General features: G+C 66.9%; 51 protein-coding genes (1 of these 51 cut by a window edge). 35 read left to right on the plus strand and 16 right to left on the minus strand.

Going from position 1 to position 57,187, the window contains the following annotated elements:
- Positions 1 to 339 precede the first annotated feature (339 nt).
- The 3 genes from Pla123a_RS22100 to Pla123a_RS22110 are packed head-to-tail and all read right to left on the minus strand — an operon-like array spanning position 340 to position 3,022.
- The gene (locus Pla123a_RS22100) at positions 340 to 843 is read right to left on the minus strand and encodes a hypothetical protein (RefSeq protein ID WP_146591097.1); all 504 of its coding nucleotides are present in this window, start codon (positions 841 to 843) and stop codon (positions 340 to 342) included.
- 21 nt (positions 844 to 864) lie between these two features.
- Positions 865 to 1,656 (minus strand): RHS repeat-associated core domain-containing protein, encoded by a 792-nt coding sequence (locus Pla123a_RS25405; protein ID WP_146591099.1) that lies wholly within the window; start codon positions 1,654 to 1,656, stop codon positions 865 to 867.
- A 31-nt stretch (positions 1,657 to 1,687) separates the two neighbouring features.
- A complete protein-coding gene (locus Pla123a_RS22110) occupies positions 1,688 to 3,022 on the minus strand; it encodes a PQQ-like beta-propeller repeat protein (protein WP_146591101.1) in 1,335 nt (444 codons plus the stop codon).
- A 148-nt stretch (positions 3,023 to 3,170) separates the two neighbouring features.
- On the opposite strand from Pla123a_RS22110, the gene Pla123a_RS22115 reads away from it, so the two are divergent.
- From Pla123a_RS22115 to Pla123a_RS22125, 3 genes are all read left to right on the plus strand, one after another.
- The gene (locus Pla123a_RS22115) at positions 3,171 to 4,901 is read left to right on the plus strand and encodes a M12 family metallo-peptidase (protein ID WP_197528195.1); all 1,731 of its coding nucleotides are present in this window, start codon (positions 3,171 to 3,173) and stop codon (positions 4,899 to 4,901) included.
- Between the two features lie 106 nt (positions 4,902 to 5,007).
- Positions 5,008 to 7,716 (plus strand): hypothetical protein, encoded by a 2,709-nt coding sequence (locus Pla123a_RS22120; RefSeq protein WP_146591105.1) that lies wholly within the window; start codon positions 5,008 to 5,010, stop codon positions 7,714 to 7,716.
- Between the two features lie 49 nt (positions 7,717 to 7,765).
- A complete protein-coding gene (locus tag Pla123a_RS22125; RefSeq protein ID WP_146591107.1) occupies positions 7,766 to 8,962 on the plus strand; it encodes an endonuclease/exonuclease/phosphatase family protein in 1,197 nt (398 codons plus the stop codon).
- Positions 8,963 to 8,973: 11 nt separating this feature from the next.
- Here Pla123a_RS22125 and Pla123a_RS22130 read toward each other — a convergent pair whose 3' ends face one another.
- Positions 8,974 to 10,071 carry a sugar kinase gene (locus Pla123a_RS22130; protein WP_146591109.1) on the minus strand — a complete coding sequence of 366 codons (1,098 nt, stop codon included), beginning with the start codon at positions 10,069 to 10,071 and terminating at the stop codon, positions 8,974 to 8,976.
- 240 nt (positions 10,072 to 10,311) lie between these two features.
- Here Pla123a_RS22130 and gnd point away from each other — a divergent pair, with 240 nt between their 5' ends.
- From gnd to Pla123a_RS22150, 4 genes are all read left to right on the plus strand, one after another.
- Positions 10,312 to 11,772, plus strand: coding sequence for a decarboxylating NADP(+)-dependent phosphogluconate dehydrogenase (gene gnd, locus Pla123a_RS22135; protein WP_146591111.1), 1,461 nt, complete (start codon positions 10,312 to 10,314; stop codon positions 11,770 to 11,772).
- A 229-nt stretch (positions 11,773 to 12,001) separates the two neighbouring features.
- Positions 12,002 to 12,583, plus strand: a complete 582-nt coding sequence (locus Pla123a_RS22140; protein ID WP_146591113.1) for a hypothetical protein — start codon at positions 12,002 to 12,004, stop codon at positions 12,581 to 12,583.
- Positions 12,584 to 12,756: 173 nt separating this feature from the next.
- A complete protein-coding gene (locus tag Pla123a_RS22145; RefSeq protein WP_146591115.1) occupies positions 12,757 to 13,872 on the plus strand; it encodes a hypothetical protein in 1,116 nt (371 codons plus the stop codon).
- Positions 13,873 to 13,880: 8 nt separating this feature from the next.
- Entirely contained in the window at positions 13,881 to 14,672 is a 792-nt protein-coding gene (locus Pla123a_RS22150) for an Fpg/Nei family DNA glycosylase (protein ID WP_146591117.1), read from the plus strand.
- Between the two features lie 17 nt (positions 14,673 to 14,689).
- Here Pla123a_RS22150 and Pla123a_RS22155 read toward each other — a convergent pair whose 3' ends face one another.
- Positions 14,690 to 15,241 carry a hypothetical protein gene (locus Pla123a_RS22155; RefSeq protein ID WP_146591119.1) on the minus strand — a complete coding sequence of 184 codons (552 nt, stop codon included), beginning with the start codon at positions 15,239 to 15,241 and terminating at the stop codon, positions 14,690 to 14,692.
- A 482-nt stretch (positions 15,242 to 15,723) separates the two neighbouring features.
- On the opposite strand from Pla123a_RS22155, the gene Pla123a_RS22160 reads away from it, so the two are divergent.
- The 8 genes from Pla123a_RS22160 to Pla123a_RS22195 all read left to right on the plus strand — a co-directional run bounded on the left by Pla123a_RS22160 (position 15,724) and on the right by Pla123a_RS22195 (position 23,831).
- Complete coding sequence (locus tag Pla123a_RS22160) at positions 15,724 to 17,076, plus strand: sulfatase family protein (RefSeq protein ID WP_197528196.1); 1,353 nt, start codon at positions 15,724 to 15,726, stop codon at positions 17,074 to 17,076.
- 55 nt (positions 17,077 to 17,131) lie between these two features.
- On the plus strand, positions 17,132 to 18,520 hold the full coding sequence (locus Pla123a_RS22165; protein ID WP_197528197.1) for a sulfatase family protein: 1,389 nt from the start codon (positions 17,132 to 17,134) through the stop codon (positions 18,518 to 18,520).
- 277 nt (positions 18,521 to 18,797) lie between these two features.
- A complete protein-coding gene (gene zwf, locus Pla123a_RS22170; protein WP_146591123.1) occupies positions 18,798 to 20,258 on the plus strand; it encodes a glucose-6-phosphate dehydrogenase in 1,461 nt (486 codons plus the stop codon).
- On the plus strand, positions 20,240 to 20,944 hold the full coding sequence (locus tag Pla123a_RS22175; protein WP_197528198.1) for a phosphatidylserine decarboxylase: 705 nt from the start codon (positions 20,240 to 20,242) through the stop codon (positions 20,942 to 20,944). Before zwf ends, Pla123a_RS22175 begins: the two co-directional genes overlap by 19 nt.
- A gap of 19 nt (positions 20,945 to 20,963) precedes the next feature.
- Positions 20,964 to 21,707, plus strand: a complete 744-nt coding sequence (locus Pla123a_RS25095; RefSeq protein ID WP_146591127.1) for a CDP-alcohol phosphatidyltransferase family protein — start codon at positions 20,964 to 20,966, stop codon at positions 21,705 to 21,707.
- Positions 21,708 to 21,784: 77 nt separating this feature from the next.
- Complete coding sequence (locus Pla123a_RS25100) at positions 21,785 to 22,378, plus strand: riboflavin synthase (protein WP_231956592.1); 594 nt, start codon at positions 21,785 to 21,787, stop codon at positions 22,376 to 22,378.
- A gap of 252 nt (positions 22,379 to 22,630) precedes the next feature.
- Positions 22,631 to 23,509, plus strand: coding sequence for a 16S rRNA (adenine(1518)-N(6)/adenine(1519)-N(6))-dimethyltransferase RsmA (gene rsmA / locus Pla123a_RS22190; protein ID WP_231956593.1), 879 nt, complete (start codon positions 22,631 to 22,633; stop codon positions 23,507 to 23,509).
- A 94-nt stretch (positions 23,510 to 23,603) separates the two neighbouring features.
- A complete protein-coding gene (locus tag Pla123a_RS22195; protein WP_146591133.1) occupies positions 23,604 to 23,831 on the plus strand; it encodes a hypothetical protein in 228 nt (75 codons plus the stop codon).
- Between the two features lie 144 nt (positions 23,832 to 23,975).
- Here Pla123a_RS22195 and Pla123a_RS22200 read toward each other — a convergent pair whose 3' ends face one another.
- A complete protein-coding gene (locus tag Pla123a_RS22200) occupies positions 23,976 to 24,179 on the minus strand; it encodes an excisionase family DNA-binding protein (RefSeq protein ID WP_231956594.1) in 204 nt (67 codons plus the stop codon).
- A gap of 214 nt (positions 24,180 to 24,393) precedes the next feature.
- Here Pla123a_RS22200 and hisB point away from each other — a divergent pair, with 214 nt between their 5' ends.
- Positions 24,394 to 24,990, plus strand: a complete 597-nt coding sequence (gene hisB, locus Pla123a_RS22205) for an imidazoleglycerol-phosphate dehydratase HisB (protein WP_146591137.1) — start codon at positions 24,394 to 24,396, stop codon at positions 24,988 to 24,990.
- Positions 24,991 to 25,177: 187 nt separating this feature from the next.
- Positions 25,178 to 26,581 (plus strand): hypothetical protein, encoded by a 1,404-nt coding sequence (locus Pla123a_RS22210; protein WP_231956595.1) that lies wholly within the window; start codon positions 25,178 to 25,180, stop codon positions 26,579 to 26,581.
- Between the two features lie 31 nt (positions 26,582 to 26,612).
- Here Pla123a_RS22210 and Pla123a_RS22215 read toward each other — a convergent pair whose 3' ends face one another.
- From Pla123a_RS22215 to Pla123a_RS22235, 5 genes are all read right to left on the minus strand, one after another.
- Complete coding sequence (locus Pla123a_RS22215; RefSeq protein ID WP_146591141.1) at positions 26,613 to 27,227, minus strand: inorganic pyrophosphatase; 615 nt, start codon at positions 27,225 to 27,227, stop codon at positions 26,613 to 26,615.
- Between the two features lie 56 nt (positions 27,228 to 27,283).
- On the minus strand, positions 27,284 to 28,618 hold the full coding sequence (locus Pla123a_RS22220; protein WP_146591143.1) for a 6-phosphofructokinase: 1,335 nt from the start codon (positions 28,616 to 28,618) through the stop codon (positions 27,284 to 27,286).
- Positions 28,619 to 28,802: 184 nt separating this feature from the next.
- Complete coding sequence (accC, locus tag Pla123a_RS22225) at positions 28,803 to 30,149, minus strand: acetyl-CoA carboxylase biotin carboxylase subunit (RefSeq protein WP_146591145.1); 1,347 nt, start codon at positions 30,147 to 30,149, stop codon at positions 28,803 to 28,805.
- A 66-nt stretch (positions 30,150 to 30,215) separates the two neighbouring features.
- On the minus strand, positions 30,216 to 30,716 hold the full coding sequence (gene accB / locus Pla123a_RS22230) for an acetyl-CoA carboxylase biotin carboxyl carrier protein (protein ID WP_146591148.1): 501 nt from the start codon (positions 30,714 to 30,716) through the stop codon (positions 30,216 to 30,218).
- A 225-nt stretch (positions 30,717 to 30,941) separates the two neighbouring features.
- A complete protein-coding gene (locus Pla123a_RS22235; protein WP_146591150.1) occupies positions 30,942 to 32,033 on the minus strand; it encodes a M24 family metallopeptidase in 1,092 nt (363 codons plus the stop codon).
- 158 nt (positions 32,034 to 32,191) lie between these two features.
- Here Pla123a_RS22235 and Pla123a_RS22240 point away from each other — a divergent pair, with 158 nt between their 5' ends.
- The 4 genes from Pla123a_RS22240 (at position 32,192) to Pla123a_RS22255 (ending at position 37,801) form a co-directional block, all read left to right on the plus strand.
- The gene (locus Pla123a_RS22240; RefSeq protein ID WP_146591152.1) at positions 32,192 to 32,593 is read left to right on the plus strand and encodes a 6-pyruvoyl trahydropterin synthase family protein; all 402 of its coding nucleotides are present in this window, start codon (positions 32,192 to 32,194) and stop codon (positions 32,591 to 32,593) included.
- Positions 32,594 to 33,193: 600 nt separating this feature from the next.
- Positions 33,194 to 34,936: a MotA/TolQ/ExbB proton channel family protein gene (locus Pla123a_RS22245; protein WP_146591154.1), complete on the plus strand. Its 1,743-nt coding sequence runs from the start codon at positions 33,194 to 33,196 to the stop codon at positions 34,934 to 34,936.
- A complete protein-coding gene (locus Pla123a_RS22250) occupies positions 34,933 to 36,804 on the plus strand; it encodes a hypothetical protein (RefSeq protein ID WP_146591156.1) in 1,872 nt (623 codons plus the stop codon). The genes Pla123a_RS22245 and Pla123a_RS22250 overlap by 4 nt, the downstream gene beginning before the upstream one ends.
- The gene (locus Pla123a_RS22255; RefSeq protein WP_146591158.1) at positions 36,791 to 37,801 is read left to right on the plus strand and encodes a hypothetical protein; all 1,011 of its coding nucleotides are present in this window, start codon (positions 36,791 to 36,793) and stop codon (positions 37,799 to 37,801) included. The genes Pla123a_RS22250 and Pla123a_RS22255 overlap by 14 nt, the downstream gene beginning before the upstream one ends.
- Positions 37,802 to 37,828: 27 nt before the next feature.
- Here Pla123a_RS22255 and Pla123a_RS22260 read toward each other — a convergent pair whose 3' ends face one another.
- The 3 genes from Pla123a_RS22260 to Pla123a_RS22270 all read right to left on the minus strand — a co-directional run bounded on the left by Pla123a_RS22260 (position 37,829) and on the right by Pla123a_RS22270 (position 39,822).
- Positions 37,829 to 38,254, minus strand: coding sequence for an RrF2 family transcriptional regulator (locus tag Pla123a_RS22260; RefSeq protein WP_146591160.1), 426 nt, complete (start codon positions 38,252 to 38,254; stop codon positions 37,829 to 37,831).
- 453 nt (positions 38,255 to 38,707) lie between these two features.
- The gene (locus Pla123a_RS22265) at positions 38,708 to 39,241 is read right to left on the minus strand and encodes a signal peptidase II (RefSeq protein WP_197528199.1); all 534 of its coding nucleotides are present in this window, start codon (positions 39,239 to 39,241) and stop codon (positions 38,708 to 38,710) included.
- Positions 39,242 to 39,459: 218 nt separating this feature from the next.
- The gene (locus Pla123a_RS22270; protein ID WP_146591164.1) at positions 39,460 to 39,822 is read right to left on the minus strand and encodes a TraR/DksA family transcriptional regulator; all 363 of its coding nucleotides are present in this window, start codon (positions 39,820 to 39,822) and stop codon (positions 39,460 to 39,462) included.
- A 254-nt stretch (positions 39,823 to 40,076) separates the two neighbouring features.
- Here Pla123a_RS22270 and thrC point away from each other — a divergent pair, with 254 nt between their 5' ends.
- From thrC to Pla123a_RS22300, 7 genes are all read left to right on the plus strand, one after another.
- Complete coding sequence (gene thrC / locus Pla123a_RS22275; RefSeq protein ID WP_231956596.1) at positions 40,077 to 41,495, plus strand: threonine synthase; 1,419 nt, start codon at positions 40,077 to 40,079, stop codon at positions 41,493 to 41,495.
- A gap of 70 nt (positions 41,496 to 41,565) precedes the next feature.
- Positions 41,566 to 41,922 (plus strand): hypothetical protein, encoded by a 357-nt coding sequence (locus Pla123a_RS22280; protein WP_146591168.1) that lies wholly within the window; start codon positions 41,566 to 41,568, stop codon positions 41,920 to 41,922.
- Entirely contained in the window at positions 41,901 to 42,737 is an 837-nt protein-coding gene (locus tag Pla123a_RS22285; RefSeq protein WP_146591170.1) for a 3-keto-disaccharide hydrolase, read from the plus strand. Before Pla123a_RS22280 ends, Pla123a_RS22285 begins: the two co-directional genes overlap by 22 nt.
- Before the next feature lie 5 nt (positions 42,738 to 42,742).
- On the plus strand, positions 42,743 to 42,883 hold the full coding sequence (locus Pla123a_RS24835) for a hypothetical protein (protein ID WP_197528200.1): 141 nt from the start codon (positions 42,743 to 42,745) through the stop codon (positions 42,881 to 42,883).
- A 49-nt stretch (positions 42,884 to 42,932) separates the two neighbouring features.
- Entirely contained in the window at positions 42,933 to 43,730 is a 798-nt protein-coding gene (gene dapB / locus Pla123a_RS22290) for a 4-hydroxy-tetrahydrodipicolinate reductase (protein ID WP_146591172.1), read from the plus strand.
- Positions 43,731 to 43,736: 6 nt separating this feature from the next.
- Entirely contained in the window at positions 43,737 to 44,108 is a 372-nt protein-coding gene (locus Pla123a_RS22295) for a hypothetical protein (protein ID WP_146591174.1), read from the plus strand.
- A 120-nt stretch (positions 44,109 to 44,228) separates the two neighbouring features.
- Positions 44,229 to 45,536: an MFS transporter gene (locus Pla123a_RS22300; RefSeq protein WP_146591176.1), complete on the plus strand. Its 1,308-nt coding sequence runs from the start codon at positions 44,229 to 44,231 to the stop codon at positions 45,534 to 45,536.
- A 67-nt stretch (positions 45,537 to 45,603) separates the two neighbouring features.
- Here the strand turns inward: Pla123a_RS22300 and Pla123a_RS22305 are convergent, their stop codons facing one another.
- Positions 45,604 to 46,167, minus strand: a complete 564-nt coding sequence (locus Pla123a_RS22305) for a type 1 glutamine amidotransferase domain-containing protein (RefSeq protein WP_146591322.1) — start codon at positions 46,165 to 46,167, stop codon at positions 45,604 to 45,606.
- Between the two features lie 239 nt (positions 46,168 to 46,406).
- Between Pla123a_RS22305 and Pla123a_RS22310 the strand changes: the two genes are divergently transcribed.
- From Pla123a_RS22310 to Pla123a_RS22325, 4 genes are all read left to right on the plus strand, one after another.
- Entirely contained in the window at positions 46,407 to 47,966 is a 1,560-nt protein-coding gene (locus Pla123a_RS22310; protein ID WP_146591178.1) for a PQQ-dependent sugar dehydrogenase, read from the plus strand.
- A gap of 115 nt (positions 47,967 to 48,081) precedes the next feature.
- Entirely contained in the window at positions 48,082 to 49,839 is a 1,758-nt protein-coding gene (locus Pla123a_RS22315) for an alpha-amylase family glycosyl hydrolase (protein WP_197528201.1), read from the plus strand.
- Positions 49,840 to 49,947: 108 nt separating this feature from the next.
- The gene (locus tag Pla123a_RS22320) at positions 49,948 to 50,553 is read left to right on the plus strand and encodes a DUF502 domain-containing protein (protein WP_146591182.1); all 606 of its coding nucleotides are present in this window, start codon (positions 49,948 to 49,950) and stop codon (positions 50,551 to 50,553) included.
- Positions 50,554 to 50,678: 125 nt separating this feature from the next.
- Positions 50,679 to 52,730, plus strand: a complete 2,052-nt coding sequence (locus tag Pla123a_RS22325) for a choice-of-anchor Q domain-containing protein (RefSeq protein WP_146591184.1) — start codon at positions 50,679 to 50,681, stop codon at positions 52,728 to 52,730.
- An 18-nt stretch (positions 52,731 to 52,748) separates the two neighbouring features.
- Here the strand turns inward: Pla123a_RS22325 and Pla123a_RS22330 are convergent, their stop codons facing one another.
- Complete coding sequence (locus Pla123a_RS22330; protein WP_146591186.1) at positions 52,749 to 53,966, minus strand: alginate lyase family protein; 1,218 nt, start codon at positions 53,964 to 53,966, stop codon at positions 52,749 to 52,751.
- 229 nt (positions 53,967 to 54,195) lie between these two features.
- Here Pla123a_RS22330 and Pla123a_RS22335 point away from each other — a divergent pair, with 229 nt between their 5' ends.
- The 3 genes from Pla123a_RS22335 to purD all read left to right on the plus strand — a co-directional run.
- Complete coding sequence (locus tag Pla123a_RS22335; protein ID WP_146591188.1) at positions 54,196 to 54,888, plus strand: VIT1/CCC1 transporter family protein; 693 nt, start codon at positions 54,196 to 54,198, stop codon at positions 54,886 to 54,888.
- A 619-nt stretch (positions 54,889 to 55,507) separates the two neighbouring features.
- Positions 55,508 to 56,731, plus strand: a complete 1,224-nt coding sequence (locus Pla123a_RS22340) for a glycosyl transferase (protein WP_146591190.1) — start codon at positions 55,508 to 55,510, stop codon at positions 56,729 to 56,731.
- Positions 56,732 to 56,821: 90 nt separating this feature from the next.
- On the plus strand, positions 56,822 to 57,187 hold the beginning of the coding sequence (gene purD / locus Pla123a_RS22345; RefSeq protein ID WP_146591192.1) for a phosphoribosylamine--glycine ligase. It continues 927 nt past the right edge of the window; only the first 366 of its 1,293 coding nucleotides appear in the window; the start codon lies at positions 56,822 to 56,824; the stop codon falls past the right edge of the window.

Consider the following 57,187-nt stretch of genomic DNA (forward strand, 5'->3'; position numbering starts at 1 on the left):
GTCCAGGGCGCAACCTCGACTAGATCGCCTCGCAGTGACGAATTGGCGTGCGCAAATCGCGTGCCGAACAGTATTGGACCCGTCCCCGTTTTTCGCCCGAGTGTTCGCCTAAACGTTGCCCCCGGTGCCTAGGTTCGTTCTGACCGAGTATTCGTTCAAACGTTGCCCCCGGTGCCTGGGTTCGATTGCAACGTCCAAACGTTGCTGCGTCTAAACGTTGCCCACGGTGCCTGGTTCCGCTGGGACTTCGGTCGCATTGCCTTGCCCGTGCTCTTCCTCCAATAACACGTGCTGGCGTTTGCCCAGCTTCACGGATTGGGTTTTCGGGAGGGACAGGATTCAAAAATTGGACTTCTGCCACACAAATATGCGACCGGTGTCATTCTCAACCAGAACCAGAAAGTGCTCCCCGTCAGCCCCACGAGTAGAAAGATCGAATCCGTCAGACAAGTAGTACTGTGTCTCTTCGCCTAGGTCAGGGGACCACCAACTTGGCTTAGAGCTATTATGAATCGCGGCAGTTAGAAATGAACTCGGCTTAGTTTGTGTCACTTCAAGGGCCGAGCAGACCTCAGCACTTCGCGTCGGATCAACAAGTTCGATCAGCCAGAAGAATTGTTGATCGGTGAAACCGCCGACCTTGTAAGCTTCCGTTCTTTGAACTGCCTTGTCCCCGAGTTTGTTCAAGACCTCCTTGATCGCGTACGGCCAATCGTCAACGGCGGTGACTTCGCGTGGCGAAAACACTCTCCAAGTAACCCAGACGCGATAGCTCCCGTACAGCAGAAGGCTTACTGCCAGCAACGCAACTAATAACAGCGATACTCGAATAATTATCTTCATGCAACTAGTAACCTGGCTGCTCTAGTGGCCCCACGAGTGCGGAGGCCGTGGACCAACTGGTCGCCCCGGAGGAGAAGGGCCTGTTGGCAGACCGCCAGGCCTCAATGGAGGTTGGCCAGGGCGTGCTGGTGTATCTATTGGTTCAAACCAATCAAGTTCTCCACTCTTGGCCTTTGCTTCACACTTGTCAAAGCATGAATCCACAGAATCCCAGTTTGACGAACTCTCAATCCCCTCATCATTGTTCCAAAGGTCCATGTCGCCATTGGCTCCCCCGAAGAAGTTTCCGTCCTCATGGGCTTGGCCCAACTCACGAGCTTGCTCTTTGGAGCATCCCCATTTGCTAGCAACGATACACATCCATGCACAGTGCTGAATCGCATTGTGAACCGCCGAATTGCCAGAGCCGCCACCATATCGCTCATTCATCTCATCGGCCACTTGCTCTCGGCTATCGGAAGCTTGGAAGCAACACGTAGTATTGCATTTACACCAATCCTTTTCCGGTTCGGAGACTCCTGGTGCACCGTCAATTTTGTCATTGATGATGTCATGTAAATCACCTGCGTCTATCGGAAGGCCAAGCCCCGGGGGCCTTTGCAATCCATGGCTGTCGGCATAAAGGACTGGATTTCCACCAACATACCCGTACAGGTTCATATCCCCCGCCGCATACCCAATCGGATCCCTGGACACCCACCTCCCCAGTTGCTGATGATAGAATCTCCTCCGATTCAACTGCAACCCGGTTTCCGTGTCGGTGCGTCTCCCGGTGTAGAGATGCTCGTTATTGATGTCCCTTCCCACGGCCACTCGCCGATACGTTGTGCGTCGCCGCTTGCCCCTACTCCGCCACGTCGTACACGTACATCGCCCCCTGGTCGCGGACGTACAGCCGGCCGTTGGCGACCACCGGGTGGGCCCAAGCCGGTTTGTCGGTGCGGTCGGGTTGCTGGAAGCGGCCCCGCTCGCGGTACTCGTCGCGGCTCGGCTCGATGAGGACTAGTTCGCCCCCCTCGCCGCGGAGGTACAGGCGGCCGTCGGCGTAGGCGAGGCCCCCTTTGGGCGCTTCGCGTTCGCGCCAGATGACGTCGCCGGTGGCGAAGTCGAGGGCCGACAAGAAGCCGCCGCCGTTGCCGCCGTTCGCGCCGTACAAGACGCCGTCGAGCACGATCATGCCGCCGTGGTGGTTCTGCATCTTCGACGTGAAGTAGACCTCCTCGGCCGTGACGCCGCCGTCGGCGTCCCTGCTGAGCCGCACCGCGCCGCCGCCGTTGCCGTACGCCGACGAGGCGAAGACCAGGCCGTCTTGGTAGATCGGCGTCGAGCAGTTGATCCGCATCCGGTTGGCGGGCCGCTGGTACTGCCACAGCAGCTGGCCGTCGGCCGACACGCCCACCAGCGACGTGGCCGTCATCTGCACGTACTGCCGCTGGCCCTCGAAGTCGATCGCGATAACCGACGAGTACGCGGCGCCCGACTCCGGGATGCGCGGCCGGCGCCCACCGGACTCACCCTCCTCGGCGTTGTCATCCCTGGCGTCCGGGTCGGCGCAGGTCCAGAGGGTCGCGCCGGTCTGCTTGTCGAGCGCGACCATCATCGCGTCACGGCCACCGGGCGTGCAGATTAGCTTGTCGCCGTCGACCAGCGGCGACTCGCGGAAGCTCCAGGCCGGCACCGCACCGCCGAACTCTTCGTGCATGTCGCGCTGCCACACGATGTCGCCGCCCGCGGTCTCGAGGCAGCTGACAACGCCGCCCATGCCGATGGCGTAGACCCGGTCGCCGTCGACGGTGGGCGTGCCGCCGGGGCCCTCCTTGGACTGCGGGAAGCTCTGGTCAAACGCCGGGCCAAGCCGCGCGGTCCAGAGCTCGCTGCCGTCGGACTCCGAGAGCGCCCAGACGATCTCGTCGCCGTCGCGGGCGCTCATGCCGTACACCACTCCGCCCGCGATGGCCGGCGCGCTGTCGCCGCCGCCTAGGTCGGTCGCCTTCCAGGCGAGCGGTGGACCCCCGTCGGGCCACTGCGGCAGCAGCCCCTGCTCTGCCGATTTGGCGTCGCGATCGGGGCCCTGCCACTGGGGCCAATCGTTAGCGAGGGCCGGCGTGGCGACCGCGGCCGCTGCGGCGAGTAAACCAAACCACGCAAGCCGAGCGGGAAATCTCGTAAGAAACTTCATAAAATGGGTTCCTGGCAGGCGTCGCCCCGCCCAAAGGCGGCGTTCCGACGTAGGTAGTTTGAGGGGACCGCTTGGCGGGGCAGATCACGCCTCGCCGGCTTCAAGACAACCTTAGCCGATTTGGACGGCCGGCTCTACAATGAACGCTATGCCTACTGCCAAGCTCGTGCTGATTCTCGCCTCGATGATGGCGGTGCGTCCTGCCGCGGCCGACGTGGTCGTCATCGCCAACCGCACCCGCGAGACCACGCCGGTCACCATCAAGCCAACCGAGGGCAAGCCGTACCAGTTGCACCTGACCAGTGGGCAGGTGATGCCGCTGTTCAGCGACTCGCCGCTGTACGCCAGCTACGCCACCAACACGGGCGAGAACGGCTTCCGGCTCGAGGCCAACTCGGCCTACTACTTCGGCGAGACGCCCCAGGGTCCGCAGCTGCACCTGATCGGACTGGGGGGCGAGGGGGAGTCGCACGCCCGCCCCCTGCCCGGCGGCGGCGTCACCACGCCCGCCGGTCGGATCGACGTGAAGATCTGCGTCGACGAGGAGGAGCCGCTCCGCAAGTCGCTGTGGACGCAGAAGCTCCGCAAGCGGGTCGACATGGCGTCGCTGATCATGCTGAGCCACTCCGGCATGACATTCCGCGTCGTCGCCACCGAGACCTGGAACTCCGACAACAGCACCAAGGACTTCACGAAGTCGCTCAAGGAGCTCGAGACCGAGGTCCCCAAGATCGGCGACACGCTGGTGATCGGCTTCACCAGCCAGTACCAGGTGGTCCGCGGCCGGATCCACCTGGGCGGCACGCGCGGGCCGCTCAGCTCGCACATCCTGCTCCGCGAGTGGTCGCAGCACGTGTCGGAGCGTGAGCGTCTGGAGCTCTTGGTGCACGAGCTGGGCCACTACCTCGGCGCCACCCACAGCCCCGAGCCCGACAGCGTGATGCGGCCCGTGCTGGGCGACCGGCAGAGCCGCCAAGCGGGCTTCGGCATCCAGTTCGACCCCATCAACACGCTGCTCATGTCGATGGTGGGCGAGGAGGTCCGACGCAACAACGCCAAGGCGTTCGGCGACCTCTCCGAGCCGACGCTCAAGCGGCTCAACCAGATCTACACGGCGCTCTCCAAGACCCTGCCGAACGACACCTCGTCTGCCCAGTTCGCCGCCCGCACCCGGACCGCCCGCGGCGGCTCGCTCGGGGAACAGACCAAGCTGGTCGTGCGGTCGGTAACCGAGAGCGGCCGCGTGAACCAGAGCCTGCCCGAGGGCGCCCGGGCAACCGGCGACGAGCTGACCGAGCTGCTCGTCCGGGGCGCGGCGTCCGACGCCGCGCCGCTCAAGGACCGGGCCGCCAAGCCGCTGCTGATCGGCCTCGGCATCGCGCTCGACGAGACGGTCGTCCTCCGCAGCCTGCCGGCGACCGGCGGCGTGGTCCGCGAGGCCGACCCGCCCGGCGCGCTCTCCAAGCGGGCCCCGCTGGTTCGCGGCGCGACCCTGTGCGGCCGCGCCGACCTGCTGAAGCACTTCTTCGTCTCGGCCGCGCTGACCGCCGCGTCCGACGCGCAGCAGGCGTACGCGGTGGGCGTCGCCAAGGAGGTGCTCGACTCCCACCGCGCCAGCGGCTTCAGCTTTGTCGACCTGGCCGCCGACCGCGCCGGCATCCGCTTCGCCCGGGCGGTGCTGTCGGGCGAGCTGAAGCCGGTCGACATCGCCAACGACTTCAACTGCTACGCCTTCCTGCCCCCGTACAAGGACCTGCCGGAGGGCCTAACCGCGGCCGAGTTCCAGCAGCAATACGGCAGCACGGGCGACGCCCGGTACCTCGAGCTGATCGCCGAGATCGACGAGCGGATCGAGCAACTCACCGGGTACGACCGGTGAGTAAGCGCTGGCTGCTATCGCGTTGGACCGCAACGGGTGGCTACAATGGCGTGAGCCCCGCGAGTGGCGAGCGGGGACTCTCCTCACACCCGGACACGGCTGGACCATGCGTGCCCTCCTGCTTGCAGCCGTCGCCTTGAGCCTGACGTGGCCGGCGCACGCGCAGACGGTCATCAACGTCCCGCCCGATCCGGCGCCAAACGAGGCCAACTCGGGCGAGACCCTCTACCTGGCGGACGGCGGGTCCTTGCCCGGCGGTTTCGCGGCTCACACGGGGAGCATTGTGAGCGTCAGTGGCGGCGCCGTTGCCGACGGATTCATCGCAGATGAAGGAAGCGTTGTGCTGGTGTCGGGCGGCAGGATCGGTTCGTTCCAGGCCAACGATGGCAGCTCGGTCACCCTGGCGGGCGGCTCGTACGGGGACTTTGCGTTCCGGACATCTGAGTCGAGTAGCGTCTCGTTCTGGGGGGGCGAGTTCCGCCTCAACGGCGAACTGATCCCCGGCCTCGACGCGGCGGACACGTCGGCCACGATCGAGGTTCCTTTCGATGCGGCGTTCAGCGGCACGCTGGCCGACGGCACGCCGTTCGCATTCACCACGCAGGAATCCGGCTCCCGGCTCGACGGCGTCTACACGCTGCAGTCGCTCGCGCCGCCTGCGGTCGGGCCCGCCGTGATTACTGCGTCGACCGACCCGGTCCCGCTCGGGATCCGCGCTGGGCAGACGCTGATCTTGGACTCCGGCGCGACGATCCCCGACGACTTCAACGCCGGCTGGGGGAGCACGGTTGAGATCCACGAGGGGGGCGTCGTGGGGCACAACCTCGAGGCGACCGGCGCGGTGATCAACATGGCCGGCGGCCAGAGCCAGGGCGACCTCGAGGTGTTCTACGGCGGCGTGCTCAACATGTCCGGCGGCACGCTGACGCCAAGCAACGATATCTTTTCCGGCGGCACGGCCAACCTCTCCGGCGGCAGTGTGCCACTCATCTACGGGTGGGCCGATTCGCAGATCAACGCCACGGGCGCAGCCGCGGTCGGAACGGTGCGGCTGCTGCCGGGCGCCTCGATCTTGGTTGATGACGACGCCGACGTCGTGCGCCTCGAGGCGTACGACATCGGGCCCCGCAACTATCAGCTCAGCTTCCCCAATGGCGTCACCTCAACCTGGCGGGTCGCCGGCGGACGGGTCGGCAATCAGATTCTCAGCCTCAAAGCAGGCGTGACGCTCGACGTGAGCGGCGGCGAGGTGCGAGCGGTCGAGGCGCCGCGCGACACGCGGCTCGAGATGTCCGGCGGGTCGGCGTCGTCCGTCACTATCGGTTCGGGGGGCGTCGCGTCGCTCTCGGGCGGCGTGATCGGCGGGCTGGTGAAGGTCAACAGCGGCGGGGTGCTGCACGCATCGGGCGGATCAGCGACCTCTAGCGTCGAGGTGTGGGGCGGCGCCAAGGCAGAAATCTCCGGGGGGCAATTCGGCCCGCTGTACGCCTACTTCAACAGCCGCGTCTCCGTTTCCGGCGGGGAATTCCACGGCGGCATTTTTGTAAGCTCGGGCGCTGCGGTTGAGATCGCCAACGCCACCATCGACTGGCAGCTCCGCGCCGATCCCGGCAGCACGCTGACGGTGGTCGACTGCGATATCAGCGGCAGCGCCGACGTCACGGGCACGCAGATTTCGCTCCACGGCCAGTCGATCGGCGAGGCGTTCGGCGGTGAAGGCACGCAGCTGCGGATGTGGCGGGGGAGTCTCGGACGAAATGCGTTGCTATCCAAAGGTTCGGTCGCCGAACTGCACGACGTAACGGTAGCCGACGACCTCTACGTCGCTGACTCTCAGTTCCATATGACCGGCGGCTCGATCGGCGACCGCGCGCGTGTGGACAGGAGCGACCTTTTCCTAACAAACTCGAACGTAGGCGAGATGTTCCGCCACACGTCTGGAACCGTGCAAGTCCACGGCGGAACTTTCGGCGCCCGTGCCCTGTTTCAGAACATACAATCGGGCGCCATCACTGGTGCGACATTCGCCGAAGCCGCGGCACTCCTCGGCCCGCTTACGATCTCCGGGAGCCGCTTCGGCGACAACCTTGCGATCGAAGCTGGTTCAATTATCGTCGACCCCGGGGCCGCGATCGGGAACTCAGGACGTGTCCTGTCCGGCGGGCAGGCGATCGTGACCGGAGGAACAATTGGCAACCGGTTTATAGTGTCAGCCTCGCGCGTAAGCATGACGAGCGGCTCGATCAGTGATCAGCTCGGCCTCTACTTTAGCAGCGAAGCAACCGTGTCTGGTGGAATGCTAGGTGCGAACACGCTAGTCGACCGTTCGACCTTGCACCTGATTGGCTCCGACTTCCAGCTGGACGGAGTTCCAATCCTGGGCCTTTCCCCCGGCGTGCGGACCACGCTGGCCGAGCGAAACCTGACGCTCACCGCCACGCTTGCCGATGGCACGCCGTTCGACTTCGTGCTCGACACGTCGAGCACTGGGCCGGCCGACCGGATACTCGGCAGCGCCATCGTCACCCTCACCCTTTTCGAGGGCGTCCTCGGCGACTACAACGCCGACGGCCGGGTCGACGCGGCTGACTACGCTGTGTGGCGGGACTCCCTCGGCCAGGCGGTCACCTACGGCGAGGGCGCCGACCACGACTTCTCGGGCGTCGTTGACCAGGGCGACTACTACGTGTGGCGGAACCACTTCGGCGGCGCCCTTAACGACGCCGGGGCGCCCGTGCCGGAGGCCGCAAACTTGGGGCTGGCTGCCCTGGGCGGGGTGCTGGCCGGCCGCCGCCGCTGGCGGAAGATCTGCTAGACTGGGAGGCCCGCCTCTCGTCCCAGCCACCGCCCGCCGATTGACCGCTATGCGAACCGCCCCCTGCTGGACCGCCCTCGTCGTCCTTGCGCTACTCCTGCTGCCCTGCCCTGCCTCGGCTGCCGACACTGCCGGCGCGGACTCGGTGCGGGTCGCGACCTACAACATCTCGTTCTACCGCCGCGCCGCGGGGGAGCTCGAGGAAGAACTCCGCGGCGGTGACTCGGCGCAGGCCAAGCAGATCGCTGAGGTGATCCAGCGGGTGCGGCCCGACGTGATCCTGCTCAACGAGGTCGACTACACGGCCGACGGCGGCGTGGTCAACGCGTTCCGCGATCTCTACCTTAGCGAGCCGCAGAACGGCCAGCAGCCGATCGACTACCCGCACGTGTTCTTTGCGCCGGTCAACACGGGCGAGCCGACCGAGTTCGATCTCGACCGCGACGGCCGCACCGGCGGGCCGGCCGACTGCTTCGGCTACGGCCGCTACCCAGGCCAATACGGCATGGCGGTGCTGTCGCGGCTGCCCATCGACCGGCAGAACTGCCGCACCTTCCAGAACCTGCTGTGGCGCGACCTGCAAGGCGCCAAGCTGCCCGTCGATCCGACAACCGGCAAGCCCTTCTACACGGACGAGGAAATGGCCCAGCTTCGGCTCTCGTCCAAGAGTCACTGGGACGTGCCGGTCACGCTTCCGGGCGGCAAGTCACTGCACCTGATCTGCTCCCACCCCACGCCGCCGTCGTTCGATGGGCCCGAAGACCGCAACGGCTGCCGCAACTACGACGAGATCCGGCTGATCGCCGATTACGCACGGGCCGAGCCGCCGGCCTACCTGGTCGACGACGCCGGACGCCGCGGGGGAATGCCGGGCGGAGCGTCGTTCGTGGTGCTGGGCGACCTCAACGCCGACCCGCACGACGCCGGGGCCGAGGAACTGTACGCGATCGGCCAGCTGCTCGAGCACCCGCGGATCAACGCCGACCACCCGCCGACGAGCGAGGGCGCGGTAGCCTCGAGCAAGGCGATTGCGAACCTCAACAGTGAACAGCAAGGCCCGGCCGAGCAGGACACGGCCAACTTCAGCGGCGACCACTTCACCAACCTGCGGGTCGACTACGTGCTGCCGTCGCGCGACCTGAAGGTGGTCGACACCGGCGTGTTCTGGCCCCTGCCCGGCGAGCCGGGCGCCGCGGCGGTCAAAGCGACCGACCACCGGCTGGTGTGGATGGATATGCAGCCTTAATTGAGTAGGCCCTACCGCTGCACGCGGGCGGAGCCGCCTTCGGCGAGTGCCTCGACTTCGGCCAGGCACGCCTGCGAGACGTCGCCCGGGTAGGTCGTGAGCAGCGCGCCGTGGGCCCAGCCGAGGCGCAGGGCCTGCTCCGGCTCTTGGCCGCTGAGCATGCCGTAGATCAGGCCCGAGGCGAAGCCGTCGCCGCCGCCGATGCGGTCGATTACGTCGAGCTCCATGGTGGGGCAGGTGTACTTCTCGCCCTCGAGCCACAGCACGGCCGACCAGCTGTGGCGGCTGGTGGAGTGCACCTCGCGCAGCGTGGTGGCGACCATCTTGATGTTGGGGTACTCGGCCTTGACCTGCTCGATCATGCCGAAGAACGCGTTGGGGTCGAGCTTGCCCTTCTTCTCAACATCCTGGCCCTTGAGGCCGAGGCCCTTCTGCAGGTCCTCCTCGTTGCCGATCAGCACGTCCAGGTGTTTGGCGATCTCGCGGTTCATCTCGATGCCGTGCTCCTCGCCGCCGGGCAGGGTCTTCCAGAGCTTGGCGCGGTAGTTGAGGTCAAACGAGGCGATTGCGCCCGACTCCTTGGCCTTGGTCACGCCCTCGACGATCAGGTCGGAGGTCTGCTCGCCGAGCGCGGCGTAGATGCCGCCGGAGTGGAACCAGCGGACGCCGCCCCCCTTGGACTTGTCGAATACCTCGTCCCAATCGATGTCGCCCGGCTTGAGCATCGCCGCGGCCTCGTTGGCGCGGTTGTAGAACACCACCGGCGCCCGGGCGCCGTGGCCGCGGTCGCTGTAGACCGTGGCCATGTTGGGACCGCGTACGCCGTCGTGCTGGAAGTGCTTGTAGAACGGCCGCACGCCCATCTGCCGGACCTGGGTCTGGATTAGCTCGCCGACACCGTTGTCGACCATCGCGGTGACGATGCCGGTCTTGAGGCCGAAGCAGCTCGCCAGGTTGGCCGCGCAGTTGTACTCGCCGCCCGACACGTGCACGGAGAAGTTGGTCGCCTTGCGGAACGGGGTGATACCCGGGTCGAGCCGGTGGACCAGCGCCCCCAGCGAGACAAAATCGAGTTCACAATCGTCGGTGCGGACAGACAAGCCAGACATACGCGCAGCCACCTTTTCTTTCGCGGGCCAGGGTCGGGTAGTTCGAGCCGCTCATTATCCCCAGCGGAAGCCGCGACCAAAAGGGGCGGCGGCGATTCTGCATCGGAAGCTCCCCGATTTGCGCTCTCGAGCCGCCCCGCCCTGCCCCGCTCGCCGGCCGCCATATTGACCACCGGCCCCATCCGGCAGAAGATCGGGGGCAAGACGGCCTTCCCCCTGTTCCTTCCGAAAGGACCCACCGTGTCTGAGCTTTGCGATTTCGGCCTGATTGGCCTCGCCGTGATGGGCGAAAACCTGGCCCTGAATGTCGAGAGCCGCGGCTACAAGGTGGCCGTCTACAACCGCACAACCAGCGTCACCGACGACTTCATCGCCGGCCGCGCCGCGGGCAAACAGTTTGTCGGCTGCCACACGCTGGAGGACCTGGTTAAGAACCTGGCCCGGCCCCGCAAGGTGATGATGATGGTCAAGGCCGGCCCGGCGGTGGACGCCGTGATCGACTCGCTCAAGCCGCTCCTGGAGCCGGGCGACATCATCATCGACGGCGGCAACACCTACTACGCCGACACCGAGCGGCGCACCAAGGAGGTCGAGGCCGCCGGCTTCCTGTACTCCGGCACCGGCGTCAGTGGCGGCGAGGAGGGCGCGCTGAAGGGCCCCAGCATGATGCCGGGCGGCTCGCCCGACAGCTGGCCGCACCTCAAGCCGATCTTCCAGGCGATCGCCGCCAAGGTAGGCCCCAACAACGACATCCCGTGCTGCGAGTGGGTCGGCCCCCGCGGCGCCGGGCACTACGTGAAGATGGTGCACAACGGCATCGAGTACGGCGACATGCAGCTCATCTGCGAGGCCTACTCGATGCTCAAGGAGGGCCTCGGCCTCTCCAACGACGAGCTGTACGACGTGTTCGCCGAATGGAACAAGGGCGACCTCGACAGCTACTTGATCGAGATCACCCGCGACATCTTCAGCGTCAAGGACGCCGCCAGTTCCTCAGAGAACGGGGGCCAGTTCATGGTCGACCTGGTGCTCGACCGCGCCGGCGCCAAGGGGACCGGCAAGTGGATGAGCCAGCTGGCGCTCGACCTGGGCGTGCCCAGCACGCTGGTCACCGAGGCGGTCTACGCCCGCGGCCTGTCGGCCCGCAAGGACGAGCGCGTGAAGGCCAGCAAGGTGCTCAAGGGCCCTTCGCCCAAGTACGACGGCGACAAGAAGCAGTTCATCGAGCAGGTCCGCCAGGCGCTGTACGCCTCGAAGATCGTCAGCTACGCGCAGGGCTTTGTGCAGCTGCAGGCGGCCGCCGCCGAGCACGACTGGCCGCTCAACTACGGCGACTGCGCCATGCTGTGGCGGGGCGGGTGCATCATCCGCGCCGTGTTCCTCGACCGCATCAAGGAGGCGTTCGACAAGGAGCCGAACCTCGAGAACCTGCTGCTCAACTCGTACTTCGCGGGCGCGGTCGACCAGTGCCAGGACGCATGGCGGCACGTGGTGTCGCAGGCCGCCCTGCTGGGCATCCCGGTGCCGGCGTTCTACACCGCCCTGGCCTACTACGACGGCTTCCGCCGCGAGACCCTGCCGGCCAACCTGCTGCAGAGCCAGCGCGACTACTTCGGCGCCCACACCTACGAGCGCGTCGACAAGCCGCGGGGCGAGATGTTTCACACCGAGTGGTTGGATCTGCGGAAGGAGCCTTCGTAGGGATTCTAATCACGGAGTCACCCAGGGCGCCGGAGAATAGCCGACGGATTACATCCGTCGGAGGCTCCGCCCGACGAACTAGATACGAGAACGCCCGGCTCTGCAGCCTGCAGAGCCGGGCGTTTTTTCATTGCTGACAACAGCCCAGAGCATTACCCTGGCCACTTGGCAAACGCTAGCGCGGGCCTGCCACCAGTCCGCGGGCACGCAACAGACGGGTACTACCGCTATGTTCTTCGACTCCAATGCACTGTTACACGTCTTCGTAGGGGGCACCGCATTCGAGCTCAACCGAACCGAGTCTCGGTTCGCGTCCAGCTACTTGGGCGGGCCGCCTGATCTGCAAGAGCTGACCAGGGAGGATGGCGGCGACACCCCGTTACACCACATCGCAACGCTCTCCTGCGATGAGTTCGATTGCTCCTACCGTGGGCGACTCCCACTGCTGCATGGTATGACCTATCAAGGCAGCCTGCTGGAGTACGAGGTTGCAGAATCAGGACACGTGGTCAGAACCACCTATCTCTCGCCAAACGAGAGTGATCCTGAGTGGCCCTACCCCGGCTATCCGGCGCTTTTGCCCTATCTGCAACTAGAAGTTTGGAAGAAGAGGATCTGCACGTGGGAAGAGTTTGCCAACGAGTTCATAAACGCCCCCAACGAACCGCCAGCTGATTTAACTGTCATGATGCCGCCGCCAATGCACATTGGCTTTTCGCTGTGGGGACGTCACGGCGACACTTACCCCGTACAACTTTGCTTTGGGCTGAATTTCACTACTATGAAGGTAGAGGTAACTAGCTGGTGCTAGTGCTGTTAAATGCATCGAGAAATCGCGGCTGGCTGCACCTACCAAGACCTGCAAGTTCAATGTCCGAAGGCCACGTCATCCATCGCATCGCCCGCGACCACGAATAAGAGTTCGCCGCGCAGAAGCATGCGTTTCTCGCTACTTTCTACCGAAATCGGACTGAGCCCAGGCCAATGAGCACTCGTATCTCAGCCTTTCTGTTGGCCCTCACGTCCATTATCCTGCTGGCGACTCGCGCGACCGCCGAGCCAACCTCCGTCGAACTCGACGGGCAGCTCTACGGGGCCCAGGCGGACGACGTTGGTCCGATCGGCGGCGGCGAGGGCTACACGCGGATTGTCAGGTCGGGCGATCGCACGGCGGCGACGCTCGACGAGCTGCTGGCGGCCCTTGATGACTCGAAGGCGGGCGACGTCGTGTTCGTCCCCGGTGACGCCGAGATTGACCTCACCGCGCGGATCTTTATCGACAAGCTCGTGCTCAAGGTCCCGGCCGGCGTCACACTAGCGAGCGACCGCGGGGCCGAACGGGCCGACGGCGGCGTCTCGCCCGGCGCGCTGCTGACCAGCGACGCGCTCGACACGCCGGTCGTGATCCAGCCGCAGGGGCCGGGCGTGCGGGTCAGTGGCATCCGGCTGCGGGGGCCGAACACGAAGCGGTACCTCGACCACCACACGCGCGCCCGCGAGCAATTCGGCAAGGACTACCGCCAGTACTACTACAAGTTCCCGACCTCCGACGGCATCGTCACCAGGCAGGACCGGCTGGAAGTCGACAACTGCGAGATCAGCGGCTTCGCCCACGCCGGCGTGCACCTGCGGGCGGGGGTCGACCACCACGTGCACCACTCGTTCATTCACCACTGCCAGTACCAGGGCCTCGGCTACGGCGTGTGCCACGACCGGGCGAGCAGCACGATTGAGCGGTGCCTGTTCGACTGGAACCGCCACTCGATCGCCGGGACCGGCCGGCCGTCGTGCGGCTATGCCGCGCGGCACAACGTCGAACTGGGCGAGTCGCTCAGCCACTGCTTCGACATGCACGGCGGCCGCGACCGCGGCGACGGCACCAACACGGCCGGCACGCGGATCGAAATTGCCCACAACACCTTCCGCGCTACGCGCCTGCCAATCAAGGTCCGCGGCGTGCCGGAAGAGACCTGCGACGTTCACCACAACTGGTTCGTGCGGCACGACTCGCCGGAAGAAGCAGTGTCGGCCGACGAGCGGACCGACGTGCACGACAACGCGTACGGCGAACCGGCTGGCCGCGCGGCGGCAGGCGGCTAGAATCCCGCATGCCCGAAGGCCACGTCATCCACCGCATCGCCCGCGACCACGCCAAGGAGTTCGCCGGGCAGAAGCTGATTGTGCTGTCGCCGCAGGGGCGGTTCGCGGAGGGCGCCGAGGTGCTCAGCGGCCGCAAGCTGCAGACCGTCGACGCGTACGGCAAGCACCTGTTCTACCGCTTCGGCGGCGGCAAGCGGCTGCACGTGCACCTCGGGCTGTACGGCAAGTTCCGCGACCACCCTGCCCCGCCCCCCGAGCCGGTCGGCCAGGTCCGCGTGCGGGCGATCGGCGAGCGGCGGGCGTTCGACCTCAACGGCCCGAATGCCTGCCACTTGGTGACCAAGCAGGAGGCGGACGCCATCCTCGACCGGCTCGGCCCCGACCCGCTGCGGGACGACGCCGACCCCGATCGGGCGTGGGAGCGGATCGGCCGCAGCCGGGCCGCCATCGGCACGCTGCTGATGAACCAGGAGGTGATCGCCGGCGTGGGGAACATCTACCGCAGCGAGGTGCTGCACCTGATGCGTGTTCATCCGGAAACTCCAGGCCGCGACCTCTCCGGCGAGCAGTTCGACCAGATGTGGGAGCACCTGACCGAGCTGATGGAGATCGGCTTGAAGTACAAGCGGATCATCATCGCCGACCCAGCACAGGTCGGCAAACCGCGCAGCCGCATGAACCGCAGCGAGCGGCTGCTAGTCTACAAGCACGACCGCTGCACGACCTGCCAGGCGAAGGTCCGTTCATGGCAACTGGCCGCGCGGACGATGTATGCGTGCCCGAAATGCCAGAAGCGGTAGTGTTGGAATCCGCGAAACTAGCCAAAGCGGCGGCGGCCAGAGGAGACTCCGAGCGGCGCCAGCAGCACCAAGCAAGCCAGGCTGAGCGCGTCGGGCGTCGGCACTACCCGCACGGGCAGGCCGCCGGCGACCGTTGTGGCATTGAGGCCGTCCAGGATGAGCCCGCGCCCGTTTGAACGCAGCTGGAAGGCGCCCGCACCGCCGACGATTGGTTCGACCCAGATCTCGGTTTGGAGTCGATCGTCGAAGCCCGTTCCCAACGGCGGGTAGAGGCTCAGCGTGGGCACGCCGTCCTGATTCCAATCCCACGGGTCGCACGCGTTGAACGGCGGGGTGTCTATGCACAAGCCACTATCGCAAGACTCGAACGGCAATGCCGACGCAGTCCGCCCGAACGTGAGACCCACGGGGTCGTGGTAGAGGTAGTCGGACAGCGGGCTCCCCTCGGCCCCACCGGCCACAGGCCCTTCAGTGACCGATCGGGCAATCACGACTTCGAACGAGGAGATGAACGGGCCCCCGGTCTCGGGATACGTGACGGCGAATTCGCCCTCCAAGCTGGCGGACATGCGGAACCCGCTCAGTCCTGCGGTGTAGATAAAACCTAGCTCATCGGTCGGCACGAACTGATACCGCTCAACCCGCTGGGCGCTAGCGGGCGTTACTGCCAGGCAAACCCAACCGAGGAGAGCGGCAGCGCTCCACCGCGAGAAACGTTGGCGGCTGCACATCTGAGGATTCCTAGCGACACGGGACCCGGGTTAAAAACAATCGCCCGCTAGACGGCTCGAAGCCGGCCGCAGCGACACGGATTGCTACCATAAAGAGGCCGGAATTCGCGCAGATTGCCACGCAGATCCTAGAGAAATCGGTCATTAAACCTATGGCATGCGTCGTGACACCGGACCTGAAAGGGTGGCTCGCTCGGACATTGCCCCCCACTCCTCGAACTCTTCCATTTCAAGATCTCTTACTTATGCACACGCTCACACGAATGCTGAAGCCTGCAAACTGTACCCTCATTCTGGGTCTGCTGCTAATGAGCGACGCAATGGCAGCCGAGCCACCGCGGCCGAACATCGTCGTGTTCATCACCGACGACCAGAGCCAGCTCGACTGCACGGCCTACGGAGCCACGGACCTCCGCACGCCGAACATGCAGCGGCTGGCCGCCAGCGGGATGACGTTCGATCGGGCGTACGTGGCGTCACCGAGCTGCGCGCCGAGCCGCGCGGCGCTGCTCACCGGGCTGATGCCGGCCCGCAACGGCGCCGAGCCGAACCACAGCCGGCCCCGCAAAGAGATCAAGAAGTGGCCCGCCTACTTCCAGGAGCTCGGCTACGAGGTCGTGGCGTTCGGCAAGGTCTCGCACTACAAGCAGGCCGAGCTGTACGGCTTCGACCAGCACGCCGCCGGCAAGTTCATGGCCAAGGGCAACATGAAGGCGGCCAAGGAGTACCTGAACTCCTACACGGGCGAAAAACCCGTTGTGTTCATGTTCGGCACCCACCAGCCGCACGTGCCGTGGCCTCAGCCGCGGGGCTACAACGGCGACGAGGTTGAGCTTCCTGCGACCCACGTCGACACGCCGACGACCCGCAAGTTCCGCTCGCAGTACTACACCTCGGTCACCAAGGCCGACCAGATGCTCGGCACAGTCTACGACCTGGCCCGTGAGAAGCTCGGACCGGAGACAATGTTCGTCTTCACTAGCGACCACGGCGCCCAATGGCCGTTCGGCAAGTGGAACCTGTACGAGGAGGGGACCCGCGTGCCAATGATCGTGTCGTGGCCCGGGCGGGTCGAGGCTGGCGCCCGCACGGACGCGATGGTGAGCTGGATCGATCTGCTGCCGACGCTGGTCGAGTTGGCCGGCGGCGAGGCGCCCGCCGCGCCCGACCAGATCGACGGCCGCTCGTTCGCCGGCGTGCTGCGTGGCGAGGACGACAAGCACCGCGAGCAGATCTACACCACGCACTCCGGCGACGGCAACTTCAATGTCTACCCGATCCGCGCGGTGTGCGACGTCCGCTGGAAGTACCTCCACAACCTGCACCCCGAGTTCAAGTACCAGACCCATATCACCAAGGCGGGCAACGTCGACGGCGCTGGCTACTGGGTCACCTGGGTTGAGGCCGCGCGGCACGACCAGCGGGCCGCGGAGGTCGTCAACCGATATTTGCAGCGGCCGGGCGACGAGCTGTACGACCTCGAGTCCGACCCGCTAGAGCAGCACAACCTGGCGGCCGACCCGGCGCACGCCGAGCGGCTCGAGCAGATGCGGGCCAACCTTGAGGCCTGGATGCAGGCGCAGGGTGATCAGCGCATACTGTACGGCGATCCGGTGCTGCTGGAGAACCTGCCCGCCGCCGCCGCGCCCAGCCGTGCCCCGCTCGTGCGGTAGCCAATCGGTGACGCTCGACCTCGACCCGACTTCCGATCTTGGAGCGATGACCGCAATGCGTCTGCTTGTTCGACTGACCGTGGTGCTGCTCGCCGGCCTGAATGCCTCTGCGGCCGTGGCCGATGAGAAGCCGACGCGGCCCAACATCGTGGTGTTCATCACCGACGACCAGAGCCGCCTCGACTGCACAGCCTACGGTTCGACCGACGTGCGGACGCCTAACATGGCGAAGCTGGCGCAGCAGGGGATGACGTTCGACCGCGCGTTTGTCGCCTCGCCGAGCTGCGCTCCGAGCCGCGCGGCGCTGCTCACTGGCCTGATGCCGGCCCGCAACGGCGCCGAGCCGAACCACAGTCGGCCGCGGAAAGAGATCAAGAAACGGCCCGCCTACTTCCAGGAGCTCGGCTACGAGGTCGTGGCGTTCGGCAAGGTCGCGCACTACAACCAGGCCAAGCTGTACGGCTTCGACCAGGAGGCGGCGGGCAAGTTCCAGTCGAAGGGCAACATGGAGGCCGCCCGCAAGTACCTCGACGAGTACACGGGGGACAAGCCGGTCTGCCTGCTGTTCGGCACCCACCAGCCGCACGGCCCCTGGCCCGCCAACAAGGGCTACGACCCCGACGCGATCGGCCTGCGTCCGACGCACGTCGACACCGAGAAGACCCGGAAGATGCGTTCGCGGTACTACACCTCGGTGACCGAGGCCGACCGCCGGCTGGGCGTGATCTACGAGCTGGTCCAAGCGAAGCTCGGCCCCGAGACGATGTTCGTCTTCACCAGCGACCACGGCGCGCAGTGGCCGTTCGGCAAGTGGAACCTGTACGACGAGGGGACCCGCGTGCCGATGATCGTGTCGTGGCCTGGGCGCGTTGAGGCCAATACGCGGACGGACGCGATGGTGAGCTGGATCGACCTGCTGCCGACGCTCTTGGAGCTGGCCGGCGGCGAGCCCCCGGCGGCGCCCACGCAGATCGACGGCCGCTCGTTCGCCGGCGTGCTGACGGGCGAGCAGGACACGCACCGCGACGAGATCTTCACCACCCACTCCGGCGACGGCAACCACAACGTGTTCCCGATCCGCGCGGTGCGAGACAGGCGATGGAAGTACATCCTGAATCTGCACCCCGAGTTCGTGTACGAGTCGCACGTCATCAACGCGGCCCGCCAGCGGGGCGACCGTGGCTACTGGCAGAGCTGGGTCGACGCCGCCGAGCACGACAAGCACGCCCGCTGGGTGGTCGACCACTACCAGCACCGGGTCGCAGAGGAGCTGTACGACCTCGAGGAAGACCCGCACGAGCAGGAGAATCTAGCTGCCGACCCTGACCAGTCGCAGCGGGTGCGGGAGATGCGTCAGCGGCTTGAGGAGTGGATGGCCGAGCAGGGGGATCAGCAGAAGGTCTACGGCGAGCCTAAACTGCGGCAGGAGCCGGCGCAGGGCTAGGAGGCCAGGCTGCTAGCGTGGGGCGTGCGAGTGGCCGGGTTGGGGTCCGGGAGCGGGGGCCTGCCCAGCGGGGATTGCACCGACGCCCCCTTGCGTCTGCGGTCGGCAGGCAAAAAACTCTGCTGTTGCCACGCCGGCGGTTGCGTTAAAACTCTGCAGGTGTAGGCTTCCCGTATCACTGCCGCAACCGGCCCGCCCCGCCGGCATCCCTGCCCCGCGGGGATGATCCGCCGCTAGGAGGGTTGTGGCCCGCCCCCTTGCCCCTCGCCCCGCACGCATGCCCCACACGTTTGTCATTTTTGGCGCCTCGGGCGACCTCACCAGCCGCAAGCTGATCCCGGCCCTGTACAACCTGCGCCGCAAGGGTCGGCTGCCGGAGGACACCAAGGTGGTCGGCGTGAGCCGCACGGCGTTCAGCCACGACGAGTGGCGGGCCAGCCTGGCGGAGTCGACCGAGAAGTTCGCCGGCGAGAACTTCGACGCCGAGCTGTGGTCGAAGTTCGCCGAGAACGTCTTCTACCAGCCGGGCGACGTCGCCAACGCCGAGGACTTCACCAAGCTCGACGCGTTCCTCAAGGAGCTCGAGAACGGCGACGAGGCGACCCGCGTCTACTACCTGTCGATGGCGCCGCGGTTCTACGGCCCGACGGTCGAGCAGCTCGGCAAGGCCGGCATGGCCGGCGACACCGACGACTGCAGCCGCCGGGTGGTGATCGAGAAGCCGTTCGGCACCGACCTGGCGACCGCCCAGGAACTCAACAAGGTCGTGCACCGCTCGTTCGACGAGAAGCAGGTGTACCGCATCGACCACTACCTGGGCAAAGAGACTGTCCAGAACCTGATGGTCCTGCGGTTCGCGAACGCGATCTTCGAGCCGATCTGGAACCGCAACTTTATCGACCACGTGCAGATCACCGTGGCCGAGGAGGTCGAGGTCGGCAAGCGGGCCGGCTACTACGACTCGGCCGGCGTAGTGCGGGACATGATCCAGAACCACCTGCTGCAGCTGCTGATGATCACTGCCATGGAGGCTCCCGTCCGTTACGCGGCCGACCCGGTGCGGGACGAGAAGGTGAAGGTGCTGCAGGCGGTCAAACCAATGCAGGGCGACGACTTCCGCCGCGACACGTTCCGCGGCCAGTACCGCGGCTACACCGGCCACGAAGGGGTCGACGCCCGCAGCCGCACCGCCACGTTCGCCGCGCTCAAGCTGTGCATCCACAACTGGCGCTGGCAGGGGGTGCCGTTCTACCTGCGGAGCGGCAAGGCGATGAGCTGCCGCACCACGCAGATCGTCATCCAGTTCCGCCAGCCGCCCCACATGCTGTTCAACGACGGCCCCCGCGGCATCACCGACGCCAACCGGCTCGTGATCCAGGTGCAGCCCAACGAGGGCATCCAGCTCCACTTCCAGACCAAGGTCCCCGACGCCGGCATGAAGATGCGGCAGACCGACCTCGACTTCAACTACCAGCGGGAATTCCGCGGGCGCTCCATGCCCGAGGCCTACGAGCGGCTGCTGCTGGACGCACTGGAGGGCGACGCCAGCCTGTTCGCCCGGGCCGACGAGGTCGAGGCCGCGTGGAAGATCTGCGACCCAATCTTACAGGCATGGCAATCAGGCGATAAACCGACGCTCTACATGTACGACCCGGGCTTTTGGGGCCCGGAGGAGTGCAGTGAATGGATGAGCGCACAGGGAAGAAACTGGTTCGACATATGTCCAGTGTTGCACTGATGAGCGCGCCGCAGACGCACTCCCTCCCGGACGGCTACCGGATTCAACTCGCCCCGTGGGGCAAGCGAGAACTGCTGTTGTACGGCGCGCCGCTGCTGGCCGCGACCGTGCTGACCGCCGTGTTCGCCGGCCCGTGGGCGCCGCTGGCGTTCGTGCCTGGGGCCCTCTTGCTGATGCTGCTGTGGTTCTTCCGCGACCCGCCCCGGGCGATCCCGCTGGAAGAGGGCGCGTATGTCGCGCCGGCCGACGGCCGTGTGACCGACATCACCCCCCTCGACGAGTACCACTACCTCGGCGGCCCGGCCAAGCGGATCGGGATCTTCTTGTCGGTGTTCGACGTGCACGTCAACCGCGTGCCGGCCGAGGCCCGCGTCGTTGACACCCACTACGCCGAGGGCGCCCGGCACGACGCCCGGACCCCCGAGGCGACCGACCACAACGAGAGCCAGTGGGTCGGCTGGGAGGAGCCGTGCGGCGTCCGCTTCGCGGTGCGGCAGGTCTCCGGCGCGGTGGCGCGGCGGATCGTCTGCCCGCTCTCGCCGGGCGACGCCTACCAGCGTGGCCAGCGGTTCGGCATGATCAAGTTTGGTTCGCGGACCGAGCTGATTGTGCCCGAGTGGGTGGAGGTCACCGTGCAGGTCGGCGACCGGGTGCACGGCGGCTCGAGCATCCTCGCGAAACGTTAGCCCCCACGATCCCCACGCGATGCCAACGCGTAACCACGCCTACCTGCTGCCGTCGCTGCTCACGCTGGGCAACCTGCTGTCCGGCTTCCTGGCGATCGTCGTGCTGTCGGGCGCCGGCGTGGAGAACCCGGCACTGACCGCCGCGGGGCTGATCCTGCTGGCCGCGCTGCTGGACGGGTTCGACGGGCTGGCGGCGCGGCGGCTGGGGGTCGCCTCGGAATTCGGCGGTCGGCTCGACAGCCTGGCGGACGTGGTTTCGTTTGGGGCCGCGCCCGCCCTGCTGGTGTGCGAGCTGAGCCGCCCCGCCGGCCGGCTGGCGTGGGGCGCCGCGGCATGGCTGCTCTCTGCCACCGCACTACGGCTCGCCCGCTACGACGCCAGCGGCGACCCTCCGGGCCGTTTCGAGGGGCTCCCCTGCCCCGCCGCCGGGGCGACCATCGCCGCGGCAGTGATCGCCCTTGCGGGGACCAAGGGCGGCTCGCAGCCGTACCTCCTGCCCGCCCTGGCGCTCGGCTTGGGGGTGCTGATGGTGAGCCAGATCGCTTACCCCCGGCTCCGGGTCACGAGCCGACCCCGCGAGTTCGGGTTCGTCGCGGCGGTGCTGCTGACCGTAGCGGTCGGCGTGTCCCTTGGGGGCTACGCCCCGCTGGTGATCTGTGTTCTATTCATAGGTTCGCCCCTTTACCCAACCAGCGTTCCCGATTGGCGTCTCCAGCGGCGTTCACTGGGGCGCCTGCTGTTCTCACGCCGTCGGGACGGCTGAGCGACAGTTACCCCGGCCCCGCGCGTCCCCGGCACTCGTGCCCCCGGCGCCCGGAGGGCCTCATCGGACCTGCTGCTGTGTTTACCGGTTTAGTACGTGGCCTGGCCGAAGTGATCGCCGTCACCCCCGACGGCCCCGGCGTGACCATCACGATCGACCGCCAGGGACTCGAGGGCGACTCCGACATCGGCGCGAGCATCGCCCTGAACGGCTGCTGCCTGACGGTGGTCGCCAACTACGACGACCGGATCGACTTCCAGGCCGGCGAGGAGACCCTCTCCCGCACCAACCTTGGCCAACTCGAGCCAGGCTGCCGCGTGAACGTCGAGCCCTCGCTGCGGGCCGGCGACCCGATCGGCGGCCACTACGTCACCGGGCACATCGACGGCCTGGGAACGGTCGACCAGCGCGACGACGACGCGGAGTGGTCGAAGTTCTACTTCCGCGTCCCCGCCTCCCTTACCCGGCAGATGGCGACCAAGGGCTCGGTCGCCGTGGACGGCGTCAGCCTGACGCTGGTCGACGTCGAGGACGAGCGGTTCAGCGTCGCGTTAATCCCGCACACGCTGCAGGCGACTACGCTCGGCGGCCGCCAGGTGGGCGACCGCGTCAACCTCGAGACCGACGTCCTCGCCAAGTACGTCGAGCGTCAGCTGGTGCAGAAATCATGAAACGTTCGCAACGACCGCCAAGCGGTCGCGAAAACCTCCCTCCCCGGCAGGGAGAGGGATTGAGGGAGGGGGTTGCCCCGCCTTGTGGCGCCAACGAGGCGTTCGCCATCCCCCTACCTAACCACGCACCTTCAAACACTCACCAGCGCTAACCCCCTCCCCTAGACCCTCCACAGGCCGGGGACGGGAATTCAGCTGCCCCGATCCGATCATTTTTCTATGGCCAACCCGCGTCAAACAAAATCGTTCCTGATGAAGCGCCTCGGCGAGATCGGCATCGCGCCGGCGTCGCGGCACGGCCAGAACTTCCTGATCGACCTCAACCTGGTCCAGCTGATCGTCAACTCGGCCGACATCGGCCCGCAAGATGTGGTGCTCGAAATCGGCACCGGCACCGGTTCGCTGACAACGCTGATGGCGCCCAAGGCGGGCCGCATCGTGACGGTCGAGATCGACGGCAACCTGTTCGAGCTGGCCAGCGAGCAGCTGATCGATTTCCCCAACGTGCGGATGCTGCAGACCGACGCCCTGAAGAACAAGAACACGTTCTCGCCGGTCGTGATGGACGCGGTCGGGCAGGCGCTGTCCGAGGTGCCGGGCGGCCGGCTGAAGCTAGTGGCGAACCTGCCGTACAACGTCGCGACGCCGATCCTGTCGAACCTGCTGTTGTGCGAGCACACGCCGCACATGATGGTCGCCACGATCCAAAAAGAGCTGGGCGACCGTATCGTGGCCCAGCCCTGGAGCAAGGACTACGGCGCGTTGAGTGTCTGGATGCAGGCCCAGGCGCAGACCGAGGTGGTCCGTGAGATGCCCCCCAAAGTCTTCTGGCCGGCGCCCAAGGTCACGTCGGCCATCGTGCGGGTCACGGTCGATCCCGAGCGGCGGGCGGCAATCCCCGACCTCAAGTACTTCCACCAGTTTATCAAGTCGCTGTTCCTGCACCGCCGCAAGTTCCTGCGGGCGAACGTCGTGGCCGCGATGAAGCAGCACCTTAGCAAGGAGCAGGTTGACCAGGTGATGACGGAGATGCAGTTCGGCCCCGACGCCCGCACCGAGCAGATCGACATCCCCACCCTGCTCCGCTTCACCGAGCTGGTCCGCGCGATGGCGCCCGACTGGAAGCTGTAGCGGTGGCCGCGTGATGCTTGCCCAGCCTCTGCCCGCCACGTTATGCTACGGGCATTGCTGAGGCGGACCCTGGACTCTATTCAGAGAAGAAGCGATGTCCTTCATCGAGATGACCGGCGCCACCCTCGACCGCATCATTGCCGAGGACGAGTTGCACCACGACGACCTGGCGTCGGCCGGCGTGCTCGACGGGACCATCGTGCGGATCAACCCGCAGGGCGACATCGAAGTCCGCCGCCCACAGGGCTGGGACGTCATCGGCGGCCTGCTGGGCGAGTTCGAGGAGCGCGTCAAGGGCGAGACCGGCCTCGAGTGGGCCTAAATGACGCCGTCGGGCCTTTACTTATTCTCCAGTAACCAGCGGCGGAAGCCGTTAGGTTGCCACTCTGCCGCGCGGCAACCTCGGTCCTCGGGGCTGCTGCGGCTTCCGCCGGCAGTCGCTCGTGCCGCAGCGACCCGAAACTAACTAGCGGAATCGTGGGGCTCTGCTCAGTTCGCGGACGGCCTTCGCGGGGACGCAGATCTGGCCCCGCACCTGAACAAACGGCAGCCGCCCCTGCTGAACCAACTGACGGACCTGGCGGCGCGGGATCCCCGTGCGGCGGGCCGCCGCGGACAGCGACACCGCCCCGGTGAGCTGCTGGAACGACTCCGACGGGGATTTCTTCATCGGGCACATGGCGAGCCTCCGGTGGGACCAGACGAGCAGACGAGAGCCCGATTATACCGCGCATAGCGGTGGTAACCTCAACCCCAGCCGCGGTGTCCTGTAGCGGGGGCCAATCTGCTCGTTTCCCCCCCGCCTGCTTGCTACCATTCAGGGCGGCCCCGTGACAGCAGTCGCCCGGGCGCCCCCCACTCCAATCCCGCTAGAATCCCGAAGAATGCCCGCCCGCACCGCCAAAATCGACCGCCAGACCAGTGAGACCCAGATCAACTTGGAGCTCGACCTGGACGGCGCCGGCAACGCGGAACTCGAGACCGGCGTTGGGTTCCTCGACCACATGCTGACGCTGCTGGCCAAGCACTCCGCGACCGACCTGACGGTCCGGGCCGCCGGCGACCTGCACATCGACGCCCACCACACGGTCGAGGACATCGGCATCTGCCTCGGCCAGGCAGTGCGTCAGGCGGCCGGCGACAAGGCCGGCATCCGCCGCTACGGGCACTTCACCCTGCCCATGGACGAGACCCTTGCCACCGTGGCGATCGACCTCAGCGGGCGGCAGTACCTGCACTTCGAGGCCCCCCTGCCGGCGGCCAAGATCGGCGACTTCGACAGCGAACTGGTCGAGGAGTTCTGGCGGGCTTTCAGCGGCAACGCGCTGTGCAACCTGCACATCGTGCTGCACCACGGCCGCAACAGCCACCACATCGCCGAGGCGATCTTCAAGGCGACCGGCCGCGCGCTGCGGATGGCGCTCGAGCACGACCCCCGGATGACCGGCGTACCGAGCACCAAGGGCTCGCTAGACGGCTGAGGCCCGCCGCCGCACGGTCTTCCCAGTCGGAAAACTCTGCCCCGCCTACCGCAGCGGCCGCCCCGATCGCGGCCGAGTCGGACAATAGGCGTTATCGGTACATCCACGCGCGTCGATACCCGTTAGTACGGCGTCCCAGGCACGGCCTGCTGGCGCCCAGGCGGCGTCCGAACGACTCGTGGAATCTATGCCCGTAATCTCCTCACCCCGCCGCTTCAGGACGCCAGCCGTTCTTGTGCTGTCGCTGCTCACAGCCGCCGCTTGGTCGCAGCCGGCCGACGTGCTGCCGCTGCCGCCGATCGAAGCCGCGGAGGCTGCCCTGTCAGCCGCGTGCGAGCCGGCGCCGTGCGAGTGGCTGGCCGCCGGCCCGGGGGATTGGCAGGAGGGTCCGGACTTCGAGCTCGGCGTGCAGTTCGACAAGGGCCTGTTCATCCGCTCGACCGACCTCCAGGAGCGACCCTACGCGCTGTACATCGGCGGGCGGTTGCAGCTCCGCTACACCGGCTTCGCGCGCGACCTGCCGGCCTGGACTGACTCGGCCGGCGTCACCCGCCCGGTCCGCAACCGCAGCGAGTTCGACAGCGAGCGGATGCGGCTCAACATCTCTGGCACGGCCGTGTTGCCGGAGCTGCGTTACTACCTGATTTTCGACGGCGACAGCGACGGCGCCTCGGAGGTCGACCAGCTTGCCTACTACGCGGCGTACGAGTTTGCCGAGGGGCTCGAGGTCGCGATCGGCCGGTGGAAGGTTGCTGCCTGCCGGCAGTGGCTGCTGTCGTCGCGGTTCCAGCGGATGGTCGACCGCTCGCTGGCGAGTGAGTACTTCCGCCCCGCGTTCAGCGACGGCGTCTATTTGTGGGGCGATATCGGCGACTTCTGCCACCACGAGTGGTCGCTGACCAACGGCCTGCGGACCTCGCAGCACCCGTCGTTCTCGCTGGACGACGGGTTCTGCGCGGCCGGCGCCATCTCGTTCGACCCCTGGGGCCCCTTCGGCAATGGCGACGCCGACTACGCCTGCCACGCCTCGCCGGTGCTCCGCTACGGCGCGAGCCTGGCATTGAGTAAGTCGAGCGACCGGTCCGACGCGGGCTTCCCGCTCGGCGACGACAGCTTCCTGCGGCTCAGCGACGGCACGCTCCTCTCGCAGGTCGGGGCGCTGGCGCCCGGCGTGCGGGTGCTGGGGGTCGAGACCCTCGTCGCGTCGTTCGACGCCGGCCTAAAGTGGCGGGGCTGGAGCGTCAACGGCGAGTACTTCCTGCGCTCTCTGCACGACTTCCGTGCCGACGGCGCGCTCGGCGTCGGTAGCCTGTACGACTACGGCTACCACGCCGAGGTCGGCTGCTTCCTGATCCCCCGCCGGCTCGACGTCAACGCCCGGCTGTCGCAGGTCTCCGGCATGATGGGCGACTCGTACGAGCGGTCCGGCGGCCTCAACTGGTACTGGGGCGACGGCCGGGACGACCGCATCAACAAGCTGTCGCTCGACGTCACGGACGTGGTCCGCTCGGCGGTCAGCAGCAGCGGCGCCGACCTGCTGCCAGGCGACGACGGGCTGCTGGTGCGTGCGCAGGTGCAGATCGGCTTCTAGAGCGGCCGACTGCTCGCCGAGCTCTTCCAGCCTACTCGCCAAACTCTTCTAGGTAGTCGGCCATGGCGGCCTCGATCACCTTTAGGGCGTGCTCGCGGCCGTAGACGTGGTCGATGCGGACCTTGGCGGCCTCCTCGGGCGTCAGCGACTTGTAGATGCTGAAGTAGTGCCGCAGGCGGTCTACCAGCACCTTGGGCAGGTCCTCGACTTCCTTGACCTCGCCCCACATGGCGTCGTTGGCCAGGACGCCGATGATCTTGTCGTCGGCCTCGTCGTTGTCGAGCATCGGCAGGCCGCCGACCACCCGCGCCTTGAGGATGATCTCGGGGTTGGTGATCGGCCGCTCGCTGATGACGCAGATGTCCAGCGGGTCGCCGTCGCCGGCCTTGGCGCCCGGCATCAGGTCCTGCACCCGCTTGCCGCAGAACGTGCGCGGCACGAAGCCGTACAGCGTCGGCGAGAACGCCGACGTGCGGTTCGGCCGGTCGACCCGCAGGTAGCCGGTCTGCTTGTCCAGCTCGTACTTGACCCGGTCGAACGGGGTTAACTCGATGTAGGCCTGGACCAGCTCGGGCGGGTTGGGGCCCGCGTCGAGTCCGTGCCAGGGGTGCGGACGCCAGCGGTAAAACGGCTCAGGGAACGACATGCAATCGCCAGGGGCAGAAGATCCAGGATGCGCCTACACGGACTAACGCGCCGCGACTACTGGGCGTACTCTTCCTCGTTGACGTAGGTCTCGAGGAAGCGGGTGAGCTTCCGGAAGTCGCTGTCGGCCTCGATGTACCGGACCACCGTGACCAGGGTCTTGGGGTCGACCAGCTCTTCGAACGGCACGTAGACCAGCTGCAGCTGACCCTCGACCGACACCATCACGCCGTCCAGCCGCTTCTCGACCAACGACCGGTAAGCGCCGACGCCGAGCTGGCTGCCGAGCATCACGTCGAAGGCGTGGGGCTCGGCACAGCGGGCCTCGTAGCCGAGCTGGACCGGCTTGACCGACCGCTTGGCGCCGGTCTGACGCTGGTACTCCGCGGCGATCAGGTCGGAGAACAGCTCGTAGAGGTTGATCGCCGAGATGTTGATGTGGCCGTGGTCGTCGCGCGACACCCCCTCGACGTACTTGTAGGGGAGCAGCTCGGCCAGGCCTTCGGCGATGACGATCACGCCGTATTTCTTGCCCTCGCGCTCGCGGGTGGTCATGGTCGCCACGATGCGGCGGATGACCTCGTTCATGTTCATCACGTCGCGCGAGTGCGTGTTGCCGTCGGCGTCGGTGAACTCTTCTTTTGCGCGGAACTTGCCGCGGATGTCCTCGACGCTCACTACCAGGCTCGCCTCGCCGGCAATCGCCACGCCGTACGCCAGCCAGCCGGCGCTGCGGCCCATCGACTCGACCAGGAAATAGTTCCGGTTCGCCTCGGCGTCGGCAAGCAGGTTGCGGACCTCGCGGGCGATGAAGTCGACCGCGGTGAAGTAGCCGAACGTGAAGTCGATGCCGCGGTAGTCGTTGTCGATCGTCTTGGGTAGGTGCACCACCGGGATGCGGGGCGAGCCCTCCGGCAGCGTGTCCTGGTACAGCTTGAACTTGTTGGCGGTCTTCAGCGTGTCGTCGCCACCGATCGATACCAACGCGTCCACGCCCAGCGACAGCAGCCCCTCGTACACGTTCTTCAGCGGGGCCACGCGTTCGGGGTCCTGCAGGTGCTCCTGGCTCGAGACCAGCTTGCCGGGGTTCGCCCGGGCGGTACCGATCATAATGCCGGGCTTGCTGCGGGTTCGGCTGAGCATCGGGTGATCGATCATCACGTAGTCCGTGCCCTCGACCAGCGGCTTGTCCTCGGAGAACTCGATCAGGCTCGAGTACCCGTGCTTGACGCCCACCACCTCGATGCCGTTACGCAAGAACGAGACCGCCGCGGCCGAGATCACCGCGTTGGCGGCGGGAGCGGGCCCGCCGGCGAACAGGATCGCGGCCTTCTTGAAGCCGTGCTCAAGGGGTTCGGGGCGACTCAGCGTGTTTTCGATCTTTTCGGACATGGTGTGGGTGGTTGGGGCTGGTCCGGCGGCCGGGCGCCGGCGTAGGGGGGAATGAGACGGAGGGGCTTCAGAGACCGTATTCTAGCGTCGCCTGGGCGGGCCGTTAATGGTCGGAAGCCAACGGGGCCGCCGCGCGGCCGTGGCGGGCAAACCCCTTGGCCGCGGCCCGCCGGGCGGACGGCCGCTACCCCGCCATGAAGGTCCGTTCGACGAACGTGGTGTCGATCCGGCCCTCGGCAAACGCCGAGTGGCTGAGGATCTCCTGGTGCAGCGGCGCGACGGTCTTGATGCCGTCGACCCGCAGCTCGGCGAGGGCCCGCAGCATGCACGCGATCGCCTCTTCGCGGGTCGGCTGGTGCACGATCAGCTTGCCGATCATCGAGTCGTAGTACGGCGGCACGACGTAGCCGCTGTGGGCGTGCGAGTCGAACCGCACCCCGAAGCCGCCGGGCACAATCAGCCGCTCGATCCTGCCGGGCGACGGCTGGAAGTTGCGGGCCGGGTCCTCGGCGTTGATCCGGCACTCGATGGCGTGGCCGCTGCTCTTGATGTCGTCCTGGGTGAACGGCAGCGGCTCGCCCGAGGCGATCGCGATCTGCGCCTTGATCAGGTCGATGCCGGTCACCATCTCGGTGACGGGGTGCTCGACCTGGATGCGGGCATTAACCTCGATGAAGTAGTACTTGCCCTCGGAGTCCACAATGAACTCGACGGTGGCGGCGTTCTGGTAGCCGGCCTGCAGGATGAGCCGCTTGGCGGCCTCGCCCATCTCGGCGCGGGTCTCGGCCGAGACGCTCGTGCTGGGGCTCTCTTCAATCAGCTTCTGGTGGCGGCGCTGCACGGAGCAGTCGCGTTCCCACAGGTGCACCGCGTTGCCGTGGCCGTCGGCCAGCACCTGCACCTCGACGTGCCGCGGGTGCTGGACGTACTTCTCGAGGTACACCGCGCCGTTGCCGAAGGCGGCCTCGGCCTCGGCCTGGGCCTGCTGCAGCGACGACTTGAGGGCGAGGTCGTTCGACGCGACCCGCATGCCCTTGCCGCCGCCGCCGGCGACCGCCTTGATCAGCACCGGGAAGCCGACCTCGTGGGCGAAGCGGAGGGCCTCCTCTTCGCTGTTGATCAGCCCGTCACTGCCGGGCACCACCGGCACGCCGGCCGCGCGGGCGATCGAGCGGGCGGAGTTCTTGTCGCCGAGCTGGGCCATCGCCTCGGGCGAGGGCCCGATGAAGTCGATCTTGCAGCTCCGGCAGACCTCGTTGAAGTGTGCGTTCTCCGCCAGGAAGCCGTAGCCCGGATGGATCGCCTGGACGTTGCCCACCTCGGCGGCGCTGATAATGCTGGCGATCTTGAGGTAGCTGTCGGCCGCCTTGGCGGGGCCGATGCAGTAAGCCTCGTCGGCAAGGTCGAGGTAGTGGGCGCCGCGGTCGGCCTCGCTGTAGACGGCCACCGTGCCGATGCCCAGCTCCCGGCAGGCCCGGATCACCCGCAGGGCAATCTCTCCTCGGTTAGCGATCAGTATGCGTTCGTACATCAGGCAGAGTCGGCGGGGCGTCAGAGGGTGGCGGGGGGCGGTGGCGGAGATCGCGGCGGCGTTGGCTCAGCCTTCCAGTTGGAAGATCGGCTGGCCGAACTCCACCGAGGCGCCGTCTTCGACGAGCACGGCGGTGATCTTGCCCGAGCACTCGGCCGGGATTTCGTTGAAGACCTTCATCGCCTCGACGATGCAGACGATCGACTCGGGGCCGACCTGGTCTCCCACCTTCACGAAGGGGGGCGACTCCGGGTTCGAAGACGAGTAGAACGTGCCGACCATTGGGCTCTTGATCACCGGGCCGCTGGCCGCCGGCTCTGCCGCTGGGGCCGGCCCGGCGGGCGCGGCCGCAGCGGGGCCTGGCGCTGCCGCGGCCACGGGGGCGTACCCCTGCATCGGCACGCCGGTCACCGCCGTCGGATCCGGGCCGCGACGCAGCTTCATCTTTTGCTCGCCCTGCTGCAGCACGATCTCGGCCAGATCATGCTCGTCCATCAACTCGACGAGCTTGCGGACCCTGCGGACGTCAAACACGTCGCCGCTGCCGCCGTTGGCGCCACTTGCCATATCGCTCTCCGCGTTATCTGAATTCGTAGAATTGTCTTTGGAAGCCATTTCGGTGCACCGTCGGACACGGGCGAGCCAGGCACGCCCAAGCTGGCGACGGGGAGCCCTCGCCAAACCCGAAAGCCTAATCTAGGCCCACCGCTGTGTGCAACCCCTGCCTGAGGCACAACTTGGGGCAAATCGGCCCACTCCCTAACCGACCCGCGGCCCGGCTGCCCAGCCCCTTTAGGCCAGGCAGCACTCTGCGAGCTCTTTGGGCACGTCGGTGAGCACTTCGTGCCCGGTGCGTGTGACCAGGATGTCGTCCTCGATGCGGACGCCGCCCCAGCCCGGCAAGTAGATGCCCGGCTCGACCGTGATGATCATGCCCGGCTTCAGCTCGTCCTCGCGGTTCATCGCCAGCCGCGGACCCTCGTGCACCTCGAGCCCGGTGCCGTGGCCCAGCCCGTGACCAAACTGCTTGCCGTAGCCCGCCTTCTCGATAACTCTGCGGGCCGCCCGATCGACGTCCTGACACTTGACGCCCGGGCCGATGGCGGCAATCCCCGCTAGCTGCGCCTTCAGCACGATGCCGTAGATCTTCTTGAACTTGGCCGAGACCTTGCCGGTCACCACCATCCGCGTGAGGTCGCTGACGTAGAGGCCCTCGTTGGCGCCCCAGTCGATCAGCGTAAAGTAGTCCTCGCCGATCTGCTTGCTGGTCGGGTTGGCGTGCGGCAACGCGCCACGGGGTCCCACCGCGACGATCGGTGGGAAACTGAGCCCCTTCGCGCCGAACCGCCGCGCCTGGTACTCCAGCTCCGCCGCCACGTCGAGCTCGGTCATGCCGCCGGTCAGACCCGCACGGACCACGTCGAAAGCCCGCCGGGCCTGGTCGCAGGCGACCCGGGTGGCGGCGATCTCTTCCTTGTCCTTGATGGTCCGCAGCTCCTCGACCAGCCCGTTGGTCGGAACCAGCCGGAGCCCCTCGCCCTGCTCTTGCAGGCGGTTGTGCAGCCCCAGGCTCATGGCGTCGGCCTCGACTCCAAGCCGCTCGACCTTAGCCCCGCCGACGACATCGAGCACCGTAGCCAGCATCTCGCGGCCGGGGCCACGGATCTCGACCACCAGCCCCGGGCACTCCTCCTCCAGCTGCGTGGTGAAGCGGCTATCGGAGATCAGCACCTCGGAGTCGAGGGTCACCAGCAGGTAGCTGTCGTCGCCGGTGAAGCCCGTTAGGTAGGTAACGTTCTTGAAGCTGGTGACCAGCAGCGCGTCGGCCTTGGCCTTGCGGATCAGCCGGCGGAGTTTGTCTCGGCGGGCGGCGTGGTTTGGCATGGGCGGCTGGCTCCGGGGCTGTCGTTCGGAAGTCGTTCGTCGGGAACCGTCCTAAAAACGGACCCGAGCTTGCGGGGGGAGGGTCAATATGTTGTGATCGATTGACGTCCGCAAGGCTCCACCACCGACAGCCCCGCCCACCCAGTACTTCAAACCCAATGTTCCGAGTCACCCGCGAGATCGATTTCTGCTACGGCCACCGCCTGCTCAACTACGAGGGCAAGTGCCGGCACCTGCACGGGCACAACGGCAAGGCGGTCATCACCATCGAGGCGCCGACGCTCGACAACCGCGGCATGGTGCTCGACTTCGGGGACATCAAGCAGGTGGTCAGCACCTGGATCGACGAGAACCTGGACCACCGGATGATCCTGCACCGGGACGACCCGGCTGTCGGCGCGTTGACCGAGCTCGGCGAGCCGCTCTACCTCATCGACCAAAACCCCACGGCCGAGAGCATCGCGCAGCTGATCTACAACTTCACGCGCGACGCGGGCTTCCCGATTGTCGAGGCCCGCTTGTGGGAGACCCCCAAGTGCTACGCCACCTACACCGAGTAGTAATGATCGTGGGGCTTTAACAGGGCGCAAAAAAAAGCGGCCCGGTTGATGCGTTTCGCACGCAACCGGGCCGCGCCCCCCCTGGTGTGCCGATTCGGCAGCGCCCCGTTTTGGTGGGCGGCCGCCTGGTGTTTCTTCATCGCCCGTGGCGAAGCAGTCGGGCTTGGTGACAGAGGAAGGTATCGGACCGCCGGTGCGTAGACTTTGCTGATAAGTTTGACTTTTAGGATCGGCCAAGGTTCGCGTGCGTTGGGCAGTCGTGCGCTACCTAGCCGAGCAGCGCACCGCAGTCGGCGAGCTACGCCTCGGCGGTTGCCCTGGAGTGGAAGCGTTCCCGCAGCCATTCGATACGGCAGACCTAGGCAGCGGGGCTGCCGCCGAGGCGTAGGCCGCCGGCTATGAGAGAGTCGCTCTTCGACGGTGCGCGCTCTGCTTGCTGGCCGTTCGTTAGCTAGCTTACGGCCATCGGCTCTCCTCAAGTTGGGCTCAACAAGCTTTGCCGGTTGTGCCGATCTGGTCGTTAAGGCTGAGGCTGCGTGCCCGAGATCCGAGCGCGCTGCCTCCCGATGTCTGCTAGCACGACCTGAAAGGACGCCTGCCGTGTCGCGAATTTCCTCTGCCGCCGACTGGCTGCTCAAGCTCCCAATCATCTGGGGCGCGCTCGCCTGCCTCTCGTTCTACGTGCTGCTTGCGGCGCTGAAGAACCAGCTTCTCAACCAGTACTTTGGCGTCCCTGGCGGCGCCGACCTGGGCAACCTGATCAAGCTTGCTATCACCGGTATGTTCTTCATCGGCTGCACGGCCATGGTGATGCGGCTGGCCGGACTGGCCGGCCAGCTCGGCGTCATGCACCGCCGGCTGATCGAGCCGAAGCAGCCCGGCGGCCAGCAGGCCCACGACGCCGACGCGCTGCTAGCGCAGCTGCGTGACCAGCCGTCCTACCTGCAGGGCACCTACATGATCCGCCGCCTCCGCCAGGCGCTGGAGCAGGTCCGCCGCAAGGAGACGGCCGAGTCGATCGAGGAGGACCTGCGTCGGCTCGAGGCGACCGAGTACGAGCGGATGGCCAGCGGCTACGGCATGACCAAAATCATCGTCTGGGCGATCCCGATCCTTGGCTTCCTCGGCACGGTCATCGGCATCACAATCGCCATCGGCAAGCTCTCGCCCGATGCGCTAGAGAGCTCTCTCGACGCGGTGACCGCCGGCCTGAGCGTGGCGTTCGACACCACGGCCATCGCGCTGGCGTTGTCGCTGGTGCTGACGTTCCTGATGTCGTTTGTGAAGGGCCGCGAAGAAGCCCTGCTGGCCGAGGTCGACGAGCGGGCCATCGAGGACCTGGTCGGCCGCTTCCAGCTCTACGGCGGCGCCAACGACCCCAACGCGGCCGCCGTGCTCAAGATGTGCGAGCAGGTCGTCCGCGCGGTCGAGACCATCTCCGCCCGCCAGATCGACCTTTGGGCCGAGGCCGTCAGCGAGACCCACAGCCAGTGGGCCAGCGTCACGACCGCCACGACCGACACGCTCAAGCAGGCGCTCGTGACCGGGCTCAAGGACGGGCTGCGCGACCACGCGACCGGCCTGACGGTCGGCATCGAGTCGCAGCTGCAGGAGCTCAACCGCGGGCTCACCGCCCAGACCGACGAGTTCGCCGCAGGCATCCGCGACCAGGTCCAGACGCTCGCCGCCACGGCCGCCCAGCAGTCGGAGGTGCTCGGCAAGAGCACCACCGACCAGGCCGAGATCCTCGGCAGGTGCGTCGCCGAACAGTCCGAGATGCTCAGCCAGACCGTGGCCCAGCACGCCAACCAGCTCACCCAGGGCGCCGACGGCCTGCTCGGCAACCTGCGGGGTGGATTGGAGCGGATGGCCGAGCTGCTGGTCGAAGCCCTCAACCAACACGGCGAGGTCCTCACCCAGGCAGAGCAGGAGCTGGCCAGCGAGAACCGCCGCCACCTGACCGAGGTCGAGGCCGCCCTCGGCGAGGCGATGGTGCTGGCCGCCGACCGCCAGGAGAAGCTCATCGGCCGCAGCGAGACCCTGCTCACCGAGATGCAGAACGCCCTCGTCCAGGCCGCCGGCGCGACGGTCGACCACCAGGAGCAGCTCGTCCGCCAGGGCGAGGTCCTGCTGAAGGTCGTCGAGTCGACCGGGCAGCTGCAGCAGCTCGAGAACGCCCTCAACCGCAACCTCGACACACTGGGACGCGCGCACAACTTCGAAGAAACTCTCCTTAGCCTCTCCGCGGCGATCCAGCTGCTCAGCGTCCGGGTCACCAACAACGGCTCGGGTCGCGGCAGCGAGGGACACGCCACCGGCGGCTTCAGTGGACAGGCGGCATGAGCCGTACGCAATCGCGTGACAATTCGTCGTCGGTAAGCCTGTTCCCGTTCCTCGCCGTGCTGCTCTGCACGATGGGGGGCCTGGTGGTGCTGCTGGTCGCGATGTCCCACGTGTCGCGGCAGCTGGCCAAGCAGGAGAAGCAGCGGGCCGAGGCCCAGGCGGCCGCCGCGCCCGTCGTCGATAACGACAACGCCGAGCAGCTCGCCAGCCTCCAGGAACAAGCCACCGCCCTGCGGGAGAAGGCCGAGGAGGTCCGCGCCGCCCAGCGGGCCGACCAGCTGCGGATCGCCCAGATTGAGGAGCACGTCCGCAAACTGCAGGACGAGATGCAGCTGATCCAGGCGACCGAGCTCGAGCTCGCCGCCGACGACTCCCAGCGCTACGACGACCGCGCCCAGGCCGAGCGCGAGCTGGCCCGCCTGCAGCAGCTGATCGAGGACTCCGAGCTGGATATCGCCCAGATGCGCGAGGCGACCCAGGGGCAGACCCGCTCGTACGCGGTTGTGCCTTACCAGGGCGCCAGCGGCACCCGCCGGCAGCCGATCTACATCGAGTGCCTGGCCGACCGCGTGGTGCTGCAGCCCGAAGGGATCGAGCTCACCGAGAACGACTTCGCCAGCCCGCTGGGCGTGGGCAACCCGCTGGCGGCCGCCCTGCGCGCAACCCGCGACCACATGGTCCGCAACAACTCCGCCCAGGGCGGAGCCCCCGAGAACATCGAGCCCTACCCGCTGATCCTGGTCCGGCCCGACGGCATCGGGGCCTACTACCAAGTCCGCTCCGCAATCCGTTCGTGGGACACCGACTTCGGCTACGAGATGATCGAGGGCGACTGGACCCTCGAGTTCGCTCCGCCCGACCCGCAGCTCGCCAACGTCGCGCAGCGGGCGATCGACAACGCCCGGATCCGCCGCGAGGCGCTGGCGTCAGCCGCGCCGACGGCGTTCTCGGCGGGCAGCGGCTCGTTCGCGATTCCGGAAGTCGACGGCGAACTCATTGGCGACAACCCCTACGACCCCACGGTGCTGGGCGCCGGCACGGTCGGCGGCGGGGGTGGGCGCTCGGGCAGCCAAGGGGCTTCCGAGGCGAGTGGCTACTCCGGAGCCGCGGGGCACGCCGGCGGAACGGGCGGCGCAGGCGGGCCGGACGGCGGCTACGCCGTGGGAGAGTACGCGTCGACCCCCTACCCCGCTGGCGGAACCGGCGGCGCGGGCGGAGCCGCGACGGGCGACCAGATTGGGCCCTACGAAGGCACGATCTCCGGACCACCAGGGGGCTACTCCGCCATCCCGTCAGCCGCCGATGGCCAGCCAGGCGCCCCCAACGCAGCCGCGTTTGGCCAGCCCGGTCAGACAGTGAGCTCGGGCGCAGGCCAGCCGGCGGGCGCCACGGGCGCCACGGCGACCGCCGGCGGCTCTGCGGCCGGTTCGCCCGGCGGCGGCCAGTCGACTTCCATGGGCCCCGGCGCAAGCATGGCCGCTGACGGCGGCAGCGGCGGCAAGTCGGGCGGCGCGGCGTCGCTGAACGAGAGGAGCGGCCCGGACGACGTCGCGATCCGCCGGACTGTGCGGGTGGCGGTGTTCGCCGACCGGCTGCAGGTCGGCAAGGAGCCGACGCCGCTCGCGATGCCGGGGCCAACCTCCGCGCACATCGACAACTTCGTCGCCAGCGTTAAGCAGCAGATCGAGTCGTGGGGGCTGGCCGGGCACGGCCTGTACTGGCGCCCGGTCATCAAACTCGACGTGCGTCAGGGAGGAGAGCGCCGCGCGGCGGAGATCGAGGCCGTGCTCAAACGCTCGGGCGTCGACGTCGAACCGATCCAGACCGCCACCCTGCCGAACCGGGAGCCGTCCAGTGTCGCGTGGTAGAGAGAGCGATGAGATCGAGGTCTCCGGCCAGGACTCGTTCCTGGACGTGGTGGCCAACATCGTTGGCATCCTGATCCTCTTGGTGATGGTGGTTGGGCTCCGCGTCTCGCGCGAGACCCACGACCCCACCGAGGCACCGGTCGCCCAGACGCCGGCCGTCTCGCGGGACGACCTCGTGCAGGCCCACCGCGACGCCCGCGACGCCTACCGGCAGGCGGCCACGGCGATCGAACAACTCGAACGCGGTCGGCGGGAGCTGCGGCAGCTGGATGACGAACGCTTGGCCGTGGCGGCGTTTGTCGCCGAGGCCGAGGCCTCGCTCGACGAGAAGCGCGCGGCGCTCGGCGTCGACAAGCGACGCGACCTTGAGCTGCGGACCAAGCTGCTCACCGCGCAGACCAAACTTGAAAAGCTCGCCCGCGAGCAGGTGACCCTCGCCGCCTACACGCCGCAGGTCGAGACCATCGAGAGCCTGCCGACGCCACTGGCGAAAACCGTCAGCGGCGACGAGATCGAGATCCGCCTGGAGGGCGGCCGGGCCGCCGTGATCCCCATGAACGCGCTGGCCGAAGAGGCCATGAGCCACATGGAAGAGAACGTCTGGAGGCTGCAGTCGCGAGACAAGATCAACGTCTGGGCAGGCCCAATCGACGGCTTCCGCTTGGTGTGCCACCTCCGCAAGGCGTCGTTCATCACGCCATCGGGTCAGCAGGCGGCAATGCCCCGGCTTGTCGCGGCGACCGTCATGCCAGAACCCGGCATGCAGGGCGAGCCGATCATCGCAGAGACCCTCGAAAACACGCGGCTTATCCAGTTCGTCAAAACGCAACCGAAGACGACCACCGTGACCATTTGGACCTACGACGACAGCTTCGAGGAGTACGGCGTCCTAAAACGCAAGCTGTACGAACTAGGCTACCCGACCGCGGGCCGCCCGCTGCCCGAGGGCGCGCCCATCATGAGCGCAGCCTCCGGCACCCGAGCGTCGGCGCAGTAGCCCAGCGAGCACCGGCCCGGCTGCCAATCAGTTGGTGGTCAGCGACGCCGGCGCCTGGTGTGCTTTCAGTAGATCGACAAGCCGCACCGCCCGGAGCTGCTCGCGGACGCCCTGGGCGATTCCGCTGAAGGTCTCCATGAGGGTCTCGCGTGCGTTGTCCGGCATCTCGTCGAGTGGCGGCACGCTGGCGATCAGCGGGCTGTCGACCGCCTCGAAAATATCTTCGAGGGTGATCTCGTCCGTGGAACGGGCCAAGCGGTAGCCGCCCTCGACGCCGCGCACCGACCTCAAGATGCCACTGTTGACCAGGTCACGGAGAATCTGCAGCAAGAACCGCTCGGGCATGCGTCCCTCGCGGGCCAACCGGTTGCAGGGTACCGGCCCCTCTCCCTCGTAGACCGACAGTTGCAGCAGGGCCTGCACCGCGTAGGTAACCGTGCGTGACACTTTCATCACGTTCCTCCCGCTAGAGTACGGAATGCCCCGAAAATATTGGGTCGGTGAGACCCGACGCGTGTCTCGACCGTTGGGCGGGCTCTGCGATGCAGAGCTAACGCACCGGCCATGGGCGCAATGCGAGACTAGAGCCTCGATTCCGCGACCGCCTCGTGTGAAAAGAATCCAGGAGCAGACGAAGGTCAGGACGATCGCGTTTTTTGAACTCGGCGGCTGGTGAGTCTCGCCGCCCGACGCCCTCTATGAAACATAGTCGGGTCCGCCTGTCAATTTGCTTTGCGCCAACCTGCGCCCGATTTGGGGTGTGATACCGCCAACCGGGCGGGTCCGTAACGGAGCCAACGGCCACGGGCTCGACGCGATCTCACCGACGTAAGCCACGAAACCCACGGGCATTACGGAGATTTCAGAACGACCAGCCCGTGGCGGGTCACAGGGCTAATGGAGGCCCTAGTCTTTTACTGGCGGTTTCTCGCCATCGGGGGTGAGCATCGCCCTCAGGAACAGCACCCCGGCCCCCACGACCAGAAACGAGTCGGCCACGTTGAAGTTGGGCCAGATCAGCCGCTGGGAGGGGTTCGAGTAATTCCAGCACAGCAGGATGAAGTCTCGCACGGCGTAGACCGGTTGCCCCGCCCGGGCGGGATCGAAGGGCCCCCACGCCAGGCCGTGCAGACCGAGGCGGTCGAAAAGGTTGCCGAGAATCCCCCCCATCACAAAGGAAAGGGTGACGCACAGGATCTTGTCCGCCGCCGCCTTGTAGGCAAACAACCAGACGACGATGGCAACCGCCGCGATGACGCTGAAGCCGGCGAGCCAGAGCTGGCCACCTTGCCCCATCCCAAACAGGCCGCCCTCGTTGAGCGCGAGCTGAAAGCCCGCGTAGTCCGGCAAAAGCCAGGCTTCTTGGTGGGGCGCCATTTGGCTAAACGCTAGCTGCTTACTGGCCAGATCGGCGAGGGTCGCCAGCACGGCGAGGACCACGAACAGGACAATCCGGCTTGGCGGCACGACGGGCATAGGATCGGCGGCCAATGCAGTGACCAGGTTGGTGGTGAGTGGGACGCCTGCCGCCGCACGGGTACGGCAGGGCCGCCCGTTTTACCAAAAACCTCTAGATCGCCGAAGCGCAGTTCAAGTGGGGGCAGGCGCACACGCGCCGTCCTGAGCAGCCGACTAGAAGAGAGCCGAGGCCAACCGCGTCAGCCGGACTCGCGGGCCGAGGCGCACTTAACGCACAGCGGGGCGAAAGGGAGTGCATTGAGCCGCGTCTTGGGGATCACCCCGCTGCAGTCGTCGCACTTGCCGTAGGCGCCCTCCTCGATGCGGACCAGGGCGTTCTCAATCTCGGTGAGAGCTTCGCCTTCGGTCTCCATGAGGGAGAGCGTAAACTCCTGCTCGAAGTTGTCGCTCCCTAGTTCAGCCATGTGGATGGGCATCGAATGGCCTTCGCCATCGCCGCCCTTGCGTAAGGCGGCGTTCTCCATGGCGTTGACGTCCCCCCGCAAACGGGCCCGCAGGGCAAGTAGCTTCTGTTTGTAGAGTTCCAGGTCCGCTGTCTTCATCTGGCGTCGTATTCCTAAACCATTCGGAAGCAAACCGCCCGCTGCATGATCAGGCGTGTGGCATAGATTTTCTATCTTAATCAGGGGCAAAATCTGGGTCTAGGTTCTGGGTTGGGGCCGGTTAGGTTGTCCCTGCCGAAAAGGTGGGCTAATATGGCCGTAAACCCGTAGACGATATGACTTTAGCCGGCCGGCGCCGGCGGGGCGCAAGCAGCCGCCTTTCTCCGCATTGTCTGCCTGAAGGAAACCAGATCTTGGCCGCCGCCCCTACCACCACCAGCACCCGGGTCGCCTACCAGCAGTGCATTATGCCCGGTTGCGGCGCGAGCTACGGCGTCGAGGAGGTCCGCACCAGCTGCGACGCGTGCGGGGCATTGCTAGACGTCCGGTACGACTGGGACGCCCTGCCCGTGCCCGACAGCCTGAAGTGGTTCGAGCAAAAATGGTCGCGCCGCAACGAGCCGCTCGCCAAGAGCGGCGTCTGGCGGTTCCACGAGCTGCTGCCGTTCGCCCCCCCCGAAAAGGTGGTCACGATCGGCGAGGGGCAGACCCCGCTCATCCAGACCGACGGCGTCGGCGACTACATCGGCATGGGCCGCGGCAACCTGTTCCTGGAGTACGAGGGGATGAACCCCTCGGGCAGCTTCAAGGACAACGGCATGACCGCCGCCTTTACCCACGCCCACACGGTCGGCGCCCGGCGGGCCGCCTGCGCATCGACCGGCAACACCAGCGCGTCGCTCGCGCTGTACTGCTGCAGCAGCAAGCTGATGCAGGCGGTGATCTTCATCGGCAGCGGCAAGATCAGCTACGGCAAGCTGTCGCAGGCGCTCGACTACGGCGCACTGACCGTGCAGATCGCCGGCGACTTCGACGACGCCATGCAGCGCGTGCAGCAGGTCAGCAAGCAGCTCGGCATCTACCTGGTAAACAGCGTCAACCCGTTCCGGCTCGAGGGTCAGAAGACCATCATGCTGCGGGTGCTGGAGAGCCTCAACTGGGAAGTCCCCGACTGGATCGTGGTGCCGGGCGGCAACCTCGGCAACTCGAGCTCGTTCGGTAAGGCGTTCTACGAGCTCAAGCAGCTCGGCCTGATCGACCGCGTGCCGCGGCTGGCGGTGATCAACGCCGCCGGCGCGAACACGCTGCACCAGCTCTACGAGAAGCGCGGCCTCCGCTGGAACGGCGGCCAGCCCGACCAGAAGATCATCGACGGCTACGCCGCCGAGCTCGACTCGGGCGGCAAGCGGGCCGACACCATCGCCAGCGCCATCGAGATCAACCGCCCGGTCAATCTCGAGAAGTGCCTGCGGGCGCTCGAGTGGATGGACGGCGTCGTCCGCGAGGTGACCGACCAGGAGATCCTCGACGCCAAGGCCCAGGTCGGCGCGAGCGGCATGGGCTGCGAGCCCGCCAGCGCGGCCAGCGTCGCCGGCGCGAAGCAGCTCCGCGAGGAGGGCGTCATCGACCCCGACGCCCGCGTGGTCTGCATCCTTACCGGCCACCAGCTCAAGGACCCCACCGCCACGGTCGCCTACCACACGGCCGACCAGGAGGAATTCAACCGGGTGCTCGGCAGCCGCGGCGTCAGCCGGGCCGAGTTCGCCAACCGCGCCGTGCAGGTCGAGAACGACCTCGACGAGATCGTCCGGGCGATCCAGCTCAACAGCTGACGGCCCATCGGCCTGCCATGAGTCGCGTGCTGACGACGCGACTCACGCCTTTCAAGTCTGCGGATTTCTGATGGACATCTTCTCCTGCCTGGCCCTGCTGATGGCGGCCGCGTTCATCGTGTCGGCGTTCAACCCGCAGCGTGTGGCGAACCCGACGCGGCACCGCATCGCGCTCAATCTGCTGCTCGCCTTCCTCGTGCTCTACTGCGGCGTACCCGCCATCCCAGAGTTGGGGCCGCTGGTCGAGAAGGTGACCCGCCCGTGCGGCGTGGCGTCGCTGTTCCTGGGGCTGCGCGTGATGTGCTCGATCCCGTCGAAGAAGGCCGCCCGCGTGCAGTCCGCAGCCGCCGAGCCAGCCGACCCTGTGCTGTCGGCAACCAAAAACGCGATGAAGGACGAACGACCATGCCCGGAACAGGTTGCTTAGGACGTCGCGGCGCTCGCCCTCCATGGCTTGCTTGGTGGACAGCGGCGTTGCTCGCGGCGGCGTTGCCCGGCGTCGGCCAGGCAGCCGACGACGGCTTCCAGCAGCTGTTCGACGGCAAGACGCTCACCGACTGGCAGGGCGACGCCCCCTACTGGAGCGTCCGCGACGGCGCGATCCTCGGCCAGATCACGCCCGAGACCCGCATCACCAAGAACCGCTTCCTGGTCTACCAGGGCGAGCTGCCCGCCGACTTCGAGCTGGTGGCCGAGTACCGCATCTCGCCCCAAGGAAACAGCGGCGTCAACTACCGCAGCGAGCCGGTCGACGGCGTCGACTTCGTCGCCCTCGCAGGCTACCAGTGCGACATCGACGGCCCCTTGAATTACACCGGCAGCAACTACGAGGAACGCCGCCGCACGACACTCGCCCGCGTCGGCGAGTCGGTCGTGGTCCCGCCGTCCGATGCCGCCGCGGAACCGGGCCGCGTCGATGCGAACGCGTGGACGCTGCGGGAGGTCACCCCCCTGCCCCACTCAGCAGACGAGCTGCGCGACAATATCCGGCGGGACGACTGGAACGAGGTGCGGATTGTCGCCCACGGCAACCGGCTCGAGCACTACCTCAACGGCGTGCTGACCAGCCGCGTCGAGGACAACGACCTCGAGAACCGCCGCCTCGACGGCAGGCTCGGCGTGCAGGTCCACGTCGGGCCGCCGATGACCGTCGAGTACCGCGTGATCAAGGTGCGTCCGCTGCACGGCGACTCCGACCCACCGCAGGCCGAGACCTCAAACGAGGGACGCCGAACAAAGTGACTGGCATGAAGAAGTACCGGATCCGCTACGTCGGCGGCGCACTTGGCCTCATCTGGATTACGATCCTCTCGATGACGGTCGTGCTGATTCCCCTAGCAATCGTCACGCTGCTTCAGGACCTAGAGATTGTCGAGCGAAACAGCTAATCTCTCGACTCGGGATACTCGTAAAACTCCGGCAGCGAGCGGGCACATCATGGCGGTCAAAACCATCATCCACGGCGCCGGCGGGCGGATGGGCCAGCGGCTCATCGCGGTCGGCTCGCAGGACGCCGACATCCAGTTGGTCGGCGCAGTCGACTCCGAGCACTCCAGCCACCTCGCCAAGGACGCCGGCGAACTGGCCGGGGTCGGCACACTCAACCTGCCGGTCAGCTCCGACTACCCCGACGACTGCGACGCGGTGATCGACTTCTCGGTCCCCGAGGCGACCGACGCCCTGGTCGACCAGTGCGTCAAGCGCGGCTGGCCGCTGGTGTTCGCCACCACGGGCCTGTCGGACGAGCAGGAGCAGCGGATCCGGTCGGCCGCGGAGGTGATCCCGATCGTCAAGGCGGCCAGCATGAGCGCCACGGTCAACCTGACGATGAAGCTCAGCGAGATCGCCGGCCGCACGCTCAAGAACCACAGCTCGGGCGTGGACGTCGAGATCATCGAGCGGCACCACCGCTTCAAGGAGGACGCGCCGAGCGGCACCGCGCTCGCCTTCGGCCGCATCATTGGTGAGGCAATGGGGGTCAGCGGCGAGACCCACGGCCGCAGCGGCCGCCCCGGCCAGCGGCCCCGCAACGAGATCGGCTACCACGCGGTCCGCACCGGGGACAACCCGGGCGAGCACACCATCGTGTTCGGCCTGCTCGGCGAGACCATCGAGCTGAAGGTCGCCGCGAGCAACCGCGACTGCTACGCCACTGGGGCGTTCACGGCCGCCAAATGGCTCGAGGGAAAGCCGGCCGGCCTGTACGACATGCAGGATGTGCTGGGGCTGAGGTAGCGGTTTATGGCCAAGTGCGACGAAGGCTACCTGTGCGAGGTCTGCGGCAGTGACGTCGGCGCGATGACCGACTCGGACCTCTACCTGCGGTACGTCATCGGCCGGGTCGACCCGGAGGTGCTGCACACCTCGCCGGAGCGTCACCTGCGGTGCGTGCCGGGCCTGGCGCAGTACATCGTCGACGAGAAGTTCCCGCCGGTCGCCTGCGAAGGGGCGTTCGACAAGCGGCAGCTCGACCCTGAGTTTGTTCGTGGCGAAGAGGACCTTGTGACCCGCGGCTGGCGGCGGCTGCGTGAGCTGGCCCACGCCGACCTGCCGATCAAGGACTACCCGCTCGAAGAAGTCCGGGCGGCGATGCGCGAGCGGTACGGGGACTAGGGTCTCGCAAGTTTGGCCCCAGCCCTGGCGGGGTGGTCCGCCCGAACTTGCGGACGGATCGTTGCCGGCACGCCGAATTCCCCTTTCCCTCGGCGACGGTTTGCCCTGATAATCCGCGGCATGTCCGACGAGCCCACCCACCAGTCAAGAGTCGCCCCCTCCTCGACCCGTGTGGAGGGCGAGCTCCCGCCGCTGATGCGTGACCGAGCGTTCTGGGGGATGAACTTCACCCAGTTCCTCGGCGCGTTCAACGACAACCTGTTCAAGCAGCGGCTGCTGCTCTTGGCGACGCCCGGCGCGGCCGAGGCGGGCGAGGACAAGCAGTGGATTGCGCTGGCGGTGATGGCCGCGGCGTTCCTGCTGTTCTCGGGCTTCGCCGGCTGGCTGGCCGACCGCACGGTCAAGCGGAAGCTGATCATCGGCTCGAAGGTCGCCGAGATCGCCGTGATGGCGCTCGGCCTGGCCGGCTTCTTCTACTACGACACCTTCGGCCTGACCGGCCTGATGCTGATCCTGTTCCTGATGAGCGTGCAGAGCGCGTTCTTCGGGCCGCCCAAGTACGGCATCCTCCCCGAGATGCTGCACGACCACGACCTGCCGAAGGCCAACGGCCTGTTCCTGATGTTCACGTTCCTGGCGATCATCTTCGGCACGGCGCTGATCGCCCTGTTCGGGACCGACCCCGCGACCGCCTGGCGGGTCGGCGTGCTGTGCATCGTCGTGGCGGTGATTGGTACGCTCACCTCGACGCTGGTGCGTCCGACCGGCGTGGCCAACCCCGGCGCGCCGCTCAAGCCGTCCGACCTGTTCGTGCCGCCCGAGATGATCCGCCTGGTGATGCGCGACAAGCAGCTGCTCTTGGCGCTGATCGTCACCAGCAGCTTCTGGATGCTGGGGGGTATGGTGCAGTCGGGCGTGAACTCGCTCGGCAAGACCCAACTCGGCCTGGGGTCCAGCACCAGCATCCTGACCGCGATGCTGGGAGTCGGCATCCCGATTGGATGCGTGGTGGGCGGCAAGCTGTCTCAAGACCGCATCAACCCGCGGGTGGTGGTCACCGGCGCGGTCGGCATCGTGATCACGCTGGTGCTGCTGAGCCTGCCGGGCGGGCCACAGAACCACCTGCTCGGCTTCTGGGGCAGCGTGCCTGTGCTGATCATACTCGGCTTCTGCACCGGCATGTTCGTGGTGCCGATCCAGGTCTCGCTGCAGGTGCGGCCGCCGGCCGAGGACAAGGGCCGGATGATCGCCCTGATGAACCAGGTCAACTGGGTCGGCATCCTGCTCGGCGCGCTGCTGTTTGGGCTGGTGATGGGGCTGCTCGAGGACTACGACCTGCCTCGGAACCTCGTCTTCCTGTCGACCGCGGCGATCATGCTGCCGATCGCGTTGTTCTACCGCCCCGAAGAGCTGCAGCTCGGCGAGTAGTTGCAAAAAAAAGGCGCCCGCGGTTAGGCGGGCGCCGTAGTGTGTTGGAATTAGGCGAGGCTCGCTTCTACGCGGTCTGCTCCTCGTGGACGCCCTCGGCGAACTCCTCGACCATCTTGCGGCAGAAGGCCGGCAGGTCGTTCGGGTTGCGGCTGGTGACCAGCCCGTTGTCGCACACGCACTGCTTGTCGACCCACTCGGCGCCCGCGTTGACCAAGTCAGTCTTGACACTCGGCCACGAGGTTACCTTGCGGCCCTCGACCACGTCGGCCTCAACCAGCAGCCACGGGCCGTGGCAGATCGCGGCGACCGGCTTGCCCTGCTTGAAGAAGTCGCGGACGAAATCAACCGCGCACTCATTCACCCGCAACGCGTCCGGATTAAAGACGCCGCCCGGCAGGACCAGCGCGTCGTATTCTTCGGCGCTGACCTCGTCGATCGTTTTGTCGACCTCGAAGGTGTCCCCCTTCTGATCATGGTGAACGCCCTGAATCGGGTCTGACTCCAGCGAAACCAGGTGCACCTCGGCTCCCGCGGCGTTGAGCGCGTCGCACGGCTGCTCCAGCTCGACCTGCTCGACGCCGTCGGTCGCTAGCACGGCGATCCTCTTGCCAGATAGTTTGTCGCTGATCTTCTTGGTCACTTTCCTAACCTCCGAATCGACTAGTCCTTCTGGGGGCGCCGCTCACACGAGGGCGATCAAACCACCGCTTCTCACCGTGCGTATTGTAGCAACCCGCATGCCACAAGCACCGCAGGGGCCGAAACGCCGTTTGTTGACTCTCCCCCGTTGCTTGCCTACCTTGCAGGGGCGGAGCCGCCTCGTCACTCACTCTCCGCCCCCCGGAACAGCCCCCCAGAGAGAGCCCCATGCCCCACGCCCGAACCGCGTGCGCGCTGATTGCGTCGCTGCCACTTTTCCTCCAGCCCGTGCCCGCCGCGGCCCAGATCGCTGGCACGACACGGGTTGCGTCGGTCGGCGGGCCGATCTTCGCCACCCACGCGCCGGGCGATACCGACCGGCTGTTCATCGCGACCCGCAATGGCGCGATCCGCGTGCTCGACCTGACCACCGGCGCCCTGCTGCCGACGCCGTTCCTCTCGATCCCGGGAGTTAGCACCAGCGGCGAGGGGGGGCTGCTAGGCCTGGCGTTCCACCCGGACTACGCTGCCAACGGCAAGTTCTACGTGAACGTCACGCAGGACGACGACGGCGAGGTATTCCAGGGGGCGTCGGCGCCGTTCTCCAACTACGTCCACGAGTACACCGTGTCCGCCGGTGACCCGAACGTTGCGTCCGCGGCTTCGCAGCGGCAGCTGCTCGAGATCCCCCAGCCGCAGAACAACCACAACGGCGGCTGGATCGGTTTCAGCCCCAACGACGACTACCTCTATATCGGCGTGGGCGACGGGGGCAGCGGCAACGACACCGGCGCCGGCCACACGCCCAGCATCGGCAACGCCCAGGACCTGTACCTGGAAGCCTCCCGCGGCGCGCCCGCGAGCCGCAACCTGCTCGGCAAGATGCTCCGCATCGACGTCAACGGCGACGACTACCCCGCCGAAACCGACCGCAACTACGCGATCCCATCCGACAACCCGTTCGTCGGCGGCGAGATCGTCGACGACGAGATCTGGGCCTACGGCCTCCGCAACCCGTTCCGCAACAGCTTCGACCGTCAGCTCGGCGACCTCTGGATCGCCGACGTCGGTCAGGGGGTCCGCGAGGAGATCAACTTTCAGCCCGCCGACAGCACCGGCGGGGAGAACTACGGCTGGCGGCTCCGCGAGGGCGACATCCAGACGCCGAGCTCTGGCATCGGCGGCCCGATTCCCCCCGACTACGTCGGGCCGGTCTACGACTACGACCACGGCGGCTCGCAGTTCAGCGGCAACTCCGTCACCGGCGGCTACAGGTACCGAGGCCCCGACCCGTCGCTCCGTGGGCAGTACTTCTTTGCCGATTTCGCCCGCGAGCACGTGTGGCGGTTCGACCCGGCCGACCCCGACGCCACCGTTGAGAACATCAACACACTCATCACGGCAGACGTCGGCACGGTCGACCAGATCGCCGCCTTCGGCGAAGACGCCGACGGCAACCTGTACATTGTCGACCTCGGCGGTCAGGTATTCAGGATGAACACCGCGATCATGATCACCGGCGACTACGACGGCAGCGGCCTCGTCGACGACGCCGACTACGCCGTCTGGGCGGCGCAGCTTGGCGACTCCGGCGCGCTCACCGCCGACGGCAACGCCGACGGCGTGGTCGACGCCGCAGACTACACCGTCTGGCGGGACAACTACGGGCGCTCGCTCCCTGGCTCGACCGCCGCCACCCCGGCGCCCGAGCCTGCGGGTTCCGCCCTGTGGGCCGCCGCGGCGCTCGCCTGGGGCGTATTCAGGCGGCGGAAAACCTTGCCGCGCTGATCATTGGCGCCCAATGCTTCGGCCCGCTGTGCGGGCATGGGCATCGCAAACGGCTGTGGAATGTGCAACAATGCGGCCCCCGCCTGCTGCCACCTTCCGCCCCGGGAGTCCCGCCTTGCCCGCAAAGCCCCTGCCGGCTGCGTTCACTGAACGCCTGCAAAAAGTTTACGGATCACGCGCCGAACAGACGGCCGCGATGATCTGCGAGTCCATCGCCCCGGTCGCCGCACGGCTGGCCGAGGACGCCCCGCAGCAGGGCCCGCGGTGGACCCAGAACGACATCGTCCTGATCACCTACGCGGACCAGGTCCGCTCGGACGATGCGAGCCCGCTCGCGACGCTGCACCGCTGGCTCAAGCGGGAACGGCTAGACGGCTTCATCAACACGGTGCACCTGCTGCCGTTCTGCCCCTACTCGTCCGACGACGGCTTCTCGGTAATCGACTACCTAGAGGTCGACCCCGACTCGGGAACCTGGGACGACATCGCCGCCCTCGGCGGCGACTTCCAGCTGATGTACGACCTGGTGCTCAACCACTGCTCGCAGCACAGCGCGTGGTTCCAGGCGTACCTGCGGGGCGAGGAGCCTTACACGCGGTTCTTTATCGACGCCTCGCCGGCCGAAAACCTCAGCCAAGTGGTGCGGCCGCGGAGCCTGCCGCTGCTCTCGCCGTACCCGACCGCCGCTGGCGAGAAGCACGTCTGGACCACGTTCAGCGCCGACCAGGTCGACCTCAACTACGGCGAGCCCGCCGTTCTGGCCGAGATGCTCCGCGTGCTGCTGGAGTACGCCCAGCGTGGCGCCCGCATCGTCCGCCTCGACGCCGTGGCGTTCCTGTGGAAGCAAATCGGCACGACCTGCCTGCACCTGCCGCAGACGCACGAGATCGTCAAGATCTGCCGCGACCTGCTCGAGGCCCACTCGCCGCGGACGCTGGTCCTCACCGAGACCAACGTCCCGCACGCCGAGAACGTCAGCTACTTCGGCCAGGTCGACCCGGCCGACGGCCAGGGCGACGAGGCCCACATGGTCTACAACTTCAGCCTGCCGCCGCTGCTGCTAGACGCGTTCGTCAACGGCGACGCCACGGCCATCCGCGCGTGGCTCAGCAGCCTGGCGCCGCCGCCTCCCGGCTGCACGTTCTTCAACTTCACCGCCTCGCACGACGGCGTCGGCGTGCGGCCGCTGGAGGGTCTGGTCTCGCCGCAGCGGTTCGACAAGGTGATCGCCGCGGTCAAGGCGCGGGGCGGCAAGATCAACACCCGCCGCGCCGCCGACGGGACCGACACGCCCTACGAGCTCAACATCGCCTACGTCGACGCCATGGCGCCCGACGCCGACGCCAACGGCCACGTTGACGAGGAGCTGCACCTCCGCCGCTTCCTCACCTCGCAGGCGGTGATGCTCGCCCTGCAGGGGATGCCGGCGGTCTACTTCCACAGCCTGGTCGGCACCCGCAACGACTACGCCGGCGTCGAACAGAGCGGCCAGAACCGCCGCATCAACCGGCACAAGTACACGCTCGCCGAGCTCGACGAGCGGCTCTCGCACCCCGGCTCCCTGCAGCGCCGCATCTACGACGGCCTGTGCGAGCTGCTGGCCCTGCGGATCGCCCAGCCGGCGTTCCACCCCGAGGCCAAGCAGCGTGTGGTCGACCTGGGGAACGACCGCGTGCTGGCGTTCCTGCGCTCGGCGACCGACGGCTCGCAGCAGATCCTGGCCGTGGTCAACTTCTCGCCGCACGAGGAGTCGTTCGAGCTGCCGACCGAGCCCGGTCCGCTGTACAACCTGCAGACCGGCGAGCCGAGCGAGCCGGGCGGCGAGTTCACGCTGCCGCCCGGGGGGTTCTGCTTCCTATCGGCGAGCGAGTAGACCCGCGTTGCCTGCCCCGACCGTCCGGCTTCTCTTGTCCCCGCCAGCGGCGGCGCTGTAGGTTGGCCGCTCTCGAATAATTGCCAGAGCACCGGGGATGACAGCGGCATGATCGACCACGTCACGCGCAAGATCGGCTTCCTCAAGACCACCGCCATCGGCGGGCTGGTGTTCCTGTTGCCGCTGATCGTGATCGGCTTCTTCGTCGGACAACTGGTGCCGATCGTGCTGGCGGTCGCCAAGTTCTTGAACGAGACCCTCGGCTTCCAGTCGGCAACCGGCTACCTGATCCTCTTGGCTCTGTCGGTGCTGGTGATCGTGCTGATCTGCTTCGCGGCCGGCATTGTCGCCCGCTGGACGATCGGCAAGCGGGTGGGCGGGTTTGTCGAGCGGAACCTGACAATGATCTTCCCGCGGTACTCGATCTACAAGGACCAGCTCGCCGGCGGCCTAGACGCCGCGTCGCTCCGCGGGCGGATGAAGCCCGCGCTGGTGGACATCCACGGGATCAAGCGGCCGGTGCTCGAGATCGAACGCTCGCTCAGCGGCGTGGTCACCATCTACCTGCCCGGCGCGCCCGACCCTTGGAGCGGCACGATCGGCTTTGTGGAGCCCGACCAGGTCACGCCGATCGAGACCGACCTGGGCGAGTTTCTGGCGTCGTTCGAACGGCTTGGTCGCGGCGCGGCCGCAGCGGCAAGGTTGGCGCGGTAGCGGCAATAACGTGAGCTTCCTACGCCAAGCTTGCAATAAACCGCAAGGCGGCTGTAGAATACAAAAACGCCGCACGAGGTCAGGGGCACGACCGCGGCCGCTATTCTCTCGATCGGAACCGCAAGATGCGTAGGCACTCTCGTCGCACCGGGCGCTCGCGTCGCCCAGGCACGGCCCGTCGGCGTCCCCTCTCTGGCTTCCAGCACCTCGAAGACCGCCGGCTGATGGCGGTGCTCTCGGTCGACAACCTCAACGACAGCGGCGCGGGCAGCCTCCGCGCGGCGATCGACGAATCCAACGCCTCGCCCGGCGCCGATGTCATCTTGGTCGCCGTCGAGGGGACTATCGAGCTGCAGAGCCGCCTGCCCGTCATCACCGACGGCCTCAACCTCATCGGGCCGGGCGCCGAGCTGCTCACGCTCGACGCCCGCGGCGTGCTCGAACCCCGCTCCGACCCAGCAGACCGCGCAGACGCCAGCCACTTCCTTGTCGACGATGGCGACGACACGCGGGAGTCGCTGGTCAGCATCTCCGGCATTGGCATGACCGGCGGCTCCACATCGGCGGTCGCTAATTTTGAGACGCTATCGCTGACGGGGTGCGATGTCTTTACGATCCACGACGACGTGACCTCGCAAGGCGGCGTGATAAACTACGGGTTCGCAGCAATTGCAGGCTGCCGATTCACGTCGCTCTTGGGCGTGGGCGTGCTGAATTACGGAGCAGCGTCCTTATCTGCTTCTTCGTTTGAACGGTCGCTGTTAGGCGGCCGCGGCTCCAACGCGGGCCCCTCGATTGTGAATTGGGGTTCCGGCTTAGTTGACAATTGCGAGTTCCTCGAAAACTCGGTGCTTGCTATCGCGAACCGATACGGCCCGGGTCTCCTGATCAACAACTCCCGGTTTGTCGATAACCGCCAGGGAGCGATCAACAACGGAATGGAAGCCGCTTTAGAAGTCGTCAACTGCTCCTTCGAAGCAAATCGTGGCGGTTCAGGCAACGCGATTTACAACGAAGGTACGGCTAAAGTACGGGCGAGCTCGTTCATCGGGAACGTGGGCGGCGACGGTGGCGCCATTCACAACGCCGAGAACCGCGGATACGACGTACCCGGCGTGCTGACAATCTCTGGGTGCCTGTTTGCTGACAACCAGGCTTCGAGAGGAGGCGCGCTTTTCGACAACGGGACCACGCTGATCACCAACAGCACCTTCACCAGCAATACGTCTGCGTTCAACGGCGCAGCGATCATCACGCATACGACGAGCGATGTGGAGGTTGTCAACTGCACCTTTACTGATAACGGGATCTTGTCGTCATCGACATTTGAGATCGTTGGAGCCATCGCCCCGTTTGGAGCACTGACGCTAATCAACACCGTCGTCGCTCAGACGGCTGGCACAAAGTCGATCGCCGGCGACGTACCGGTATCGGGGTCCAACAACCTCGTTGAAGACGGGAGCGACGGACTCCCCGACACGATTGTCGCCGACCCGCTGCTAGGTCCGCTCGCGTTCAATGGCGGGCCAACGCTCACGCACGCTCTGCTTCCGGGCAGCCCGGCGATCAATGCCGGTAAACTAGCGACGACCGAACCCGGCTACTACGACCAGCGTGGCGCGCCCTACGATCGCAGTGTAGGCTTCATTGACATTGGGGCGTACGAGGCGCAGGGCAAAGTGACAGCGGCCCCGGGCGACTACAACCGCGACGGGCGTGTCAACGCCGCTGACTTCACATTCTGGAAGTCGCGAGCTCAACCTTGGCCGTCTACTGCTCCGCTCAACTCTGCAGACGGCGATGGCGACGGTCAGATCAACCAGACGGACTACCAAGTCTGGCGGAGCCACTACGGCTTCACCTACGACCTGCCCGCGGCCAACACGATTGTTGACCCGACTGGCGACGGGGACGCGTTCGTGGCGGTTGCTTCGCCCTTCGCCGCGACCCAGCAGGCGACGCGTCCGCTTAGCCGCCCGACTGCCCGGGCCATGGCGCCGACGCAGGCGAGCCACCAGGCAAGCCAGCAGTCGCAGCTGCTCAACACCGTACGGCCCCGCCAAGCGCCGCAGCGGATCTCGCTAGCCACGCCGCAGGCCCCGTCGGACACGGGCTACGATGATGACTCGAAGGCGGGCGCCGATGAGGTATTCGCCGCGTGGGGCGAACTGCTTTGAAAACATGAACGGCCTTGCTCACTCGAGCGTCGCGGTCAGAGTGCCGTATCCGAGGTGGTCGAAGCCGCCGCTGTTCTGTCCGTAGTCGCCGCCGCCCCCTTCGGGCCGGGCCTTCTCGGCCATCCGCGTGGTGTACGGGGCCGACAGGCCCTGACGCACAACGTAGTGGTTGTAGACGCGTTCCCAGACCGGCCGAAGCTGGCCGCGGCCGTGCGGGCTGATCTGGTCGTGGCGGCCGTGGCTGCTGTTGTTGTACGGGGCGAACGGGACCTCCTCGCCCAGGTTGTACTTGGCGACGTATTCGCAGCCCTTCAAGAAGCGGTTGTCGTCGTGACCGTAGAGGTCGTCGCCCTGCTTCCAGGCCATCTCGCAGATATCCCCCATCAGGCCGATCCCCATCAGCGAGTGGCCCTGGTCGCGGCCCGACTCCTGCCACTGCCCCAGGCCGTCGGGGTGGACATGGCAGACCGCCTGGGCCACGGCGCCGTTGCCGTCGCCGTGTCGGAAGTAGTCGACCGCCTGCTGGTAAAGGTCGGGGCGGTCGCACAGCACGCCGATCGCCATCAGCGACGCCATGTTGCAGAGGTCCCAGTTGGCCCAGTAGTGGTCGATCTTGGTCCCGTTGTGCAGCGCCAAGAACCGCTGATTGATTGGCAGGAAGACCTCGAGCATCATCCGCTGGAACCGGGTCTGGTCATCCTTCGCCCAGCCGTCGTAGCCGCGGAGCAGCTCGGCGGCGTTGGCGAATTGATAGCCGTAGATGCCGGCCGCCAGGCAGACGTCGGTTGAGCCACTGAGCCGCTTGAGCTGCTTCGACCAGGCGTTGAGGATCTCGACCGCCTTGTCGGCGTAGCGGTCGTCGCCCGACACCCGCCACCGCAGGCCACAGGCGTAGGCGGCGGCAATGTCGTTGAACAGCAGGCGGTAGTTCTCGGGCTCGGTGTGCAGGCGGTCGCGGCCGCGCACGACGACCTCCGCGGGCCGCGGCGTATAGTCGAGTGACGCGTGCCCATTCGCCACTAGCTTCTCCCAGCCCGAACGCCACGGCGCCCGGTCAACGTTCGCCCGGATCCGAGCCAGGTCGGCCTCGCCGTGCAGCAGGCCGGGATGGACCAGCGGTGCGGCGGTGGACTCGGCGGCTTGCCCCCCGGGACCTTCTTGGTCGGGGACTTTGTCTTCAGCCGCGGCGAAACTCGAGAGCAACATGAGCAGCAGCACTACCAGGTGAATTCGCATGGGCCTCTTCTGCGTGTCGATGAGTATCTGCGTGGCCATGGGGAGTCGGGGGCGCCCCGCCAACGGTCCGCTGCCGATTATTGTACCCAACCAGAGTAGTCGGCGTTTACGCGGCCCGCCGCGGCGCGGCCTGCGGCAATTGGTCGCTGGAAACCACGAATCGGCCGGGCGGCCGGTTTGGTAGAATCGGGCGGCTTGCAGGCCGCCCCCTTCTAACCCGGAAACTCGCGTGCCCCGCCACCCAGAACTCCACCGCACCGACCGCATCGGCTGGCTGCGGGCCGCCGTCCTCGGAGCCAACGACGGCATCGTCTCGACCGCCAGCCTGGTGGTGGGCGTCGCGGCGTCCGACGCGACGCACGGCAGCATTATGCTGGCGGGCGTCGCCGGGCTGGTCGCCGGGGCGATGTCGATGGCCGCCGGCGAGTACGTGTCGGTCAGCTCGCAGGCCGACACCGAGAACGCCGACCTAGTGCGTGAGCGAGCCGAACTAGCGACCGACCCCGACGCCGAGCTGACGGAGCTGACCGCCATCTACGTCGACCGCGGGCTGGAGGAGCCGCTCGCCCGGCAGGTCGCCGTGCAGCTGACCGAGCACGACGCGCTGGGGGCGCACGCCCGGGACGAGCTTGGGATCTCCGACACGATGAGCGCACGGCCGGTGCAGGCCGCTGTGGCATCGGCCGCCATGTTCGCGATCGGGGCGGCGCTGCCGCTGGCGACCGCGTTTGCTCTGCCGCAGCAGCGGATCCCGCTGCTGGTGTCGCTGATCTCGCTGTTGTTCCTGGCGCTGCTGGGCGGGGTGTCGGCGGCCGCCGGCGGGGCGCCCATCGCCAAAGGGGTGGCCCGCGTGACCTTCTGGGGAGCGCTGGCAATGGCCGCGACCGCCGGCGTCGGCGCAATCTTCGGCGTTGCGGCCTAGGAATGACTCCGAGATTACTTCCGCTGTTTTCTTGAAGCCTTCTTACCTACCCCGTCGAGCCTCTCGGGGAGGGGGAGAGAACGGGGACTGGTCTTCTGAGTCGTTCCTGCGGGCGAAAGTCTGCTGCTCGGGAGCGGCGGTCGCTGCGTCGACGTCGCCAGATCCTGGTCGAAAAGAGCCACTCAGCGCGGTCAAATAGGGGTCCCGCCGCACGCTGCACCGGGGCTGTTTGACAGAAAAATAGAGCCTGTGTGCGACGCGCGGCCACCGACCTCGCCTCGCAACAATCAGGGGAGAAGCCCATGGTTGCGTCGGCGCCGAAAGACCCACAGACACTCGTCGAGTGTGCGGAGGCTTTTGTCCGCAGGAGCGGGCAGAAAGGGACAAAAGTCGCCGCCTAGAGACGGCCGACGAGAACCAAGACCCTGCTATAGAAGCGTCAAGCGGCCTCCGGGGCCGACCGCGGCGCTCGACTTTTGTCCCTAAGATTGCGTGTCGTAATTAGGGACAAAAGTCGGCCGGTCCCGTGGCATCGGAGGGCCGGCATTCGCGGTCCCACGGTTTGCGTCTAGAATGGCCCGGACCCCACGACGTGATTCGACCAACCCCAGGAGACGCGATGCCAGACTTTGCCCAACGCGGGCCGATCACCACGCTGCACGACCTCGGCACGGTCGAGATCGGGACGCTCGAGGCCGAGCTGCGCGAGTCCGTGCGGCGGAGCCCGATCGGGCTGGTGCTGCCGATCACGGCCTCGGACATGCGGGCGGCGCCGTTTGCCAACATCACGCAGAAGCTCGGCGAGGCAGACTATGTCGATACGGTGACCGTGGTGCTCAACCGGGCCGACTCGCCCGAAGACTACCGCGAGGCGGCCCGACTGTGCGCCCCGATGGGCGACCGGGTGCAGCTGCTGTGGACCGACGGGCCGCGTGGCACGGCGGCTCTAAACGAGTTGCTCGAGGCCGGGTTTGACGTCTCGAAGCCGGGCAAGGGCCGGGCCGTGTGGTTCGCGTTCGGGCACCTGCTGGCCGACATCAAGCTGAAGGCGTTCGTGCTGCAAGACGGCGACATCGTCGGCTACGACAACGAGATGCTGATCCGGTTGTCGCTGCCGATGGCCCACCCGGGCATGGACTTCGACTTCTGCAAGGCCTACTACGCGCGGTGCACCAACAAGATGCACGGCCGTGTGGTGCGGCTGCTGGTGGTGCCGTTCGTGCGGGCGTTGATTACCGTGATGGGCAACGACCCGTACCTAGTTTTCCTGCGGAGCTTCCGCTACCCGCTGGCGGGCGAGTTCGCCATCACGTCGACGCTGGCCCGGTCGAACCGCATCCCGTGCGACTGGGGGCTGGAGGTCGGCACGCTCAGCGAGGTGTTCCGCAACACGTCGCCCAAGCGGGTGGCGCAGGTCGACATCGCGCGGCTGTACGAGCACAAGCATCAGCCGCTGTCGCTGGAAGACCCCACCACCGGCCTGATGAAGATGGCCTCGGACATCCTCCGCAACATCATCCGCACGCTGGCCAGCCGCGGCACGGTGTTCGGCACGGGGCACTTTATCTCGCTGCGGTCGGCCTACCTGCGGCTGGCGCAGGACGCAATCCGGCAGTACCACGCCGACAGCCTGATGAACGGCCTGGACTACGACCGCCACAGCGAAGAGCAGGCGATCGAGGGCTTCGCCGAGCTCATCACCCAGACCGGCCAAGCGGTGTCGGACGACCCGTCCGGTGAGCCGGCCCTGCCGACCTGGACCCGCGTCATGACAGCGTTCCCCGAGTTCCCGCTGCGGCTCCGCGAGATCGTCAAGCTGGACCGCGAAGAGTACCTCGATTAGCGGCCGATCCGGCGGCTGCCGCGGGACCGGCCGAAACGGTAAGATGGCTGCCCACGAGTTTTCGCTAGTTCGGAGTAAGGGACGTTCGAGATGAAGGTACTGGTAGTCGGCAACGGCGGGCGCGAGCACGCCCTGGCCTGGAAACTTGCGCAGAGCCCCCGGGCGGACACGGTGTTTGTGGCACCGGGCAACGCCGGCACGCTGGGCGAGGCCGAGCTGGGCGTCAAGAACGTCGACATCCCGAGCGACGACGTCGCGGGCCTGGTCAGGTTCGCCAAGGAGAACGAGATCGGCCTGACCGTGGTCGGCCCCGAGGCGCCGCTGGTCCTGGGGCTGGTCGACGCGCTGCAGGAGGCCGGGCTGCGGGCGTTCGGCCCCAGCAAGCAGGCCGCCGAGCTCGAGGGGAGCAAGGTGTTCTGCAAGGACCTCCTCCGCCACGCCGACGTGCCGTCGGGC

The sequence above is a fragment of the Posidoniimonas polymericola genome (assembly GCF_007859935.1).
Lineage (GTDB): Bacteria > Planctomycetota > Planctomycetia > Pirellulales > Lacipirellulaceae > Posidoniimonas > Posidoniimonas polymericola.

Excerpts from the sequence above, each read along its gene's own strand:
- Pla123a_RS22100 (WP_146591097.1), bottom strand. The coding sequence starts at position 843 with ATGAAGATAATTATTCGAGTATCGCTGTTATTAGTTGCGTTGCTGGCA.
- Pla123a_RS22110 (WP_146591101.1), bottom strand. The coding sequence starts at position 3,022 with ATGAAGTTTCTTACGAGATTTCCCGCTCGGCTTGCGTGGTTTGGTTTA.
- Pla123a_RS22115 (WP_197528195.1), top strand. The coding sequence starts at position 3,171 with ATGCCTACTGCCAAGCTCGTGCTGATTCTCGCCTCGATGATGGCGGTG.
- Pla123a_RS22120 (WP_146591105.1), top strand. The coding sequence starts at position 5,008 with ATGCGTGCCCTCCTGCTTGCAGCCGTCGCCTTGAGCCTGACGTGGCCG.
- Pla123a_RS22125 (WP_146591107.1), top strand. The coding sequence starts at position 7,766 with ATGCGAACCGCCCCCTGCTGGACCGCCCTCGTCGTCCTTGCGCTACTC.
- Pla123a_RS22130 (WP_146591109.1), bottom strand. The coding sequence starts at position 10,071 with ATGTCTGGCTTGTCTGTCCGCACCGACGATTGTGAACTCGATTTTGTC.
- Pla123a_RS22140 (WP_146591113.1), top strand. The coding sequence starts at position 12,002 with ATGTTCTTCGACTCCAATGCACTGTTACACGTCTTCGTAGGGGGCACC.
- Pla123a_RS22145 (WP_146591115.1), top strand. The coding sequence starts at position 12,757 with ATGAGCACTCGTATCTCAGCCTTTCTGTTGGCCCTCACGTCCATTATC.
- Pla123a_RS22150 (WP_146591117.1), top strand. The coding sequence starts at position 13,881 with ATGCCCGAAGGCCACGTCATCCACCGCATCGCCCGCGACCACGCCAAG.
- Pla123a_RS22155 (WP_146591119.1), bottom strand. The coding sequence starts at position 15,241 with ATGTCCGCCAGCTTGGAGGGCGAATTCGCCGTCACGTATCCCGAGACC.
- Pla123a_RS22160 (WP_197528196.1), top strand. The coding sequence starts at position 15,724 with ATGGCAGCCGAGCCACCGCGGCCGAACATCGTCGTGTTCATCACCGAC.
- Pla123a_RS22165 (WP_197528197.1), top strand. The coding sequence starts at position 17,132 with ATGCGTCTGCTTGTTCGACTGACCGTGGTGCTGCTCGCCGGCCTGAAT.
- zwf (WP_146591123.1), top strand. The coding sequence starts at position 18,798 with ATGCCCCACACGTTTGTCATTTTTGGCGCCTCGGGCGACCTCACCAGC.
- Pla123a_RS22175 (WP_197528198.1), top strand. The coding sequence starts at position 20,240 with ATGTCCAGTGTTGCACTGATGAGCGCGCCGCAGACGCACTCCCTCCCG.
- Pla123a_RS25095 (WP_146591127.1), top strand. The coding sequence starts at position 20,964 with ATGCCAACGCGTAACCACGCCTACCTGCTGCCGTCGCTGCTCACGCTG.
- rsmA (WP_231956593.1), top strand. The coding sequence starts at position 22,631 with ATGAAGCGCCTCGGCGAGATCGGCATCGCGCCGGCGTCGCGGCACGGC.
- Pla123a_RS22195 (WP_146591133.1), top strand. The coding sequence starts at position 23,604 with ATGTCCTTCATCGAGATGACCGGCGCCACCCTCGACCGCATCATTGCC.
- Pla123a_RS22200 (WP_231956594.1), bottom strand. The coding sequence starts at position 24,179 with ATGAAGAAATCCCCGTCGGAGTCGTTCCAGCAGCTCACCGGGGCGGTG.
- hisB (WP_146591137.1), top strand. The coding sequence starts at position 24,394 with ATGCCCGCCCGCACCGCCAAAATCGACCGCCAGACCAGTGAGACCCAG.
- Pla123a_RS22210 (WP_231956595.1), top strand. The coding sequence starts at position 25,178 with ATGCCCGTAATCTCCTCACCCCGCCGCTTCAGGACGCCAGCCGTTCTT.
- Pla123a_RS22215 (WP_146591141.1), bottom strand. The coding sequence starts at position 27,227 with ATGTCGTTCCCTGAGCCGTTTTACCGCTGGCGTCCGCACCCCTGGCAC.
- Pla123a_RS22220 (WP_146591143.1), bottom strand. The coding sequence starts at position 28,618 with ATGTCCGAAAAGATCGAAAACACGCTGAGTCGCCCCGAACCCCTTGAG.
- accC (WP_146591145.1), bottom strand. The coding sequence starts at position 30,149 with ATGTACGAACGCATACTGATCGCTAACCGAGGAGAGATTGCCCTGCGG.
- accB (WP_146591148.1), bottom strand. The coding sequence starts at position 30,716 with ATGGCAAGTGGCGCCAACGGCGGCAGCGGCGACGTGTTTGACGTCCGC.
- Pla123a_RS22235 (WP_146591150.1), bottom strand. The coding sequence starts at position 32,033 with ATGCCAAACCACGCCGCCCGCCGAGACAAACTCCGCCGGCTGATCCGC.
- Pla123a_RS22240 (WP_146591152.1), top strand. The coding sequence starts at position 32,192 with ATGTTCCGAGTCACCCGCGAGATCGATTTCTGCTACGGCCACCGCCTG.
- Pla123a_RS22250 (WP_146591156.1), top strand. The coding sequence starts at position 34,933 with ATGAGCCGTACGCAATCGCGTGACAATTCGTCGTCGGTAAGCCTGTTC.
- Pla123a_RS22260 (WP_146591160.1), bottom strand. The coding sequence starts at position 38,254 with ATGAAAGTGTCACGCACGGTTACCTACGCGGTGCAGGCCCTGCTGCAA.
- Pla123a_RS22270 (WP_146591164.1), bottom strand. The coding sequence starts at position 39,822 with ATGAAGACAGCGGACCTGGAACTCTACAAACAGAAGCTACTTGCCCTG.
- Pla123a_RS22280 (WP_146591168.1), top strand. The coding sequence starts at position 41,566 with ATGGACATCTTCTCCTGCCTGGCCCTGCTGATGGCGGCCGCGTTCATC.
- Pla123a_RS22285 (WP_146591170.1), top strand. The coding sequence starts at position 41,901 with ATGCCCGGAACAGGTTGCTTAGGACGTCGCGGCGCTCGCCCTCCATGG.
- Pla123a_RS24835 (WP_197528200.1), top strand. The coding sequence starts at position 42,743 with ATGAAGAAGTACCGGATCCGCTACGTCGGCGGCGCACTTGGCCTCATC.
- dapB (WP_146591172.1), top strand. The coding sequence starts at position 42,933 with ATGGCGGTCAAAACCATCATCCACGGCGCCGGCGGGCGGATGGGCCAG.
- Pla123a_RS22295 (WP_146591174.1), top strand. The coding sequence starts at position 43,737 with ATGGCCAAGTGCGACGAAGGCTACCTGTGCGAGGTCTGCGGCAGTGAC.
- Pla123a_RS22300 (WP_146591176.1), top strand. The coding sequence starts at position 44,229 with ATGTCCGACGAGCCCACCCACCAGTCAAGAGTCGCCCCCTCCTCGACC.
- Pla123a_RS22310 (WP_146591178.1), top strand. The coding sequence starts at position 46,407 with ATGCCCCACGCCCGAACCGCGTGCGCGCTGATTGCGTCGCTGCCACTT.
- Pla123a_RS22320 (WP_146591182.1), top strand. The coding sequence starts at position 49,948 with ATGATCGACCACGTCACGCGCAAGATCGGCTTCCTCAAGACCACCGCC.
- Pla123a_RS22325 (WP_146591184.1), top strand. The coding sequence starts at position 50,679 with ATGCGTAGGCACTCTCGTCGCACCGGGCGCTCGCGTCGCCCAGGCACG.
- Pla123a_RS22330 (WP_146591186.1), bottom strand. The coding sequence starts at position 53,966 with ATGCGAATTCACCTGGTAGTGCTGCTGCTCATGTTGCTCTCGAGTTTC.
- Pla123a_RS22340 (WP_146591190.1), top strand. The coding sequence starts at position 55,508 with ATGCCAGACTTTGCCCAACGCGGGCCGATCACCACGCTGCACGACCTC.